Below are 57,521 nucleotides of genomic sequence, written 5' to 3' on the forward strand. Positions count from 1 at the left end.
GTGATGGAGCCACTGCCTCAGCGAGCGAAGGCCGAGCGCCGTCGGCCAGTAGACCTTTCGCATCCGACCGCGAGCCGCCTCTTCGTGCGACACACCGAGCCAGCCCGCGCGCTCGAGAACCGCGAGAATTCCGTAGATCCTCGCACTGTCGCACGGGCGTGCCACCGGGAGGGCCTCACCGAGCCGAGAGTGAATTGCATACCCATGCGCGCGCATTTCCGACGCGACGGCGAGAACGACGTGCTTGAGCGCCATGGTGCGAGGGTGACGCGTCCTCGTGCCATCCGACAACACTGGGCCCGGGATCTATGTCAGAAGCGGCAGAACGTCGCTTCCGAACAGATCGATCTGCTCTGGACCTCCCCAATCCCCGAACATCACGATGAAGGTCTCGACGCCGATTGCCTGGCGTGCCCGCAGACCCTCCGCGACCTGCTCCGGTGAACCCACGTGGACGTCGCCATCGAACCGCGCAAAGCCGCCCAGGGCGGCGCGGGCGCGATCGGTCTCCCGACGAATCTGCTCGTCGCCTCTCCCGAGGACCACCACGACCTGTTCGGAAACCTCGATCGCCGACGGGTCACGGCCGATCCGCTCACACTCCGCCACGAGCTGATCCCGTTTCGTCCCCAGATCGCGCCAGGCCGGGTTGGGGCAGTTCCAGACATCAGCGTACCGGGCGACCAGAGGCAGAAACCGTTCCCCCGCGCCGCCCAGGAGGACGGGAAGCCGCTCCGGCTTCGGCACCAGCGGCGCGTCGCGGATCGAGTGATGTTTCCCCTCGAAGGTGGCCCGCTCATCGGTCCACAGGCGCCGCAGGATCTCGAGCGTCTCCTCGAGCCGCTCCAGGCGCTCCCGCCCAGAGGGCACCGCGTAGCCGTAGGCGCGGTACTCGTCGTCCATGTAGCCAGCACCGAGCCCGAGGGTCAGCCGAGCGCCCGAAACCTCGGCCAGACTGGCGGCCATTTTCGCAATCAACCCGGGCTGCCGATACGAATGGCACATCACGAGCGGGCCCAGCTCGATCCGCTCAGTCGCCATGGCAAGTGCGGTAAGCGCCGTCCAGACCTCCAGATGGGCGCGGTCGGGCGCGCCGGGGAACCAGAAGTGATCATCGACCCAGCACGATTCGAAGCCGTGACCCTCCACCAGACGGACTCGGGCGAGGAGTTCCTCCCAGGACAGATCCACCAGCGGGAGGAACACGCCACACTTGGGCCGAGCACGGGAATTGGGCATGCGCCAATCCACCCCGTCTCCGAGCGCCTTGCAAGTCGATGGACGTGGAGACGACGACGCGCTCGGGCGTTGACAATGCGCAGGCCGAAACCGAGCATCTGTCGAGCATCGGGCGACTCCACGCCCCCAAGGAGAAGCAATTGGCGGTAGATCGAGAGTTCAACGTCGCAGTGATCGGCGCCACCGGCGTGGCCGGGCAGCAATTCGTCGAGGCCCTGCGCGGACACCCCTGGTTCAAGATAACGGCCGTTGCCGCCTCCCCGCGGTCCGCCGGCAAGAGCCTCGCGGACGCACTGCGCGAGCCGAGCGGCGCCAGCCGCTGGTACTGCGATCAGCCTGCCGACGACGACGTCCTCCGTCTCACGGTCCAGGACGCGGCTGACCTCGATCCGGAAAGCGTCGACATCATCTTCACAGCGATCGAAAGCGACGCCGCCAAACAGCTGGAACCACGCCTCGCGCGCCATCGTCCCGTGTTCTCGACGGCATCCGCGTTTCGCTATGAACCCGACGTTCCCATCATCGTCCCCGGTGTGAACCTCGACCACCTCGACATCGTCGACGCGCAGCGTCGCAATCGAGACTGGAAGGGCTTCGTCGTTCCTCTGCCAAACTGCACCACCGTCGGCCTGGTCGTGACTCTGAAGCCCCTCAGCGACGCATTCGGCCTACGCCGCGTCTTCATGACATCGATGCAGGGTCTCTCCGGCGCCGGCCGGACGCCAGGCGTTCCCGCAATGGACGTGCTCGACAACATTGTGCCGTACATCTCTGGCGAAGAGGAGAAGGTCGCCAAGGAGACCGGCAAGATCCTGGGGTCGGTCACCGATGGTGCGTTCGTCCCGAACGACGTCCCCGTCAGCGCCACGTGCACCCGGGCGAACGTTCTCGAGGGCCACACCGAGGCCGTTCACGTCGAGCTCGAGAAAGAGGCATCGCCTGACGCGGTGCGCGCGGCGTTCGAGGAGTACGGGCGCGAGTTCTGCGCACGCGGCTTGCCCTCCGCACCGGAGCGCTTGATCCAGGTCCACGACGACCCGTACCGCCCACAGCCCCGCCTCGACCGGAACGCCGGCGGCGGCATGACCACCTCGGTCGGCCGGATCCGTCTCGACGAGCAAGGCCTTCGCTACGTCCTGGTGTCCCACAACACCAAAATGGGCGCCGCAAAGGGTGCCGTCCTAGCGGCGGAACACATGGTCGAAAAAGGTGACCTCTGATCGGCAGATCGCCCCTAGCAGCAATCGTGGGGGACGGTTAGGCTTTTAACGCGTTCCATGGCGAGTCCCGAAAAAGGCGACGATACTGCTGTCGTCACTCGGCCAAAGACCGAGAAGAAGGTCCAGCGCCCGCAGCTCTACAAGGTCCTCCTACATAACGATGACTACACGACGCGAGAGTTCGTCGTGTGGGTCCTGGAGATCGTCTTTCACCGAGGCGATACCGAGGCCGTTCAAATCATGATGCACGTGCACAACAACGGAGTCGGCGTTGCGGGGATCTACCCGCACGACGTCGCCGAAGCCAAGGTGCGTCGAGTCACCGAGTTGGCCGAGAAACACGAGTTCCCACTTCTGACGACGATGGAGCCGGAGGAATGACACCTCCTTCGATCACGACCGAACTGCAGACCTCGCTCCGGCAGGCCATCGAGGACGCGCGCAAGAGACGCCACGAGTACCTGACGCTCGAGCACCTTCTGATGGCGCTGCTCGACAATCCGCAGGTCACGCAGATGTTCGCGAGCCTCGAAGTCGACGTCGACGAGGTCCGCAAAGACCTCGACAGCTTCCTCGCCGAGAGCCTCGAAACCGTTCCTCCGACAATCGACTACACGCCGCAGGAGACGCCCGGCATTCAGCGCGTCCTGCAGCGCGCCGCCGTGCACGCCCTCAACGCCGAGCGCAGCGAGATCGACGGCCCCGCCGTCCTCGTCGCGTTCTTCCGCGAACCGAGCTGTCACGCGCTGTACGTTCTCGAGCAGCAAGGGCTGACCCGGCTCGAAGTTCTGCGCTGGGTGTCCCATGGAGCCGAACCCGACGGCGTCGGTGGCGTGAATGCGGAGAAGTCCGACGACGCCCTCTCCGGCCCTGCCGAGGAGCTCTCCCTGGGAGACGACGAAGAGGCACCAGTCCGGGACCCCCTCGAAAATTACACGACGGACCTGCGCGCGAAGGCGACCGCCGGGCTCATCGATCCGCTCATTGGACGAGAAGAAGAGCTCGAGCGAACGGTCCACATCCTCGCTCGGCGCCGCAAGAACAATCCGATCTTCGTCGGCGAACCCGGCGTCGGAAAGACCGCGATCGTCGAGGGCCTGGCGCGACGGATCAGCGACGGAACGGTCCCCCGCTCGCTTACCGACGCGACGATCTACGCCCTCGACATGGGTGCCTTGATTGCCGGAACGAAGTTCCGCGGCCAATTCGAGGAGCGAATCAAGGCCGTCATCAAGGCTCTCGAAGAGAAAGAGGGCGCGATCCTCTTCATCGACGAGATCCACACAATCGTAGGTGCGGGCGCCACAAGCGGTGGCACCATCGACGCATCCAATCTGCTGAAGCCCGCGCTCGCGAGCGGCGAGCTTCGCTGCATCGGCGCCACCACGTACGGCGAATACAAGGCAAGCTTCGGTCGTGACCGCGCACTCGAGCGACGCTTCCAGAAGGTCGACATCCGCGAGCCCTCGATCGAAGAGACGGTCGAGATTCTGAAGGGCCTTCGTCCGAGCTACGAAGAGCATCACGACGTGAAATACACCGACGGCGCGCTCGAAGCGGCCTCCGAGCTCGCCGCGAAGCACATCAACGATCGCCACCTGCCCGACAAGGCGATCGACGTGATCGACGAAGCCGGCGCCGCCGACCGCATCCTCGCGGATGACAAGCGCACGAAGAAGGTCGACACGGCGCAGATCGAATCCATGGTCGCCCGCATCGCGCGGATCCCGGAGAAGAACGTCTCCACGCGCGACCGCGAGCAGCTCGAGCAACTCGATCCCGAGTTGAAAAAGGTCATCTTCGGCCAAGACCACGCGATCGACCAGCTCTCATCGGTGATCAAGATGCAGCGCTCGGGCCTCGGCCATGACGAGCGCCCGATCGGCTCCTTCCTGTTCGCCGGGCCGACCGGCGTCGGAAAGACCGAGCTGGCGCGCCAGCTCGCGAAGACCCTCGGCGTCGAGCTGATTCGCTTCGACATGAGCGAATACATGGAGAAGCACACCGTCTCCCGGCTCATTGGCGCACCGCCGGGATACGTCGGCTTCGATCAGGGCGGTCTTCTCACCGATGGCGTGCGGAAGAACCCCTACGCGGTCATCGTCCTCGACGAGATCGAGAAGGCCCATCCAGACCTGTTCAACGTTCTGCTCCAGGTCATGGACCACGCCACGCTCACGGACAACAACGGCGTCAAAGCCGACTTCCGCAACGTGGTGTTGATCCTCACGACGAACGCCGGCGCCCGCGAGATCAACGCGAACGCTATCGGTTTCACCGGGAAGGAGTCGGCGAGCAACGCGAAGGCTGCGATCGACCGGACGTTCTCTCCCGAGTTCCGAAACCGCCTCGATCAGATCGTCATCTTCGACATGCTCGAGCCCGAAGCGATCGCGAAAGTCGTCGACAAGAATCTGGTAGAGGTTCGCGCGCAGCTGGAAGAGAAGGGCGTCACTCTCGAGCTCACCGCCGCTGCGCGAGCGCACCTCGCGGAGAAGGGCTTCGACCGGCTTTTCGGAGCCCGCCCGATGGCACGACTGATCGAGAAGGAGATCAAGAAGCCACTCGCCGAAGAAATCCTCTTCGGCAAGCTCCGCAATGGCGGTAAGGTGACGGCCGACGTCAAGGACGACGAAGTCGTGCTCACGTTCGACGAAGAGGCCGTCCCCGCCTGATCGGGGACACGACGGCCACACAGGGAGGTCCCCGATGCCCGATACCGACAAGCAATTTGAGCTTCGCCAACTTCTGAAGGCGTATCGGAAGGGCCTTATCTCCGACGAAATCTTCGAAGACCAGATGCGCGAAATCCAGCTCGGGACTAGCCCGAGCGCCGCTCCTGAACCGCCCCCGCCACCCGCCCGCACGTACCGCGTTCGTGACAAGACGTACTCGAGCGAGCGCGACATGGTCATCAGTTTCGTGGACGAGTTTCGCGCCGGGGAGGCCTTCGGCGGCGTGATCTTCTCGCTCTGGACCGAAGTCGCGAAGGACCCGGCGGTGCGCGGTGGCCTGCGTGCCGTCTGCGAACGCGAAGCGATGCACGGCCGCGTCCTGGCCGCTCGTCTGAACGAACTCGGCGCCCAACCGAGAGCAAACCTGCCAGAGAGCTTCCGCGAGCAAGCCCGCGCGCGCCTCGGCTCCCAAGACGTCTCGGATGCCGACAAGGTCTCGGACTTCTTGAAGCAAATCCCGGACGCCGAGGCGGCCGTTGCGCCGATCCGCGAGGTCCTCGGTCAGATCGAGGATGACCTCGAAACCTGTGCACTGCTCGCCGCGATCCTCGAGGATGAACTCGCGACGATTCGCTGGTTTCACCAGATCGGAGAAGACCTCGGAGTGTCCACGAACGACGCATCGACTGCACCGGAAGCCTCCGCACCGTAGCGCCCCCGGTTCCGACCAGATGACCCGTTCGCCCTCGGCTTACCCGGGCGCGATCTGCTAAGTTTCGAGCCTCACAGGAGGCTCACAATGCACGACCTGATCATCCGCAACGGCACCATCGTCGACGGCACCGGCCGCGAACGATTCTCCGGGGACATCGCCATCGACGACGGCACGCTGACTGAAGTCGGCGAGGTCTCCGGCAAGGGGAGGCGTGAGCTCGACGCGCATGGCCAGGTCGTCGCGCCAGGCTGGGTCGACATCCACACGCACTACGACGGTCAGGTTACCTGGGATCCGATGATGACGCCGTCGAGCTGGCACGGCGTCACGACCGTCGTGATGGGCAACTGTGGCGTCGGTTTCGCGCCGGTGCGACCGGGGCAGCAAGACTTCCTGATCGAGTTGATGGAAGGCGTCGAGGACATCCCCGGAACCGCGCTGCACGAGGGCATCGACTGGCAATGGGAGTCGTTCCCCGAATACCTCGATGCGCTCGAGAAGATGCCGCGCGTTCTCGACGTGGCGACGCAGGTGCCGCACTGCTCCATCCGGGCGTACGTGCTCGGCGAGCGCGCGCACGATCTCGAAGTGACCGAAGCCGAGATCGCCGAGATGGCAGACCTCACACTCGAGGCGCTACGCGCGGGAGCGTTCGGGTTCACGACCTCGAGGACGATCCTGCATCGCTCGGTTCACGGCCTCGTTCCAGGCACGTACTCGAAACCAGAAGAGTTACTCGCTCTGGGCCAAGCCCTCGGCAAGGCCGGCCACGGCGTGTTCGAGATGGTCGCGGACTCCCTCGGAGGCGGTGCCGACGAAGAGTGGATCCGGAAGTTCTGCCGCGAGACCGGACGCCCGATCACGTTCGCCCTGGCACAGAACCCGGCCAATCCCACCGCGTACCGAGACACGCTCGAGCGCGCCGCGCAGATGGAATCCGTCGGCGAGCACATCGTCCCCCAGGTCCCCTGTCGTCCTACGGGAATGCTCTATGGGCTCCAGAGTTCGTTTCATCCGCTGATCGCGCACCCGACCTTCATCAAACTCGGCAGCCTGCCGCTCGAAGAGCGGGTGCAGAAGCTGCGCAGTCCGGACGTCCGCGCGAAGCTCCTCTCCGAGAAGACGATGATCCAGGATCCCGTCGCACTGGGACTCCTCTCCAACTGGGCGCAGATCTTCCCGCTCGGTGATCCGCCGAACTACGAGCCACCGGCCGAGGCCAGCGTTGCAGCGGTCGCGGAACGCGAAGGCAAGCAGCCCGAAGAGGTGATCCTCGACTGGATGCTCGAGCGCGACGGCAAACAGCTCCTTTTCGCCCCGCTCCTCAACTACGTCGACTGCGACTTCGAGGCGCTGCGCGAGATGATGATGCACCCCCGGAGCGTGATCGGCCTCTCGGACGGCGGAGCCCACTGTGGGCTGATCTGCGATGCCAGCATGCCGACGTTCCTGCTCACCCACTGGGTACGCGACCGGAAGCGCGGCGAGCGGATCCCGCTCGAACAGGCGGTTCGTCTCCAGACCGGCAACACCGCTGCGGTCTACGGCCTGAACGACCGAGGCACGCTCGTCCCGGGGAAGAAGGCCGACGTGAACATCATCGATCTCGACGCACTGCATCTGCACGCGCCGGAGATGGTGTTCGATCTTCCGGCCTCCGGGCGCCGCCTCATCCAACGGGTCGAGGGCTACACCGCGACCGTCGTGGGCGGGCAGGTGACCTTCGAAGGCGGAGAGGCCACAGGAACACTGCCCGGGAAGCTCGTCCGCGCGCCGAGCTGAGCCACCCAGGGAGATCCGATCTCGGATGGGCCGCGCACGGAAAGTACGAGCAGCCGTGCGCGGGTGTGGCGTTTCCGGTCCGAGCCGGGATAGAACACCCTTTCGATTCTGAGAGAGGTCCGTTCCAACTTGTCCGAGACGGCTCCCAAGTCCGATGACAGCGCGCTGGTTGCCCAAGTGGCCGGCGGCGACCCACAAGCGCTCCGCTACCTCTACGAGCGCTGCAGCGGTCGTGCGTTCACCGTCGCTCATGGCGTCCTGGTGAATCGGGGAGAAGCCCAAGACGTGGTCCAGGAGACATTCCTGCAGGTCTGGCGACAAGCGAAGCGCTTCGATGCTCGGCGCGGTGGGGCGATGGCGTGGATCGTCACGATCGCGCGCTCCCGAGCCATCGACCGGCTGCGCGCCCGCGGCGCGGCCGATCGCACCGTCGCTTCGGCCCGCGCCCAACCCCCGAATGCGCCGTCGCCGAGCGAAGCGGCCGAGCACACCGAGTTGCGCGAGCGCGTGGCCGGTGCCCTCGCAGAACTTCCGACCGAACAACGTCGCGCCCTCGAGCTCGCCTACTTTCGGGGACTGTCCCAAGCCGAGATCGCTCACGAGTTGGGCGACCCGCTCAGCACCGTGAAGACTCGCGTGCGCCTCGGGATCGGCAAGCTCGCGGCCCTGCTCGGGCCATCGATCATCGGAGAAGTCTCGTGAAGTGCGCCGAGTTCAAAGAGAACGTCGCGGCCTTCGCGCTCGACGCGTTGACCGAGCAAGAGCGTAACGCCTGCGACGCCCATCTGGCCGAGACCGGCCCACACGACGGCTGCGAGAATGAGCTTCGCCAGGCCTACGAGACCACCGCGCTGATCGGCGCCGCCCTCCCTCCCGGCAACGCCGGTGAGCACGTTTGGACGGCAATCGAGAGTAAGCTCGAGCTCCCCACCAAAGGCGTCGAAGGGGCCGCGACGGAGCGTCCTTCCAGCAGGAGCAAAGGCTCGAACCGTGAACGCTCGGGCAGAGTCACGCGACAGGGCGAACGGCCGGGGCTCGGTCTCCGCGAGGGCCTGGCCTGGGGATTGGCGATCGCCGCAACCGTCGCGGGGCTCGCCTTGATGAACACGCGGCGAAGCGATCAGAACCGGATCGCCGGCCTCGAGCAGCGTCTCGCGATCACAGACCGCGCACGAATCTCCGCGGAAGAACGGGGCGCGGCGACGCGCGGCGAGTTCGAAGTCCGCCTTCGCAACACCGGCGGTCAGTGGCAGACCTGCCTCGACGACCTCAAGAGCGCCATGGTGTCCCTCGACGAGCGAGACCGTGCGCTTCGTCTGATGGGCGCCCCCGAAACGCTGCTGATCCAACTCGCCGCACAGGGCGACGTTCCCTATCGCGCGAGCGCACTGATGAACGCTCCGAAAGGCGAGGCCATGCTGCTCTCGAGCGCCCTCGCTCCGCAGGCCGGGAAGGCCTACCAGCTGTGGCTGATCCGCGGAGACGAGAAGATCTCCGCCGGATTGCTCGCCGACGACGCAGAGGCGGCCGCGAGTCTCGCCCACATAGACCCCGCACTCCTGATCAACGGAGCCCCCGACGCCATCGCCGTCACCGTCGAGCCAACCGGCGGCATGCCACAACCGACTGGACCGATCGTGCTCCTGAGCAAGGTCGGCGCCTGAGCCTGGAGCCCAGATTCAATGATCGAAAGTAAAAGCCGCACCGCCCTCCACGGACTGATCGATTCCCTGACCGAGATCGATCAGCGCTTCCTCAGCGAAGAATGGATGATGGGGTCGGCCGAAGACGTCGCCGAAGCAACCCGCGCCGCGATGCATCTTCTGCAGTGCGGACTCGTCGGGTGGTTCGAAGAAGATCCGGAGCACCCAAGCTTCCGGCGCATCGTCACGCCCACTCGGAAGTTCATGGGCGACAACGCCGATGCGGTCTATTACGAGGCCCCGATTCGTCCCGGGCTTCGGTACCGCGTGCGCGGCAACATCTCCGGTGCGGTCTACGTTTCTCTCACGATCGAGGGCGGCAGCAGCGACGGTACGTTCGGCGGACAAACGTGCGGCGTCATCAACGACACGGAGTTCGATACCGCCGCGGACGGTTCATTCGAGATCTACTTCGGCGGTGAGAAGCGCGACCGCAACTGGCTTCCGATTGCACCCGAAGGCCATCGACTCACCACGCGGCACTACTTCGAAGAAGAGGAGTGCCGCGCGGCGAGCACCATCCCCGGCGTGGAACTCGCGATCGAGGTGCTGGACAAAGTCGGCCCGCCGGCTCCGTACAACGATGAGTCCGTTGCGGCCGGGCTCGACAAAGTCCGCAACCTGCTCCACTCGCGCACGCTCGGCATGGGGGTTCCCGGCACCCGCGATCAACCCCCCTTCGTGTCCAGCACACCCAACGAATTCGTGCAGCCGATCAAACCAGGCCAGTTCGCGCTCGCCGCAGCGGACGCGGCCTATTCGATGAGCATGTGCATGCTGCAGCCGGACGAGGCGCTGGTGATGACGGGTCGGTGGCCGGACTGTCGCTGCGCCAACATCTCCCTGTGGAACCGCCACATGCAGACGTTCGACTACGCCAACCGCGGCGTTTCACTGAACCGCAAGCAGACGAAGTTAGAAGACGACGGCAGCTTTCGGATGATCATCGCGCACCAGGATCCCGGCGTCTCGAACTGGATCGACACCGAGGGACGCGGGTTCAGCATGGTCTTCTGGCGCTTTATGCTGCCGAGCGGCGAGATCGAGACGCCACAGGCGAAGGTCGTGCCGTTCGCGGAGATCGCCGCGAAGTAACGCGCCCTAGAGCAGCACCCCGGGATTCATGATCCCGTTGGGATCGAGGGCTTTCTTCACACTTCGGAGAACCTCGATTCCCGTGTCGCCGAGTTCGCGCGGCAGAAAATCACGACGGATGCGGCCGATGCCGTGGTGATGCGCGATACTGCCGCCGCACGCGATCGTCGCTTCCATCGCGGCTCCCCAAGCATCGGTGTACAGCCGCTCCTGGTCTTTCTCTTCCTTGGATGACCCGACGAACGTGAAGTAGATGTTCACTCCCGTGGTGTAGCCGTGCGACGTGTGGCCGCTCGCCACGAGGACACCCGGAACGGCTTCGATCGCCGCCGTCACCTTGCCGTGCAGCTCTTCGATTCGATCCCAGGTCGCCGAGACCTCGATCGTGTCGACGACGAGACCATTCCCCAGAAGCTCGTCCCATGAAGGGACGTGATTGCGATTACCGAGCCAATGCTGGAGAGGCGCGTCACCGAGAACCTCGCCCCCTCGGCTCGTGCACGCAGTAAGCGCCGCGTCGAGCTCGAGATCGAGCGCAGCGCGCATCGCTTCGGTTCCCTCGCTCATCACGAGCAGGAGGGGCTCGCGCTCGGGGAACCACTCCCCAAAGTTCCGCTGCGCCTCAATGCCGTCGTAGAGGCGCAGTACTGCGGGACGCCACCCGGCCTGCAGAAGCTCGCGAGTGATACCCAACCCGTCGTTCCAGGATTTCAGCCGGGCCGCGAAACCCGCCTTCACCGCCGGCTTCGGCGAGAGTTTGAAGTCGATCTCGGTGACGATGCCCAGCGTGCCTTCGGAACCGAGAATGATCTCGCGAATGTCCGGCCCCGTCGCCGCGCGAGGCGCCGGAAACGTGTTGATGACCCGTCCACCCGGAAGCACCACCTCGAGTGCGAGGACCAAGTCCTCGATGTTGCCGTAGCGCGTCGAGAGCTGGCCCGAGGCGCGCGTCGCGATCCAACCACCGACCGTCGATACACCGATCGACTGGGGGAAATGACCCAGCGTGAATCCCTGTTCACCGAAAAGCCGCTCGCACTCGGCGCCGTTCAAGCCGGCCTGAACCTTCGCCGTGCACGCAACCGCGTTCAGATTCACGAGGCCGTTCATGCGCGAGAGGTCGACGACCAGAGCATCGCCCCCCGGCCGGACCGCGCCGCATACGCCCGACCCGAGTCCGTAGGGCACGATGGCCGTGCGTTCGTCATCGGCGATCTCGAGGATCCTGGAGACTTCTGCGGTCGACTCCGGGAAGACGACTGCCGGAGGTGGCTCCGTCGGGTTTCCGGCGACATCGTGAATCGCCTCGAGGGCCCAGTAATCGTGCGCGTGTCCGCGTCGCGTTTCTTCATCACGCACAACGCGGCCGGACGGCAGTGCGTTCTCGAGCAGTTCGATCGTCTTCATTTGGATCCCTCTCGCCATGCGACGTCGTCTGCGATGCGCGCCCGATAGGATGCGACCTCGCTCTCCCGACGCTCGTCGTTCCAGCCGGCGCGTTTGCCAACGATCTCCGCCACACTTTCCACGTCCCCGAGACCGTTGTCCTTCGCGAAAAGATTCGCGCGAACGCGGCGCTCGAGGACATCGGTGACCGTCAGAGCACACTCGTCTTCGATCGCCGCATCGATGTCGCCGACGTCGACGGTCGAGCGAGCCATCGCGGCTGCGTTCCCGTCTTCGACGAGCGGAACCTGCGCGGTTCGGCAGGCTTCCGCCGAGCGGCCGATTCGCTCGATCACCTGGTCGACTACACGCTCGCCCATCTGGCGGTACGTCGTGAGCTTTCCGCCGCCAATGGAGAGCAGACCGTTGGGCTCGATGAGGATCTCGTCGCGACGAGAGATCTCCGACGGCGACTTCCCCGCCTGCGCCACGAGCGGTCGAACGCCCGCCCACGCCCCCCGGATGTCGTCGTCGCAAATACGCGCTTCCGGCCACGTCGTGTTCGTCGCGTGGAGTAGGTAGTCTACATCCTCCCGCGTGATCGCCGGCCGCTCCTCCGGCTTCGGATAAAACGTGTCCGTCGTCCCGATCCAGACGATGTCGCCGTGGGGAACGACGAACGCCATGCGGCGATCCTCTGCGTACATCACGACAATGTCGTCCACCGGCAGGCGCTCGCGGGGGATCACCAGATGAATGCCCTTCGTCAGCTGGATGCGCGCGGTGCAGTCACCGCCGAGATTTCGCACCTCATCCACCCACGGCCCCGCCGCGTTCACCACGACCGAAGCTTCGATCGATGCTTCCTTGCCCGAAAGCTCGTCTCGCACGCGAACCCGAAGCCCGTTCGACGAGGAACTCCCACCGTTCCCGGACATCGCGCTGCTGATCTCTTCGATGTTCACCGCGGGTGCGTAGTTCGCAACGAGTGCGCCGTGGCGTTTGGCGGATTTGAGCGTCTCGAGCGTGAGCCGGGCGTCGTCGGTGATGTACTCAGTGTAGACAGCCGCGCCTTGGAGGCGGTCCGGCTCAAGCCCGCCGATGTGCGAGAGCAGCTCGTCGCGCTTCCAAATCTCGTGACGATCTTCGGCCTCGATCTTCGCCATCTTCTCGAAGCTCCACATCCCTGCACGAAGCTTCACGAGACCTGCCGCCGTGCGACCGTGCACCGGCACGACCATCCGTGCGCTGAGGGCCAGGTGGGGTGCGATCTCCGTCAGGCAGCGACGCTCGCGGGCGGCTTCGATCACGAGGGAAATATCCCCCTGCGCGAGGTACCGGAGGCCGCCGTGAATCAGCTTGGAGGACCGGCTCGACGTGCCCGACGCGAAGTCGCCGCGCTCCACGAGCCCCACCCGCAATCCACGCATCGCCGCATCGCGAGCGATCCCCGCACCGGTGATTCCGCCACCGATCACCAGCAGCTCCAGGGGAGCTCGCCCGAGTTCGGTCAGGTCGTTCTCTCTAGTCTCGATCGAGAAGCTCAGTAGCCCATCTCTCCCAGACGATCGTCATCGAAGCCGAAGAAGTGGCCGACCTCATGCACGACAGTGCGTCGAATCTCACGGCAAAGGTGATAGTCGTCCGTGAAATCCTCAGACAAGGGAAAGTAGTAGATCACAATCCGGTCGGGCAAGGCCGCATGCAGGCCGTCCCGCTCGCCCAGAGGCGTCCCGTGATAGAGGCCATAGAGGGAGTCGAGCTCCGGGTCGAGACCGAGATCGAGCAAGGTCTCCTCGTCGGGCTCGTCTTCCACGAAGACCGCGACGTTCTCCAGATGTTTGGCAAGCGCTAGCGGAATCGTATCCAGAGCCTCTGCGACGATCTTCTGAAAGCGCTGGCGCGTGACCCACGGCTCTGGATGGGGAGATCGCGCCATGGCGGTGGTTTAGCACAATGCGGCGATATCTCGCCGGATTCTCGAATGGCTATGCGCCATGGGGGGCTAGACAGCGCGCAATTTCGAACCCGCCGTGGCACCAGAGTTGCAGAGTCGTACATGCACTCCCGAGGAGGTTGAGGAGGATGCGGTGGGGGGACAACTCGGGATGTCGTCCGGACGGCGCGCAGAGGGCTTGCTGCAGCTGCGTGGCAAAAACGGGTTTGTGGGGTGTGGGGTGGGTGTCTCTCTGCCGCCGTCCCCGGACGATGCTGTAGCGCGTAGGAATGCGGCCCTGAGAGGGGCCGCTTGCGCGCAAATGGGGCGTTCGCGACAGTAAGCGGATGTCGGAACGACCCTTCTCGATTCTCGGACTCCAACAAATCGCCGTCGGCAGCACTGACAAGAACAATCTTCGTCGGCTGTGGATCGACATGCTCGGCCTGGACCTCCACGGCAATTTCCGCAGTGAAAAGGAAAACGTCGACGAGGACATCGCGGTGACGGGAACCGGCGTGCACCAGGTCGAGGTCGACCTCATGCAGCCGATCGATCCCGAAAAGCGCCCCAAGGTCCACGATCCCGCCCTGAATCACATCGGACTCTGGGTGGACGATCTCGCCAATGCCGTGGCGTGGCTCGAAGGCGAGGGGGTTCGGTTCACCCCGGGCGGCATTCGGAAGGGCGCCGCCGGCCACGACGTCTGTTTCATCCACCCCAAGGGAAATGAACAGTCCCCGATCGGAGGCGAAGGCGTCCTGATCGAGCTGGTCCAGGCCCCGGCCGACGTCATCGCGGCACACGCGGGCTAGAGCGCCCTTCTTCAGGCCAGACCATGCAGGGGCTCCTCGTGACCGGGCTCGCCGGCGCGATCACTTTCGGCGGTGGACTGATCGCACTCCGCACCCAGGTGCACCGCGGGGCGGTCTACGCGTTCTGCGCGGGTGCGCTGATCGGAACGGCCCTGCTGGCGCTCATTCCCGAGGCGCTGGAGTTGGCCGCGGGAGCAGGGCACGACCCGCACTCGCTGCTGATCTCCACAGTCGTCGGCTTCTTCGTGTTTTACGTCCTCGAGAACCTCCCCCATCGCGAGGCGTCCCACCCCGACGTCCTTCATCACCACCATGGGCACCCCACGGGACTCTGGGCCGCGGCCGGGCTCGCGGTGCATAGCTTCATCGACGGCGTGGCCATCGGCGAGGCCTTCGATGCGACGTCCGGCTTGGGTTGGTCGCTCGCGCTCGGCATCACGCTGCACAAGTTCGCTGATGGCGTGAGTGTCACCGGGGTCATGCAGGGAACCCAGCAGAGCCACCGCGCGACGATCGGAATGCTGACGTTCGCCGCCTTGGCGCCACTCGCCGGCGTGCTCGTCGGTCCGATGCTCGAAATCTCTTCCGGTGTGCGCTTCTTGCTGCTCGGATGGTTCGCAGGCGTGTTCTTGTATCTCGGCGCGACGAGTCTTCTCCCGGCCGCGCATGAAGCCGGCGGCTCGCGCTGGCTCACCGCCTACGCGATCAGTGGAGCCTTCTTCATCTATGTCGGGCAGGTTTTGAGCGGCCACCTCGGCTGAGCGACGATTCCGATGACCGACGCGAGGACCGCATCGAGTGACGGAGGCCTTCTCGGCCTAGCGCAGTCGATCGCGACCGCTTCGCAATCCATCACCGAAGTCGGCACCTGGTGGTTGATGAGCGCGGTTCTGCTCGTCGGCGTCGGATGTATCATCGGGCAGGCCTCGTCGCTCCGCACCGAGAGGGGCTCGGACCGTGGACTTCTCATCGCGGGGTTGCTCTTCGTCGGAGCGCTACTGGTTCGTGCTCTCCTGCCGCCCTGGACGCACTACACCTACAACGACGAGTATCTGTATCTGCGCTACGCGCACGAGCTCGGGGAATCGGGGACGTTCTCCTTCGAGAACCAACCACCACTTCTGATCTACCTGTACGCGCTCGCCTTTCGCGGCTTCTCGGCATCCGCGCAGACGACGTCTGCGATCACCAGTATCGCGGGCAGTCTCACCGTCGCCGCGCTTTACGGATGTCTTCGAAGCCTCCGGGTCGACCGGACCGTTGCCGTGCTCGCCGCGGCGCTCCTCGCGGTACATCCACTTCACGTGAAGCACTCAGGCGCCAGTTCGCTCGAGGTCATGTCTCTGCTCTTCCTCGTCGCGAGCGTCGGCACGTTCGCTCGGTGGCTTCGCACAAACGGAACCCTCTCCCTGCTCTCGTTCGCCGTCTGTCTGTTCGGAGCGCTCACGACACGGATCGAGAACTTCGCGCTGGTCCCGATTTTCGGCGGACTCGCACTTGTCGGTCTGGAAGACCAGCGACGCCCCACACTCTATGAGTTCTCCATGCTCGGCCTCGTCGTGCTCACGGCGGGGCTCTACCTGCCGAGCGTACTCCTCTTCCACGGGGATCAAGCCGGGTGGTGGAAGAGCGAACTGAGCGCCGTCGCACTGCTGGCGAACAACCTCAAATTCTGGATCGGCGGGGGCCTCTCCGTCGGCAAGCTTCCGTTTCTGCTTCTCGCGGGCGGCGTGGTGGGGTCCTGGCGTACCAGCCGGACTGCGTGCGTGACCTGGCTCGTCCTTCTCTTCACGTACTCTGCGATCTACGTCGTGCACGGCGCGAACCTCGGCTACCACCACGAGAGCACGCACCCTCCGTACTTCGCCGCACGAGCGAGTGGGCACGACATGTTCCGGTTCAACGTTCCGCTGCTACCGGCGATCGTGTTCTTTCTCGCAAGCGGCATCGTCTCCTGGGTGAGCCTGATCGATTCGACGCTGCGGAAGATCACGGCGCGCACCGCCCCGGCCGTATCGGTGGCGATTCTCATCCTTGCCGGTGCCGTTCTCCTCGGCGCCTCCGGAGAATACGCCGCATACGACCCGGCCGGATTCATCGGCTCCGCCTACAACCGGCCCATCGAGCGAGCCGAGTTCGAGTTCCTCGAGACGGAGCTCCGATCCGCCCCAAGGCCCGTCCGCTGCTACATGCTCCCCGCGTCCACGGAGCCGTTCCTAAGAGACGGGATCGAGATCGTTGCCGTGAACCACGCGGACGAGATCTCCGTCGACGGCATGTCGAGCTTTTTCTACGTGAACTCCGCCCAGCTCATGAACCCGCGTCTCCGAACTGCCTTCGACCAAGTCCGCCGGAAGTTCTCCCTGGACCCGGTCGCCAAGACCGCCGCGGGCCCTCTCGAACTCGAGCTCTTTCGCCTGCGCTCGCGGGGCTGACCGGCGTCACGCCGAGCGCGGGGGCGGGAACGTCTCGCACGCGACGGCCCCGATCGGGGGGGCGCTCGCCGCGTCGACGCGCCGACTCTCGGCTTCTTCCATTCCCAGAACTTCGGGCCCATACGGCTCTGCCGCAGCGGCCCCCTCCGCGACATACGCGACTGAGGCGTCCGCGAGCTGATTCAATCGCACTTCGAGGTCGGCGCGGATCGCTTCGAGCTCGTCTTCACTGGCGTTGGCCGGCACGCGAATCGGCCCCTCGCTGAGGAAGACCGCGCGGCCCCACGGCCACGGGAAGCCGAGCTTCATCCAGGCCTTCTCGAACACGGTGAGGTTCGTGCCCCACGCGCGCGCGAGGACGATCGGCAAGCCCGTGTCGCGAGCGAGGTAAACCGCACCCCATCGCGCCTGACGCGCCGGCCCCTGGGATCCATCGACCGTGCAGAACAACGCTCGACCTTCGTCGCGCGCATCTTGCGTGAGTTGAAGGAGCGCCTGCTTACTGCCGCCCGAGTTCGAACCCCGTGCGAAACGGAAGTGCCAGGGAGCGAGAAGGTTGGCAGAGAAGTCACCGATCCGACCGCGGCTCAGCATCGCCGAGCACGGGTAGCCACGTGTGTAGCGAATCAACTCGAAGAGCAGCGGCATCGAGTCCTGATGCCAGTAGGCGATGATGCACGGTCGTTCTTGCTTGATGTACTCAAACAGCGGGCCACGCCGTTCGGAACGCACGAGATGGTGCATACAAAGGCACCAGAGGCGCGCGAGGACTCGCACGATTGGGTAGTAGAGCACCTGGAGGTCGGACAGCCGGTGCCCGACGATTCGCAGCAACGACTCCTTCTTCGGCTTCTTCTTCTTGGTGGTCACGCCTCGGTCCTCGCAAGCAACTGCGGAACGCCCTGCGTGTCACACCCCACCCAGCCCCGTTCCCCCGCGGGATCGTGGAACACGGCCCGGCGGTAGTCAAACCGAGGCCCTAATGGTGCCGTGTCTCCCATCCTAGATAACATCGGGCGGATCGGGCCGGACGATTAGAGGCCGCTGAACGGGTTGCGGATCTCGACCTCACCAATGCAGCGCCCGTCCTGCATATCCTCGGAGAGGAGCCGCTTGCAGCCGCTCTGTCCCGCCGCCCGCTTTTTCTTCGCGGTCCGGTCATCCGTGTAGACGAGGATGTTCGAGTCGAGAAAGCTACGGCCGGGCCCATTCGGACCCGGCCGCCGTCCCTCAGACCGGACAACTGCCGTTCGGCAGACCGTCATCGAGGTCGTCACACGCCACGCCCAGGCTGCCCGCCGCGTCCGCAGCCCGGCAGGCCCGGCACGCGATCCGCGGGGTCAGGCAGCCGTGTGCGTCCTCCACCGTCGTGGCGCCGGCACAGACCGGCAGCACTTCGGACGGCAGCACGTCCGCCGCAACGCAGAGCTTGCCGAGGCTGCGGCGCAGAAGGTCGACTTTCTTGTCGCCGGCAACTCCGAGATCACACGCCGCAGCGATCTTGCCCTTCGCATCCGCACCGATGCACGCCGCGAGTTCTACCGGGCTCGTGATTGAGCCGTGCTTCAGACCCTCCTTTGCGCACCGAGCGAACTCCTTCAGCCGGGCGTCGAGACACTTTCGTGCCGAACTAGCGACCGACTGCTGACACTTGCGCGCCGCGGACTGGTCGTTTGGAAGGATCGTTCCATCGAAGGCGACGCCGAACAGATCCACGAAGAAGCCGGTTCCCGCGCCAACAGCCGCATCCGCGACGAGCATCCCGTCCGACGGACCAAAGTCCGGTAGCTCAGTACATTTCTTGGCCTGCAAGTCCGTCACCTTGGACCGAGCCTTCGCCATCTTCCCCTTAGCATCGGCGGTGACACAGGTTTGCGCCGAACCATTCTTGCCCTTCGAGTACTCCTTGGCGCACTTCAAGACCTCTTTGCCCTGTACCCCCGCGGCGACCCCCAGCTGACCCAGCATCGTGTTCAGGCACTTCTGTTGAGCCTTCCTCTGCGGCGCAGGCGGCGGCGACTCCACCGTCACGGTGAGGCTCGCGCACGTGCCCGGATCCGCACACCCACCTTCGCCGCGGACGAAGATCTCGGTGGTGACAACAGGCATCAGGGTCACTGAAGGGCCGCTACCTACGCTCGCGAAACCGCAGCCATCGACGTACCACTGCCACGCCGTCGCATCGCCCAACGCCGCCCCGCCGATGGACAGCGTCGTGCTCTCCCCGCCAAGAATCGTGGTGCCTCCCGCGACCGTCGGCACCTCGGGTTCGGTGCACGTCGTCGTGCAGGTGAAGCCACACCCGAGGCTTAGGTCGAACGCAGCCGCGTCGTTCGTCTCCCAGCGCGCCAGGTCGTGGATCGCGGCGCCGAACACCGTCGACTCCGCAACGACTACGCCGCAATCATAGCGCGCGTTGTTCGTCTCCGGCGCGATCGCGAATGCGTGCAGTCCGTCCACGAGTTCCGCCGGGTGCGCAGACGTGTTCGTGCTCGTCGTATCCGCATCCCAACCTCCGTTCATCTGAAGCCCCGCCACGAGGACGCCTCCCTGATGTGCGAATACCTGGTCGCCGGAGGTGGAGAATTGCAGCCCCCCACCAATCGTCGTCCCGGCCGATTCTCCCACCGCGTCGAGCACTTCGAGGGGCGACTGGACCGCGACGAACTCACTTCCGCACGGGTAGTCCGCATCGAACGTCAGCTCGAACGCGCCTTCGCCCGACCGAAAGCCCCCTCCCGCGAGCCAGCCCCGATCGGTGAACGTAACGAAGGTGCCCGCCGTCACCGCGCGAAGGAGCACGAACGAAACCGCGTCCGCGCCCGTCGACTTATACCCCGTGAACGCGAGATCTCCCGCCTCGAGCGTCGTCTGCGCCCGGGCTTCGCTCTGTACCAACGCGCAAATCGCGCCGAGCACACACAACAACACTACTACCTTCCGCATTCCACACTCCTTTCGATGGCGCCGTCGGGGCGACCCCGAAGACGAGGGAGCGACTACAATGCGAGAGGCGTGCCGCCGGGGCAGCGACGAAAACCGCAGGTGCGACGTGGGTGGGAACGCGGAGGGGAGGGGCCACGAAGCGGAACGCTTCAGGCCTGCGAAGCGATTCGCTTCAGCCCGTGGCGCGCGTCAGCTTCTTCTTGCGCGCAGCGTGGCGTGGCTTCGACTCGGCGACACCGAACCGCTTCCGGAGCACCGTGGCGATGCGGCGACGTTCCTTCGAGGTGAGATCGCCGTCGTACCAGACCGCCACGTTGATCTTCGCGCGCGTGCCTTGCTTGCCTGCAACCGCCGCGAACTCGAGGAGCAACGAGTCCGAATCGACGTCCGCTGCTTCGGCCACTTCATCGTAGAGCTTATCGACGTCTTCGGGCGCGGGCCGATCCGATTCGAGGATCGTTCCGACCGCGGCATCGTCCCTTAGGAACCCTGCGCTCTCGAGAAGTTCTTCGAAGCTACCCATCGCCCTTACCAAACCGCACGAATGGAAAGTCGAGTCCAATACCGCGCAGATGCGCTAACGCACAGGACTATCGGAGACGGCCGCTCATTCCCCACGGCAACTCGGAGAAACGCTTGGTCTTCAAGTCGAAACCAAGCGCGCGTAGTTTCCGCCGCAAGTGCTGCACGTCCCAGAAAAACTCTTCTTCGACTCCATCGGGAAGGCGCACGCGGTGCATCTTCTCAAGGCAGCCGGCGAGGATTCGCTCGCTCGGCGACTCGAACTTCAAGTCACCGAAGCTGACACAGCCGCCGGGGTTCAGGCGCGCCGCAACCTGTGCGAAGAGAGCCTACGTCTCGTCGTCGGTCAGATGGTCGATCGCATAGGAGCTGACGACCAGCCGGACCGGATCAACGTCCACCGCGTCCACGATTACCTGGAGGACGTCTACGTGGAGGACGGACACCGCGGCCGAGGGCTCGGGAAGGAGCTCGTCGCCGGCAACGATCAGGCTAGCCAAACCGGTAACAAGACCGGTAACGATGTCGGTGCGAGATCAGAGAGCTAGCCTCTAAAGCACTGAAAAACTACATGGAGGAGGATCGGGGCCGGTGTCCCGCACGGTCTTCAAAACCGCAGGACCCCTCATTGAGGGGTCGGATGGTTCGACTCCATCCCTCCTCCGCCAATGTTCTCAAGAGTTTTCGGAAGCGATCGTGAACGAGGTGTCGCAGGTACGTGAAGCCCGTCTGCCAAAGCTCGTTTGGAAGCGATCGGCGGCGCGGATCAAGACGTAGCCGGACTCGTGATCAGGTCGTGCGCCTTCAGAATGCGATACACGCGGGATTCAGAGATGAATTGGCCCGTCCGGTCCGTCATCTGCCACGCCAGCTCCCGAGGCGACTTCCCGGATCGGCCAGCGCCGCTTCGACCGCGCTCGGAGATGCGGTTCCAGTGGCGGCGTGTCGCGGGCTTGCGCGGCTCGAGCCCCGCGGCGCGGGCAGACCACCCGGCGATACCCCCGTCGACGTAAGCTGCGCCGCCACCCGACACGATGTCTGCGACCTCCCGGGCCGTCGCGGGACTCACCGCATTCGCGTCGAGCTAGAGCCCTCGGAAGCCGAGAGCGGCGACGTCGCGCGCCCACCGAAGACCCCATTCACCGGGGTGCAGCAGTCCAATCGTCGCTCCCATGCAGACCACGCGCCCTTGTCGCGTCGAACGTGCCATGCGAAATGCCTGTCGGCCCGGGGTTCGTTCCACGAACGTCACAAACCGCAATTAAATTCACCTTGCCAGATAGCGAAATGGGCCCAAAGTGGAGGAGATGAAACTTTCACTGTCAAACCAGCTCGCCCGGCAAAGACGCGCCCTGCGCCGCCTGGCGCGCCGGCGCACGCACGTCCGGTTGGGTCGGCCCAATGCCGAAGCCACCGACGCGCACGCGCCGCAAGTCTCTACACAGAGGCTTCGCACCGCCTGAAACGGCGGTACCAACGTTCAAACGTCACGGCCGGGGGACACGCCGTCGCCCGCCCGTGACAAACACACGTTTGCACGAGGAGATTTATCTGCAGTTTCCCGTGCACCCTCATGGCACCGTCGTTGCGAAGAACACACACGACCGACGTCGGCAGCCATCAACCTTAGGAAATGGGGCTTCGTCGGTCCACGGCACCATACACCCGACGACATCCATGAAAACGGGGTGCGCCGGCCGCTTCGGCCCCCCATAACCGGCGCGGCCGGCGCCCCCACTCCTGAGCTTCAGAGGGCGGGGAGCGTCAGCCCCAAACGCGTGCCCGGTTCTCCGGTCGCAACGAGCGAGAGTTCACCGCCGTGGGCCCGTGCGACACGATCGCGGTCGGCCGAGAGCACGACGTTCTCGAGGTCCGTCTCCACGTGGACGCTGCCCGCTTCGCAAAGAGGCCCCACCTGCCCGAGCGCGTCGCGGCAGGCGTCCGTCAAATCGAATTCGATCTTCTGGAACCCATCGTCCCGGCGCGCGAACGCGAGGAGGTCGCCGACGAGCCAACCGATCCGGTCCAACTCCTCGAGCGCGAACCACCTTCTTCGCGCTCTCTTTCTTACCCATTGGATCCTTCGTCCCTTTGGGCCCGGAGTGCCTCTTATTTCAAACCCCTAGCTGGCCCAACTTCTGATGAAACCGAACAGGCTCGCAGGGGAGGACGACGGTCGGTTCGGCGAAGAACACGCGCTCATCCTCACCGAACTCGAGCGCTTCGAGAACCGGGGCGCCGCGCGACTGCGATTCTCTCGAAAGAAAGAGTTCCACTTCGAGGCCGCGAATCTACGAGACCGCGTCCACGACACGGTCGGGGATCTCAAACCCGCTCTCGCAAAGTCGGGGACCGAAATCATGGTCGAGGCGAACGACGGTCTCCGCAGTCAGATCGACGGCGGCAAGGTCCGCCAAGTTCTGGTGAACCTGATCGAGAGCGCACGAGACGCCCTCCGCGCGGCGGACGGTCGTCGCGAGATCCGTGTCGACCTGAACCGCATGGGAGAGGAGGCTCGCCTCACCGTCGCCGGACCCGGCATCGACGCCGAGGATCTCCCACATTTGTTCGAACCCTTCTTCTCACGAAAGGCTACCGGGACCGGCCTGGGCCGTGCCATCGTCCAGCGTGCGATCAAAGCCACGGCAGCCGCATTGCCGCCAGTTCGGTCAATAGGTCTGGAAGCCTATCCGACATAGATCTACCACTCGCCAGCACTCCGAGGAAAAGCCATGAAAGCATCAATCCTGGTCGTCGATGACGAACGCGCCATCTGCCTCGCCATCTCGCGACTCCTCCGCGCACACGGGTACGAGGTCGACACCGCTCCGTCCGCCGAAGCCGCGGTCGAAAAGCTCGAACAGAGCGTCTTTCACCTCATCATCACCGACCTTAGCATGGGCAAGATGTCGGGAATGGACCTGCTCGAGTGGGTCAGGCAGCACTCGCCGGAAACCGCGGCCATCATGATCACGGCCTACGGATCGGAGAAGACAGCCGTGGAGGCGATGAAGCTCGGCGCGTCCGACTACGTACCGAAGCCTTTTGACAACGACGAGCTCGAGCTCAAGGTCGCTCGCGTCCTCGAGACGATGGCAAACAAGCGCGAGAACCGCCTTCTGCGCGAGCAAGTCGAAAGCACGTACCGATTCGAGAACCTGATCGGGAAGAGCCCGAGCATGCAGCGCGTCTTCGACGTGATCCGGCGCGTCGCGGACAGTGATCTGACGGTGCTCGTCCGTGGCCCCAGTGGAACGGGCAAGGAGTTGGTCGCCAACGCGATCCACTACAACAGCCCGCGGCGCGGCAAGGCGCTCGTGAAAGTAAACTGTGCAGCGTTCTCGCGTGAGCTCGTCGAAAGCGAGCTCTTCGGTCACGAGAAGGGCTCCTTCACGGGTGCGACCGCCACCAAGGAGGGGAAGTTCGAGATCTCGGACGGCGGCACGCTGTTCCTCGACGAGATCGGGGACATGGCGCTCGAGACGCAAGCGAAGATCCTCCGCGTTCTTCAGGAAAAGGAACTCGAACGCGTCGGTGGCAACAAGACCATCAAAGTCGACGTGCGGATCATCGCAGCCACGAACCAGGACCTCGAAGCCAAGACCAAGCAGGGCACGTTCCGCGAGGACCTGTTCTACCGCCTGAACGTCGTGCCGATCCTCCTACCGGCCTTGAAGGATCGGCCCGGAGACATGCCACTGCTCATCACGCACCTCGTCGAGAAGGCGGCAGACCGGCTCCGCCGACCGAAGAAGAATGTGTCGCCGACCGCAATGCGGGCACTCCTCGCTCACGAGTGGAAGGGCAACGTGCGAGAGCTCGAGCATGCGATCGAGCAGGCGGTGGTTCTGGGCGCGGGTGAAGAGATCGAACTCGCGGACCTTCCGGGCGCCATGACCTCCGACACCACGGTCGCCGCAGTGGCTCTCGGCGGCGGTGGAGATAATCCCCAGAGCGCGACGTTCAAGGAAGCAAAGCAGCGGGTCGTCGAGGGCTTCGAGCGTCAGTTCATCGAGGAAGCGCTCGATCGCCACAACGGCAACATCTCGAAAGCGGCCGAAGAGATGGGCATGTACCGCCAGCACCTTCAGGGGAAGCTCTCGGAGTACGGCATCGACGCCGCGGTCTATCGCAACCGGAAGAAGAGCTAGGAACCCGGCCCAAGATGGACCGTCGGCAGGTCGTCGTGAGCCATCTTGGGTCAGGCTCCTCCCGCGCACCCTACATAGGCACTGCCTGCGTCGATACCCATCAAGTCCGAAGCGGGCACTGCCGATACGATCTCCAGGAGTGCAGAGCGTCCATGACGCGCTGGCAAAAACGGATCTTGAAAACCCTGGTCTACGGAATATTTTTCGGCGCCGCCGGTATGTACCTGTACATGACACAGGGAGCGCTGCTGGATTCGAGCATCACGGCCATGCTGCAATGGCGCGATGCTTCGAAACAATCGGTCTACGGGTACGGCGGCAAGAACAACTAGTGCACTAGCCGCTGTCCTCAGTTGACGTATCCCAGCGCTTTCAGCTTGTCCTTCATCAAGCGGTCGACCTTCTTTTGCTTCTCGCCGAAGTCGTCGAACCCGGCTCCACTGCGCCACTGCCCGAAGCGTCGCGCGGCGGCTGCCTCGTCCGGATTGGATCCGTGCGAATTGTGGCCTTCAGTGGGATCCTGATCGAGATCGAAGAAGCCGTTCATCCCAGTCGACGACCAGACGTAGAGCGAGTCCTTGTCGCGCATGCTCAGCAGATGTCCCGGGGCCGTGAAGTCGTATTCCTTGTCGACGGGTCGGTAGAGAAAGCCGACCGTCTCGCCGCCACGGATTTCGGTCTCAGTGCCGTCGAGAACAGCGACGAGCGACTGGCCGTCCATCTCCGGGCCGCCGGGAATCTCCGCGAGCTCGAGGACCGTGGGAAGGATGTCCCGCAGCTGCGCCGGTGTCTTGATGCGCTTGCCGCCGTCGACCTTACCCGGCCAACGCATGATGAGAGGCACGTGGGTCTCTTCTCGGGTGAGCGCCTTGAAGTGATTCGCAAGGCCATGCTCGCCGAACAGCTCGCCGTGATCCGACGTGATGATCACGATCGTGTCGTCACTGAGCCCGCGCGCTTCGAGATCGGCGAGGAGCTTTCCGATCTCCGCGTCGAGATACGCGATCTCGGCATCGTAGAGATCGAGCATCTCGTCCCACTTCGCCTGATCGAACTCCGGCGCCACGTCACGCACAAACGCATTGCTGCTGATCGTGCCGCCGTGGTCTCGGTGGTAGCGAACGAAGCCCAACTCCGGATCCGCGTCCGAAGCGAACTTCGCGCGGTACTCTTCGGGCGGATCGTATGCGTCGTGCGGATCCATGTAGTTGATAAATAGGAAGAACGGGCGATCGGGGTCTCTCCCGTCCAGCCAATCGAGTGCGTCGGCGTTGATGCGCTCGGCTCGAACGGCCTCGTTCTGCAGAAACGTCTTGCGGTGAAAGAGACGTAGGATGCTGTCGCCGGGAGCGACGCCCGTGGCCATCAATATCTTGATCGCAGGGATCTTCTCGAAGACGGAGAGGTAGAAGATGCGCACCGGGCCGTCGACGGTCTCGTCGAAGCCTTGCTCGAAACCCGAGCCGCGGCCGATCGACATGTTGCCGAGCACCGCTCCGGTCTCGTAGCCGTTCTCGCGAAACACTTCGGCCGCCGTCGTGAAGTCGGCGCCCAGGAATTTCTCCTGCGCCGCGTCGAACCGGCCCGTCACCATCACGAAGTGACCCGGGATCGTCCAGGACGACTCCGCGTGCACTTCCTCGAACAGAGCACCGTCCGCGGCCACCGCGTCCAGCACCGGCGACGTCGGGCGGTCGTACCCGTAGCTCGTGATGTGATCCGCGCGGGTCGTATCCATGACCAACCACAGGACGTTCGGCTTGCCGGTCGGTGCGTCGCCGACGGCGCTCGTGCCGCCTGCGTGCAGACGCAGGACGAGAGCCCCCGCCACAAGCACCATCACGACGAGCACCGACGCCGGGGCCACCAGGTTCTGCGTGCCGATCACGAGCGCCTTCAGAGCCCAGAACGCCAGGAAGTAGAGCCCGACGCACACCCCGAACAGAACCAGGAACGGCCAGATGCCGGAGACCGACAGGCCGATTGGGTACACGAACACATCTAGGTGATCGCCGACCGCGAGAAGAACGCTGAGCCAGATCGTGAGGTTCAGGAACGTTGCGATCCAACCGGGACCACGGCGCGTGTGGAGAGCAAAGTAGAGCAGCAGGGTGAGCCCGCCCACGATGAGCGCGAAGATGCTGTTCCCGACGAGTCCCTTCACCGAGATCAGATCAGGAAGAGCCCGATCGTTCAGCGGTAGTCCGATGAACACGAAGAAGAGTCCACCGAGGAAGACCGCGCCGAGGAACGGCCCCACCGCAATTCGCGGCAGGAACGGGATGCGTCGCCAGAGGAACGCGACAAAGCCACCGCCGAGTCCCGCGAGGAAGCCGAGAACGGCGTAGAAGCCGATCGCGAACAGCCATATACCGAGCGGGAGATACAATCCCGTCGCCGTATTGGTCATCGCCTCGACGACGCCAAAGATAGCCGCTCCACCGCCCCACAAGACGGCTCCGAGAAGGATGTCGTCGAGCAGCTCTCTTCCGATCGATTTCTCGCTCATTGGGCCCCTGCCGTCTGCCATGGCGCTGCCGGTGGTCGGACGAGCGCGAATCCCTCCAGTCTAAGGGGACGGGGCCGCCTAGCCAAGTGCGGGATTGGACTACCTGCGGCTGGAGGCCCCAATGTACTTCCGGGAGAGCGGGGAGAGATCCGTCCGACCAATCATCACCTCGATGAGGGAGAAGCGGTCGCTCTTTTCGGCCTCTTCGAGCCCGGAGAGAAGATCGGGGCCATGCCTAACCCGTCGCATGCGAGATCTCCCGGAATCCCGAAAATCTGCGAGACTCCCGCGCGACGGAGATACTCCGCCAGGAACTCACCCAGCGCCATCTTCGACGGCATGGCCCCAGGGTACCCGCTCCGGGAAGTTCAAACGAACGCGATCCGACTACCGAACGCGAACGACCAAAAGCGCATCCGTGTGCTCGACGACATCGACCCGACCTTGGAGTTCCGAGCGATACGCCAGCCACACGCCGGGGAAGTCCGCGTTCTCGGCCTGGCAGTCGTGCATCGCGATGAGACCTCCCGCCCGAACGAGGGGCAGGAACGCCCGGAGGTCTGCGCGGACCGACTCCTCGTCGTGCGCCCCGTCGATGAAGACGAGTCGCAAGACGACGCCGCGCCTCGCGAGTTCCGCCGCTCCTTCCAGAGAGGACATCACAATCGGCTCGACCCGGTCACCCACGCCGGCCGCGGCAACATTCGCCCGAAACGCCTCGAGCGTCGTACCTTCCTTCGCGAGGATCTCGCGGTGCTCCTCTTCGTCGCTGCCCACGTGGTGGTCGATCGCCCAGACCTTTGCGTCGATCACATTCGCGTCGCGCAGCGCCCGTGCCAGCACGATCGTCGAGCGCCCCTTCCAGGAACCGACCTCCGCGACGTCGCCCGGGCTTCCCGCCGCAGCAGCCGCGCGGTAGAGCGCCCGGAGCTCATCCTTCGTAGACCACCCCGGGACCGTCCACGCCCACAGCATCGTCGCCTCCGCCCCGTTGCCGCGCAGATGCTGAACGCGCGACCGAAGACGCCTGCCGAAATCCCGGATCTCGGCCTCGAACGGAGCGGGCACGAGTCTCGTCTAGCGTGACTTCTTCTCCAGTGCGACCTGCGCTAGAAACACGAACATGAAGCTCGATGCCGGACTTGTCGCTTCGCTGAAAGACATCCCCGCCACCGCACGCGTCGCCGAAGAGACGGGATTCGACGCCCTCTGGTCGGCCGAGACGAGTCACGACCCGTACTTGCCACTCCTCCTCGCCGCCGAGCACACCGAGCGGATCAAGCTCGGGACGGCGATCGCGGTCGCCTTCCCCCGCAGTCCGCTTATCCACGCGATGACGGCATGGGATCTCCAGGCCGCGTCGAACGGCCGGTTCATTCTCGGCCTCGGAACGCAGGTCAGAGGGCACAACGAGCGGCGCTTCGGCATCAAGTGGGAATCACCGGGGCCCCGTCTGCGCGAGATGATCGAGATGATCCGCGCGGCTTGGGACTGCTTTCAGAACGGGACGAAGCCGAGCTTCGAAGGGAAGTTCTACCGCTTCACCCTCATGACCCCGTTCTTCCAGCCGCAGCCGATCGAACACCCGAACATCCCGATCTACATCGCGGGAGTGAACGACTACATGTGCCGGCTCGCCGGTGAGATGTGCGACGGATTCCACGTGCACCCGCTCAACTCCGTCAAGTACATCACGGAATTCGTTCAGCCTAAGATCGCCGATGGCGCCGCGAAGGGGGGGCGGTCCGCAGCCCACTGCAAGCTCACGAGCTCCGTCTTCGTGATCGCGGGCGACAGCCACGAAGAGCGGAAGCCCCTGCGCCAGATGGTCCGCCAACAGATTTCCTTCTACGCCTCCACGCCCCAGTACCGACCGATCCTCGAGACCCACGGCTGGGGCGACGTCGGACCGCGGCTCAGCGAGAAGGCCCGCGCCGGCGATTGGGGCGGGATGGCCGAACTCGTCACCGACGACATGCTCGACGTGTTCTCCGTGACGGGGCGGTGGGACGACATCGCCGACCTCGTGAAGAGCCGATACGATGGACTGCTCGACCACCTGTGCTTCTACCTCCCGCCGGCGAAGACCGATCCGCCCGAGCGGTGGCGCGACATCGCGCGCGCGTTCAACGGCTAGAGAGAGCGCAGAAGTTCGGGAAGGGCGCGGAGTTCCTCGATCCGGGTATCGTGTTCGACGGAGCCGCCGACCCCGATGAAGCGGATGCTCGCGGCTTGCGCGGCAGCGAGATCGCTCGGGGAATCCCCGACGTAGACCGCGTCGACCGATTCCACGCCGAGCCCTTCGAGGCAGTGGAACAGCATGTCGGGCGCGGGCTTCGGGTGCTTCACGTCGCGAATGCCGACGACCATCTCGAACAGCGGCGCCAGCTCAAAGTGCGCCACGAGTTCCGGAATCGTCGCGCCGCGATTCGTCGCCATTGCCGTTCGGTAATGATCGCGAAGCCAGCGAAGCGTCTCGAAGAGCTCCGGCACCGGCTCGAGCTGCGCTAGAAACGGCGCGTACTCGGTGGCGTAGGCGGCCTCCATCGCGCGGGCGAGCTTCGCCGGGTCGTCGCCGAACAGCCACTTCATGACCTGAGGAGTCGCCATGCGATGCGCGTGTTCGCGGCCGTCATCGTCGAGCGGCGGCTCGCCCAGACGCCCCAACACCGCGTTGTAGAAAGCGACGTTCGCCTCGAAGGAATCGAAGAGAACGCCGTCGCAATCGAGAATGACCAGGGCCCCGGAGGACGGCTTCACGAGCCGGCCTCGAGCACCAGCGCCACGCGCTTGCCCCACGACTCCCGGCGCGAGGCGCGTTCGTCCGCGCTGCTCTTGGGCTCATAGGTTCGCCCCGACGCCCAGCCACCGACGACGTCGTCGTCGCTCCACAGTCCCGTCGCCCGACCGGCGAGATACGCGGATCCGAGCACCGCGGAGTCGAGCGCCTTCGGGCTCTCGACGACGACACCGGTCGCATCGGCGAGCAGCTCCAGCAGTAGACCGTTCACCGCGGCGCCACCGTCGACGCGCAGCGTGTCCGGGGGAGAATCTCCGGCAAGGCCGACGAAGGCCTCCGCGCAACGCCAGGCGATTCCTTCCAGCGCGGCGCGAGCCAGGTGGGCTCGCGTCGTTCCGCGGGAGACCCCACCGATGAGGCCACGCGTCCCCGTGTCCAAATAGGGCGAGCCCAACCCCTGAAGTGAGGGGACCATCCAAACGCCGTCACTCGAATCCACCGAACGAGCCAGCGGCTCGAGCGACGCCAGGTCGTCGATGACCCCGACGCCGTCGCGCAGCCACTGCGCGGTCGCGCCGGCTGTGATGACGGCGCTCTCGAAGCAAAATGACCGAACGTCGTCGAGCGCCCAGAGGACCAGGGGGTAGGCACCTTCGGGCGAGGTACCGAGCTCCGTTCCCGCGTGCCGATCGAGCATGCCCGACGTTCCCAGCGTGAGCTTGATGTCGCCCGGCCGGTGGCACGCGAGCGCGTACATCGAAGCGTGCTGATCGCCCGCCAGCGACGCGATCGGCACCGCCGCTCCGAACGCGGCGACCGAGGTCTCCCCAAGGATCTGGCTGCTCTGCACGCGCTGCGGAAGCCACCTCGCATCGAGGCCGAGCGCCTCGACCGCTCGCTCGTCCCATTCACCGGTCATGAAATCGTACAGGCCACTGACGGACAGGTTCGAGTGGTCGGTCGCGTGCACGCCGCCCCCCGAGAGACAGAAGGCCAGCCACGAATCCAACGTGCCGACCCGGAGCTGTTCGCGCGGAGTATCCCCGCCGTAGTTCTGTACGAGCCACTCGTACTTCGACGCGGCCGCCATCGGAATGACGAACACGCCTTCTCCAAGAAGCTCCCCGCAGCGGTCCGTGGTGCGCTGATCCTGCCAGCCGATCACCGGGCCGTGCGGCCTGCCCGACGCGTCGAACAACGCGCCCGACCCTCTCTGATTCGTGACACCGACGGCGGTCAGATCACCGGCCGCGAGTCCCGCCGCCGCCAAGGCCTGGGCCACCACGTCCTGCGTCCGTTGCCAGATTTCCGAGGGGTCGTGCTCGACCCAACCCGGATGAGGAAACGCCTGCCCCACCTCGACGTAGGCGCGACCGGCCACCGTCCCGTCGGCGTGAACCACCGCCGCCCGGACACCCGTGGTGCCTTCGTCGATTCCGAGAACGTGCTCCTTGGCCGACACGACACGAACCCTGCCGCGCCGGACTGCGCCGCGCAACTAGGAGCGAAGCCTTGAGATGACTCAGGCTCCTAGGAACGAAGCCGCGCCAGGTATCGCCGGGTTTTCCAGCGGTACCGCAGCAAACGATCGATCCTCCGCAGCCAGGTAGGCGTTCCCGATCTTCGCGGGCCGGGGCTCGGCTCTACTTCGTCGAGCGAACCGAGCCATGTCTCATCCGGTTCATAGCCCCGATCGATCAGAACCGCGGGGAGGTCCCGGTGCCGGAGGACCTCGGCCTTCACCCGCGGAAGGTCGGCCCGCCAGCCCGCGATCCGCCCCGTCTCCACCGGGCGCACGCCCCCGAGCGCGAGTTTCCCCGTGTTCGTCGGCGCCGCGGTCCGGTGAAACGTCGAAAAGGTCCCCGTTCGTTCCAAGAAGGCGAAGCGCTCGCCGATCTGCGCCTGGAGGGCGTCCGGCTCCTCGACCAGTTGCTCGTAGCGGACTCGCAAGAAGCGCTCGTGCGACCCGAGGCGCGCCGCCGCCGCCTCACACGCCTTCCAGTTCTCAAAGTCGCTCAGGTAACGATCCGGACGACCGGCGTGCCGACTCGTGATCACGGACCGCGGATCGCGCACCGCGTACAGCACGAACAGGTTCGGGTCGTGTCGAAACGCGGTCTCCAACCGGAGGATGTCGAGCGGCTTCTTGCTGAGGAACGAGGCCGCTCCCGTGGGTGGCTCCTCGAACAGCGACTGCTCCCGATCGCAACGCGCGGCGAACCGAAAACCCGCCGTCATCATCTCGAGAAGGAGCGTCGTGCCACTGCGCTCGCATCCCACGATGTGCACCCTCAAGGTCGCTGCCATTCCACCCCGATCTCGAAGACCCGAGGAGGTTCTTGCATGGCGATCGAAGAAGGCAAGTCAGAGAAGGGGAAGGGGATCAAGCACTGGGCGCCCGTCGTCAACGCGGCGCGGCGAAGCACCCCGATCAGGTAATCGCTCTTGTGCAGGAAGGATAAGGAGCGAGGCCGGCGTGGAGGGCTGGTACCCACCACGCCGGCTTCGGTCTATCCTCAGTCCCCGCTGTAGCGGAGCTGCTGGAAGGTCGGGGTGACGGGTCCCTTGGGCTGGAACGTCCGGACCGATGACACCGCGACCTCCCCGAGATCGACACTGACCCGGAGGTCGTTCGAATCGACCAGCGGCAGCTCCTGGTGCGAGGCCTTGATCCGCAGTTTCCAGCTCGCCGTGCCGCCCTTCCGTGAGAGATTGAGCGAAACCTCACCGCCGGTGGGCAGCAGGTTCGGTGCCTTCTTCACGCGGAAGCCCGACCCCTTGGCGATCATCGTGCCCGCAGGCATGTAGAACGACGCCAGGATCTTGGTCGGCGAGGAAACCGTCACGGTGATCGCGCCGGTTCCGTCGAAGGTCGGCGGCACGAGGACACGACCCTGGATCTTAATCCGGCCGCTCCCACCCTTCTTACCCGTCGGCTTCTTCTGCCAACGGCCCGACTTGATCTCCTCCCACTCGACGGCGCCCGCCGCTGGAAGATGCAGACTCGCCGCGCGTGCCGTGCCGGTGCCGGTCGCTATCGCCGAGAAGCTCGCGATGCTGCCCGAGGGAGCCCCGCTCATCACCTGCACCTGAATGGCGCCGCTCTGCCCCGGCGTGAGGGTACCGATGTCCCAGGAAAGGACGCCTTCGACAGTCGGAGGAGGCACCGTTCCGAGGATTTCGAAGAAGGCGCCGGCGTCGAACGTGACGACCACGTTGTCCACCGAAGCCACGCCGTCGTTCGCGTAGTCGATCGTCAGATCGATGAGACCTGCCGGCTTGGCCTCCGTCTGCGCCGAAGAAAGCGCGAGCGACAGGCCCGGCGCCGTCTCTACCGACGACAGCAGAGCCACACTGGCGTTCTCGCCACCCGCCGCACTGAGCGCGGCTTCCGTGCCGAGGATGGCGCCGTTCTGAACCCCACCGCCAACGGCGACGGTCACCTGAATGCTGCCACCGCCCCCCGGAGGAATATCCCCGAGGAACCAGAAATCATTCGAAGCCGACGCAGGAGGCGGAACCGACCCGACGAAGCTCAGATCCGCATCGTAGACGACAGTCATCATGGCATCGATGAGCGTCGTGTCGCCGGGGTTTCCGTAGGAGATCGTGTACATCACCTGTCCGCCGGGAGCGACGGGATCGATCGAGGCCGCCGCGGCGAGCGCGATGCCTTCGACGGTCTGGACGGTGTTCGTCGTGCTCTCGGTGATCAACTGAGCCGAGTCATCTTGCAACGTCGCGTTCGAGAGAAGAAGCGTGCCGTCGGGCAGGCCGCCATCCACGAGTCCACGAAGCGTGACCGTACCCGACGCTCCAACCGCGAGCGTTCCGAGCGTCCACGTATCGGTCGTGGCGAAGTCCGGCGCCGGCGTCGCCGACACGAAGATTACGCCCGCCGGCAGAGCCGCCGACAGTACGGTCCCCGTCGCATCGAGCGTGCCCGAGTTTCCGTAGTTCAGGGCGTAGGTGAGGATGTTGCCCGGCTGAACCGGCTCGGGCGCACCGACGATCCCGAGTTGCAGCGCCGGGATGAGGTCGATGACGGTACTCACCGTCGCCGTCGAGCTGTTGCTCAGCGCGTCGCTCATGATGCCGGTGAGCGTCGCGATCGAGCCATTGGGTGCGATGGCATCGGCGACGATGGCGATCGTGGCCGATGCGCCCGGCGCGAGGCTGCCGATCGTAAAGACGTTGTCGGTACCGACGTCCGGGGTCGGAGCGGACGAGAAGAACGCGATCTCCGCCGAGTAGGTCGCACTCACGACCACTCCGGTCGCCGTGTCACTGCCCGTATTCGAGTAGGTCAGCAGGTACGTAATCTGCCCGCCCGTGATGACCGGGTCCGGCGAATCGGACGCAACCAGGCTCAGCGAAGGCGAGCTCTGTGCGGTCGTGTCGACGGACGCCGACGCCGTGTTTCCGAGATCATCGGTGACGGTCGCCGAGGAGGTCAGGAGCGTCCCATTCGGAACGACCGACGGGAGCTGGACTTGAATGCGAACCCGGGAGCTATCGCCACCACGGATCTGCGGAATCGTCCACGTGTCCCCCAGGGCAGTATCAGGGGTCACGTCCGCACCCACGTAGGTGAGCAGCGGGTCGTAGCCCAGGTTCAGGACGACATTGAATGCCGTGTCGGTACCCGGGTTGGTGAATACGGCGTCGTAGAGCACGATGCCGTCGGCCGGCGCCGGATCCGGGACGTCCGTGATCGCCAGGGTGAGCTGCGGCGCACTCTGTACCGTGTTCGTGGCGGTCGCTACGGTGTCGTTTGAGAAGACGTCGGTCATCGTGAACAGCGTCGATATCGTGCTGCCGTTCGCGAGCGGGCTCCCAACGTCGACCGTCACGGTGATCGTTCCGCCCGCGCCCGGCGGCAACGAGCCGATGCTCCACTGATTGTCCGTACCCGTCTCCGGGGGCGGCGTGGCATCGAAAAAGCTGAGCGCATTCGGATAGTCCGCGATCAGCAGGGTGCTGACCGAGTCTGCCGTGCCCAGGTTGGAGTACGTGATCGTGTAGGTTGCCTGCCCGGCCGCAACGAACGGATTTGGCGCGCTCGCAACCACGCCATAGACGGGATTGCTCTCGATGTTGACCTGCAACGACGCGCTGACCTGCTGTCCGATCGAAGCTTCTTCAAGTGTCGCGGTGTTCGTGGTGATGGTGCCCGTGGGAAGAGGACTCGCGACGCTAAACGTCGCGGTGACCGAGCCGGAACCGCCGGCCGGAATCGTGCCGATGTTCCACACGACGTCGCTGCCGGAGAGCGCACCGCCGCCGGTGGCAGAGACGAACGTGAGATGGGTCGGAACAGGGTCGGTCATAACGACCGTGGTCGCCGGGCCGGTGCCGATGTTTGCGTACACCAACGAGAAGGTGACGGTGCCGCCCGCGGCCGCGGGCAGCGGGCTCGCGGTCTTGGAGAGCGTGACGTTCGGCTCGGGGCTGATGGCCACCTCCGCCGGGGAACCGAAGACGGAGACCGTGACCCCCGGGCTCCCGTCGAGACCGAAGATCGAAACCGAGCCGTCCGTCGTGTTCGCAACGGCGGCCTTGGTCGAATCCGGGAAGACGGCGATGCCGGCCGGGTTGCTGCCGACCGGAACCGAGCCGGTGACGAACTGAATTCCGGTCTCGAAGATGGTGACGCTTCCGTCCTGATCGTTGCTGACCACGCCGGTGAGCCCGTCAGGAGAGACGGCAACACCGAGCGGCCCGGCACCGACCAGAACCGTTCCTACGATCTGAAGGTCGAGTTCGCGGATCACGGTGACCGTGTTGGCGGAGTCGTTGCTGACGTAAATCTCGCCACCACCGGCCGCGATGCCTTCGGGCGTCGCGCCGACCGGGATCTCGTCGATGACGAGGTTCGTCGAGGTGTCGATCACCGACACGGAGTCGTCGGCCCGGTTGGTCACGTACGCGAAGCCACCACTCGGGGAGAGCGCGACATCGAAGGGCCCGTTGCCGACCTCGATGTTGGCGATGACGGTGTCGGACGCGCTGTCGATCGCCGCCACCATGCAGACCGGGACGGGCTCGGGGGTCGGCTCGGGGGTCGGGCCCGGCGTCGGGGAGGGGCCCGGGGTCGGCGTCGGGGAGGGGCCGGGGATGACGCACTCGGTCGACTGAACGACATAGGCCGTGGCGCCGTCCGGGGTCAAAGCGACAGCCGTCGGATTGCCCGGGACCGGGATCGTCGCCGTCACGGTGTTGGTGGCGATGTCGATCCGACTGACCGTGTTGTCGCCACGGTTCGCGACGTAGGCGAAAGTCCCGTTGCTATCGATCGCGATTCCGGTCGGCGCCTGGCCCACCGGAATCGAGGCGACCTGGAGCCCATCTGTGGATTGCAAGACGTGGACCGTATTGGTCCCCTGGTTGGTGACGTAGATCAGGGGCGCCGCGAGGGCGAGGCTCGGGAGAGCGAGCGCGCAGATCGAGAGCGCGAGAATACTGGGCTTACGCAAAGTCTACTCCTTGGTGATACGTCCGTATGGTTCAGAACTCTGAAGAATTGCTCGAGAGCGGCTGGTCCAAGGGCGGTGGGCTGGGACGGAGGTCAGGAGTAGGCGCCGCACTCCCCTCGGGGATCCGAGAGGCAGGCTTGTTATTGCAAGAAGCAATGCCCGCGCCATCGAGGCCTCGATAGCGCAAGGACCAACCGCCCATTTAGGCTGGCCCATACGCGCGGTATGGCACGGGCGCACGATCTTCATCCTGTGGTTTCAATTACTGGGACAGCCCAAAAGTCTGCTTCCGGTGTTCCAGTTGCGGGACGAACGTTCGAATACGGGCCCCGAACGGCGGCCCCGGTGCGCAGGTCGCACAGATGTCCTAAGACCCCGAGCATGGGGCGTCATCTCCTCCTCTTCGACATCGACGGCACACTCATCCACGCGGACGGGGCGGGGCGGGTAGCCCTCAGCCGGGCACTCTCCTCGGAGTTCGACATCCTCGATCCCCGGATCGTCGTCGGGTTCGCCGGCCGTACCGATCGCGCGATCGCCACCGAGGCGCTCTCGAGCCACGGGCTGGAGGCGAGCGAGGAGCGTTTCGGGCGCTATCTCGCTGCGTACTTGACGCATCTCCCCGGCACGCTCGTCGAGCGCAGCGGACGCATCCTCCCCGGTGCCCGGGAGCTTCTCGACGCGCTCACCACGCGTGACGACGTGACCCTCGGAATCCTCACGGGGAACTTCGAGGGAGCAGCAAATCTGAAACTGGAGCACTTCGGACTCGCCGAGTTCTTCGCCGGGGGCGGCTTCGGCGATCACCACCACGATCGCAATGACGTCGCGCGCGCCGCCCAATCCGCGTTTCCAGAACACGCCGGCGCCGACGTCACCGTCTGGGTGATCGGCGACACCCCCAACGACGTCCGTTGTGCACGCGCTATAGGGGCGCGCGCGGTCGCGGTCGCTGCAGGGTTCGCGACACACGAGGAACTCGCAGCCGAAGAACCGGATCACCTGCTCGCAGACCTTTGCGACGTCAGCGACTTTCTCGCGCTCCTGGACGACGGGTGACCGCGCCAATTATCGCATTGTCCGCCGGGACGCGCGTGGACAGACTGTGGAGATGTCCGCGCCCGAGGTCGGTGTGATCGAGGTCGTATCCGAGGCCCGATTGCTCAAGCCCGATTTCGGTCCCGAACCCGAGAGCCAAGACGGCACTCCCTACCCCTGGACGCCATCCCCTACGAGGGACTCGCGTTCCCGTCGCCAACCAAGTCCGTTCGACCCGGTGCCGGCGCTGCACTAGCGAGCGACGGGTTCGTCGTCGGGCGCGCCGCCGAAAAAGGGGCTCGTCCAGGCGGCGCCGCCGTCGGTCTGAACGACCCGGAGATAGAGATAGTCCCCCTCGCCGAGGGGCGGTAGATCCGCCACACCCGAGAGTTCGCGCTTGCCCTCGCCCGGGATCGAGACCCGCGGTTCACCCGAGCGGATCAAGTCGATGCGCTCGATCGGTGCGGTCCCGGCCACGTTCCACGCGAGACGCTGGGGGGTTTCCCCCGCGGCGATGGGAACGTCCGAGCCCATCGGCCGCCCATCCAGGGAGGTCTGCACCAGTATACGGGGACCGTTGGTCGCGTAGGATCGCCGGCTCCGCAGAGCGTCGAGGAGTGCACCCCGCGTGCGCGGTTCTTCCGAAGCGCTCCAGACGGCGGCCACTCCGGATTTGCCGGCGGCGACCTGGGAAAGCCCCGGGTGGCCGTCGTGTCCGTCGCTGCCCCCGGTGAAGCCGAGTCGGTATCCGAGATCGAGCGCATCACGGACGTAGTTGCCCGGCTTGGGGTTGTAAATCGGCATCGGTGAATCGGGAGACTCGCTACTCCCGTGGACCGACGCGATCTCCGTCACCGGCTCGAGTTCGGGATCGGGAGGGATCGACCAATCAATCGGCACCGGGCCGCCCGCCGAGTGGTGAGCGATCGTCAGAACCGGTTCGCCGCGGAGCGCGCCCCACAGCTTCGGCGGCGTATCGAGGTTCGGTGCGAGCGAGCTCAGCACCCGCAAGTCCTCTAGGTCGTCACCGAAGTGCACCACGTGCCGGTGCCCCTCGACCCAGTTGGTCCATTCGAAACCGAGGAGCGCGACGAAGCGTCCCGGCGCATGGAACTGCCCCACGTCCGCAACCGTTTGGTCCCAAAGCTGCGGATTCGCATCCAGCGCCTGGAGGCCCCAATGGTCGTGGTCGGTGATCGCGAGGAAGTCGAGTCCGGCGGCGTCGCGGCCGTACTCGAAGTACTCCGCCGGGGTCGCGGAGCCGTCGGAGAGCTGCGTGTGGCCCTGGAGGTCTCCCCACAAGAGCGTCGCTCTCTGGGCATCGCCCACCAGCATCGGATTGCTCTCCGCTTCGAGGGACCGACGGGCCTCGTCCACGTCGGTCTTCGCCCGGACTCGGTAGAGACCCGCCTTGCGGGCCTGCACGTCGACGGTGCGTCGACTCGCATCCTCCTTCGTGAAGGTGAGGCTCCCCGGCAGGTCAAGACCGGTCGCGCCGTCTGCCAGCTCCAACCGGACGTCCCCCTCGAATGGCGCACCCATGTTCCCCGCTCGATCGAGGACCGCGACCGTGAGCGGGACCGTCTCCCCGGGCCGTGCCGTACCCGGGAGGGCCAGGTAGAGAAGCGCCGGCCGGGCCGCTCGAACATCGACGCCCGGCGAGCGCTCGATCAGCTTGCGTACCCCGTCGCCGTCACCGTCGACGGCGATCCACAGCTTCGAGTCGCTCTCGGCGAACCGATCGACCTTGGCCGCGCTCGGCCCGGCGCCGAAGTCGATCCGCACGCGTTCACCCGGTGCCAGGGCGCGTCCCTGGATCTCGATACCCAGAAGCTGGGGACCGAGAGTCTGAGGGACCAACGTAATTCCCTTCGCGTCCGTGTGGACGGTGGTGTAGCCGGGGCCCTTCTCTTCGACGACCTGTGGCGTGTCCCAACCCCAGAACGGCGACACCTGCAGGAAGATCATCCCACCGTCTGCAACTCCGAGCGGCCCGGCCTCGTACAGGATGGGGAACCGCGCGCGGGTACTAGCGGTGACTTCCGGACGAGAACCCAACGCCTCGTGGCCGTCGATCCAGGCGCGACCCCCGCCATCGGCGGGACTACGGACGGTTTCGATGTCCGCGAGCATCTCGGCCTTGATCTCCGGGTGCGCCCAGGAGCGCTCAGCCGTGGGGGCCGGCTCGGCCACCGCGGCGGGCGATGTCGCCGGCTCTTGCGCCGGGGAAGCCGGGTTCGTTTCGTCGCGCGCGCAACCCGATTCGAGCACCGCGAAGACGACCATCAAACCCACCAAAATACTTTGGCCAGCAGGTCGTACAGCGAGCCGCATACGATCCCTGCTAGCCTCTGCCGGTCAACAATGCGAACGGCATTGGACGCGCCGCCGCAGCCGGTGGGGCATCGAAAAAAAACTTCATTTCCCGCCAATCCGCCTCAACCCACCCCTCGTTGCGGACGAAGGGTTCACTAAGAACCAAACTCCGGGAAGGCCATGAACTGGCTTCCCATACTCTATTGCTCGGCTATTCCTCGGGGGAGGGCCAGCCAGCGCGAAAGCGCGGCTACAGTCGAGGGGAAGGTGTGGTTGTTGTGCGGGTGGGAACTCTGTCATCCCTGCTTTACGTGGGGGTCATTTTGATAGCGGTGGTGACAACAGCACCAACCGCTGACGCGCAGAACATTGCGTGCGGCAACGTCTCTAGTGACGATGCCGACCTCGCGGACGCTTGGGGCGCACTCGAGGCTGCGTGTCCTTGTGAGTCCGCTAAGGCGACCAAGTGGCGCAAGGAACGCTCTTCGTTCGTGAAGTGCGCACGCAGCTTCGCCAGCGGTGCGATTGCGAGTGGAGACATCCGCTCGTCGTGTCGGAACGATCTGATGAGAGCGGCGAAGAAGTCGACGTGCTCTCGCACGACGTCGTCGGTGACGTGTTGCAAGACTTCTCACAACGGAACGAAGTCATGCAGCGTCGCGAAGAACGAAGAGAAGTGTAAGCCGAACAACCGACGGTTCGCCGAGATCGGCGAAACCGATTCGTGTCTGGACGCCTGCGACGATCTCGCGGGGCCGTCCTGCCTCGTCGACCAGGACTGCGACGACGGCAACCCCTGCACAGACGACGCCTGTGACGGCACCGGCTCCTGCGAGAACGTGCTCGACCCGTTCTGCGGGCCGAGCGACGACAACGGCGGTTCGGGCGGCACCTCGTGCACGGGAAAGGGCTCGTCGACGCACGGCCTCTCCAGCATGGAGCGGCAGCTTGCCGCGTTGATCAACAACTACCGCCAGAATAACGCTTCGATGTCGACCTGTACGTCGCTCAGCAAGGCGGCCCAGGATCACGCCAACGATATGCGAGACAAAAAGTACTACTCGCACAAGGGCAGTAACGGCTCCGAGTTCTGGGAGCGCACGTGTGACGCGGGTTACAACGCCGGCTGCGGGCCCTCCACGTGGATGGGTGAAATCATCACCGGCTGGGCCGGCACTCCCGAGACCGCCTTCCAGATGTGGAAGGGCTCCCCGGGGCATGACGCGCTCATGAAGGACACCCGCTACACCACGATGGGCATCGGCCACGCGTGCGGCGGCCCTAACGGCCACTACTGGGTGATTGACTTCGGCGCGACCGAAGAAGCGAGTTGCAACTAGCACCGACGCAACGTCGGTGATCGGGAAAGCGGGCGTCTCACGAGTTGGGACGCCCGTTCTTCGTTTCGGCAGCGGCGACCCCGGACGGCTTCCGGCCGTGCTTGGCGCTCCTCCCCGGGATGCTAGTAGGCATCCATGCTGGATCTACTCATTCGCAACGGCACCGTCGTCGACGGCACGGGCACCAAGGGCGAACGCACGGACGTCGGCGTGAAGGACGGCCGCATCGTCTCGATCAGCAAGACCGACGAGAGCGCAGCCCGCACGATCGACGCCGAGGGCCTGGTCGTTGCGCCCGGGTTCGTCGATCCGCACACGCACTACGATGCCCAACTCTTCTGGGACCCGTTCGCAACCCCGTCCAGTCTGCACGGCGTGACCACCGTGATCGGCGGTAACTGCGGCTTCACGCTGGCACCGCTCGGACCGGGTGATGCCGAGTACATTCGCCCGATGATGGCGAAGGTCGAGGGCATGCCCCTCGCCGCCCTCGAGAACGGCATCGACTGGGAGTGGGATTCGTTCGGCTCCTACCTCGACCGCCTCGACGGCAAGATCGGGGTCAACGCGGGCTTCCTCGTGGGCCACTGCGCCCTGAGGCGCACGGTGATGCGCGAAGACGCCGTGGGCAACGACGCCTCCCCCGAGCAGGTCGAGGCGATGGCGAAGCTCCTGCACGAATCGCTCGCGGCGGGCGGCCTCGGATTTTCCTCCTCGAAGGCCTACACGCACGAAGACGGCGAGTCTCAACCGGTCCCGTCTCGCGCCTCGAACCGCGAGGAGATCCTCGCGCTTACCTCGGTGGTTCGCGACCACCCCGGCACCACGCTCGAGTTCATCATCGACGGCTGCCTCTCCAGATTCAAAGACGACGAGATCGATCTGATGGTCGACATGTCGCTCACCGCCGGTCGTCCGCTCAACTGGAACGTGATGGGCGTCAACGCCGCGAACCGGAACTACGAGCACCAGCTCTCCGCCGGGACCCGTGCAAAGGAACGCGGCGGTCGAATCGTCGCCCTGACGATGCCGACACTCGGCGGCCTCAAGATGAGCTTCCACGACTTCTGCGCGCTCTTCCTCATCCCAGGGTGGAGCGAGGTCATGAGTCTTCCGGTGCCCGAGCGCATCGAGAAGATGAAGGACCCCGCGGTCCGCAAGAAGATGGACGAGCTCGCCTGCTCGAAGGACGCGGGCGTCCTGCGCGATCTCTCGCGCTGGGGATGCTACGAGATCGGCGAGACGTTCGCCCCCGAGAACGAGGGTCTGTTCGGTCGCGTGAGCGGTGACGTCGCCAAAGAGCGCGGCCAGAGCCCTCAAGACACGCTGTTCGACATCGTCATCGCAGACGGCCTCCGCACCGGCCTGTGGCCGATCCCCGCCGACGACGACGCCGAGAGCTGGGAGGCCCGCACCGGCGTCTGGCGCGACGAGCGTGCCCTGATCGGCGGCTCGGATGCCGGCGCGCACCTCGATCGCATGTGCGGAGCGCGCTACCCTTCCGCCTTCCTCGGCGACGTCGTTCGCGACCGCGGGCTCATCCCCTTGGAGGAAGCGATCCACCTGATGACCGACGCGCCCGCGCGACTTTTCGGTCTCCGCGAGCGCGGCCGCATCGCGGTCGGCTGGCACGCGGATCTCGCCGTGTTCGACCCGGCGACCATTCAGGCCGGGCCGATTCACACGCGCGCCGACCTGCCAGGTGGAACCGAGCGGCTCTTCTCCGAATCCGAGGGCATGAAGCACGTCTTCGTGAACGGACGCGAGATCGTCTGCGACGGGAAGGAGACCGGCGAGCTCGCGGGCACCCTCCTGCGATCCGGTCGAGACACCGAAACCGTCGCGATCCCTGCGGGCTGAGCGACGGCATGGCCGCGCGGTTCGACGTCGAACGTTTCCCGCGGATCGCCCTCGGGCACGGTCCGACACCGCTCGAGCCCCTCGAACGCCTCTCGAAGCATCTCGGAGGCGCGAACCTCTGGGTGAAGCGCGACGACTGCACCGGACTCGCACTCGGCGGCAACAAGGTTCGGAAACTCGAGTACCTCCTCGCCGAAGCGATCGCCGATGGTGCGGATACGGTCATCACCGTCGGCGGCGTGCAGTCGAATCACGCGCGGCAGACCGCTGCGGGCGCTGCGCGACTCGGACTGCGGTGTGAACTCGTGTTGCCGCGGGTCGTGGACCGACACGATCCGCTCTACGAAGCCAACGGCAACATCTTGCTGGACCATCTGCTCGGCGCCCACGTGCACCTGATGAACGACGAGGAAGCGGCGGCCGCACGGGTCGTTCAGCTCATGGAGGACGCGACTGCCCGCGGCGGCAAGGCCGCCTTCTTCCCGAGCGGCGGGTCGACGGCGACCGGTGCGCTCGGCTACGTCCGCGCGGCCGCTGAGCTCGTTTCCCAGTGCGCCGAACGAAACCTTCGTCCGCGCCTGGTCGTGGTGGCCACCAGCACCGGCGGAACCCTCGCCGGGCTCCTCACCGGACTTGCGGCTCTGGACAGCCCGATCGATGTAACCGGCGTCGCGGTCTACGACGCGGCCGAAACTACGCGCGACCGGGTCCGAGCTCTGGTCGCCGAAACTGCGACGCTCTTCGGAACGGCCCCGGCGGAAGACGGACGAATTCAGATCGTGGGCGACCAGCTGGGCCCGGCCTACGGCCAACCGACCGAGGCGATGCGCGAAGCGCTCGAGCTCTGCGCCCGCTTCGAAGGGCTCTTGTTAGACCCGGTATACAGCGGCAAGGCGATGGCAGGGCTGATCGACCTCGTCCGACGGCGCGAGATCGAACCGAAGGACAGCGCCGTGTTCTGGCACACCGGTGGGAGCCCCGCGCTGTTCGCGTACGGCTGAGCGCAGCCCCTGCGAGGACCGGCACGGCGCCGCGAGCCCTACTTGAGTCATGATACTAGATCGACGGGCGCCGATCGGCCCAGGGCAGCAGCCCTTCGAGCTCCGCGGCGATCTCGATGAGCATATCCTCGCGACCGAACGGAGCGACCACGTGCGCGCCGACCGGCAACCCGTCGTCCGTCGTGTGAACCGGCACCGAGATCCCGGGCTGTCCGGTCAGATTGAAGTTGAGGGTGTAGGCCCCGTAGGGCGCGGCGCCCGCGAACGGGGCGAACGGATTGTCGGGGTCCTGGCGAAGCTCCCCGAGGCGCACCGGCGGAGCCCCCGTCGTGGGGGTGAGCAGAAGATCGAAGCCACCCTCCCACCACGCGGCGACGCGCCGGCCAAACGCGTGCACCGTGTCGACCGCCTCGATGTACTTCACGGCATCGTAGTCCCTGGCCGCCTCCGACATCGCCCAGGTGAGTGGCTCGACGTCAGCCGCGGTTACCGGACGGCCGACTTTCGCAGCCCAGGTAGAAAGCGCGAACCGAACCGACGACGCCACGATCGTCACGTACGCCGACACGGCGAACGCATCGTCGAGTGCCTCGGGGTACGCGATCTCGACGGTATGGCCTTCGGCTTCGAGTGCACGCGCGGCCTTCTCGGCCGCCTGCGCACAGGCAGGGTGGACGTCCATCCCCCGCGGCCCGGTCGTCATGAGCCCAATGCGACGTCGCTCGCCAGGACGAACGAAGCTCGCGAAGGTCGCCGACGGCGGCGGCGCCGCGTATGGATCCCCCGGCATCCTTCCTGACACGACGTCGAGCAGGGCGGCGGTGTCGCGAACGCTTCGGGACACGACGTGCTCCGCCGAAAATCCGGCCCAGCGCTCGCCGGCGCCGGGTCCGAAGGAGTTCCGACCGCGCGTCGGCTTCAACCCAACGAGACCACAGTTCGCAGCTGGGATCCGGATCGAGCCCCCGCCGTCACTCGCGTGCGCGACGGAGACGACGCCGGCAGCCACCGCAGCCGCCGAGCCACCGCTCGACCCGCCCGGCGAGTGATCGAGATTCCAGGGATTGTGACTGGGGCCGAAGATCGCCGGCTCCGTCGTCGGCATGAGGCCGAGCTCCGGGGTGTTCGTTCGGCCGAGAAAGCAGAACCCCGCGGCCCGGAGCTTCGCCGTGAAGTGAGCGTCCGAGGGTTCGGTCCACTTCGCGTCGCGCAGGAACTTCGAACCCGCGTAGGCGGGATCGCCCTCAGACTGGCCACCGAGGTCCTTCAGCAGGAAGGGCACCCCGCGAAACGGACCGTCGGGAAGGGCCGGGTCCGCCGCCTGGCGCCGCGCCTTCTCGAGCGTCGGGATCACCACGGCGTTGAGCTTGGGATCGAGCTCTTCCACCTTGGCGATGGCGGCATCGACGAGTTCGGTCGGGCTCACCTCCCCACGGCGCACCAGGTCCGCCTGCGCGGTCGCGTCCAGCCACAAGATCTCGGGATTCATCGCGGCGGAGTATAGGCACGGGCCTCCCAGGCCGGGAAGACCCGCCGCCTTTCGGGGCCCGGCGGGGACCGTTATCCGATCCCCAGGTCCCACAAAGGAGAACGAAGCCATGGGTGAAGCCACCATCGTCGCGGGCGCTCGCACCGCCATCGGAACGGCCCGCAAGGGCTCCCTCACGCAGGTCACGGCCTACGACCTCGGCCGCTGGGCCGTGGAAGAGGCTCACAAACGCTCCGGCGTTCCGGCCAACGACATCGAAGACCTGGTCCTGGGCGAGTCCCTTCAGGGCGGCGGAGACATCGCCCGGTACGCAGCGGTGGAACTGGGCCTCACGGGAATCCCCGGCGTCGCGATGAACCGGCACTGCGCTTCGGGCCTCTCCGCCGTGCAGACGGCTGCCGCGAGCATTCGGGCCGGAATGGACAAGGTCGTGATCGCGGGCGGAACCGAGAGCCTCTCGACAATGCCGATGATGACAAAGCTCCTCCCCGGCCAGACCGAGCCGCAGATGTGGATGCCAGCGAGCCACCCCGAGACCCCGGACACACCCGCCTTCGACATGTCCGTCACGGTGGGTTGGAACACGGCTCAGATCGCCGACGTGAGCCGTGCGGCGATGGACGAGTGGGCCTTCCACTCCCACCAGCGCGCGGCGGCCGCCTCCGCCGAGGGGCGCTTCAAGGACGAGATCGTCCCGATCCAGATCCCCGACGGGCAGGGCGGCAAGCGGACCTTCGACACCGACGAGCACCCCCGACCCGGAACGACGCTGGAGAAGCTGGCCAGCCTGAAGCCGATCCACCCGGAGATCGAGGGCTTCAGCATCACGCCCGGCAACTCCTCGGGGCTCAACGACGGCGCCGCCGCGGTCGTGATGGTGGACGGCGACTACGCGAAGGCGCACGGCCTCGCCGCCAAGGCCACCGTGAAGTCCTGGGCTTCGGTCGGTGTCGAGCCGAGGCGCACTGGCCTTGCACCGACGATCGCCATTCCGAAGGCACTCGAGCGCGCCGGCCTCGCCCTGGGTGACGTCGACCTCTTCGAGATCAACGAGGCGTTCTGCTCGATGGCCGTCGCGACGACACGCATCCTCGGGATCGCGCACGACAAGGTAAACGTGAGCGGCAGCGGTTGCGGCCTCGGGCACCCGATCGCCTGTACCGGCGCGCGGATGGTCGTGACGATGGTCCACGAGCTCGGCCGACGCGGCGGCGGCATCGGCGTGGTCAGCATGTGCGCCGGTGGCGGCATGGGATCGGCCACGGTCCTCGAAGTCCAGCCGGCCTGACGGGCATGTCGGACCGCCGCATACGAACGGCGACCCTCGCCGATCTCCCGCGGCTGACGGATATCTACAACCACTACGTGCGCGAGACCCCGATCACCTTCGACATCGAGGAGTGGTCGGTCGAGCGGCGGAGAACGGACTGGTTCGAGCACTACGCCGAATCGGGGCGTCACCAGCTGCTCGTCGCGATCGCGGGCGACGAGATCTGCGGCTACGCCTCGGCGAGCCAGTTCCGACCGAAAGAGGCGTACGACACGACCGTCGAGATCTCGGCGTACCTCGCCCCGCAATTCACGGGACAGGGCCTCGGCCGGGCACTGTACGACACGTTGTTCGCACGGCTTGACGGCGAAGACGTGCACCGTGCACTCGCCGGAATCACGCTGCCGAATCCGGCAAGCCTCGCGCTGCACGGGCACTTCGGCTTCACACAGGCGGCACACTTCACGGAAAACGGACGTAAGCTCGGGCGCTACTGGGACGTCGTCTGGCTCGAGAAGAAGATGGGGGAAGCATGAAAGAACGTCGGCTTGGTCGCAGCGCGCTCAGCGTCTCGGAGATCTGTCTCGGCACAATGACCTTCGGGTCGATGGCCGACGAGCGCGATAGCCTCGCAATCCTCGATCGGGCCTATGAGGCCGGCGTGAACTTCCTCGACGTCGCCGAGATCTACCCCGTACCCCCCGACACGAAATGGGCGGGCGCGAGCGAAGAGATCGTCGGCAAGTGGCTGCACGACAAGCCGCGCGACTCCCTGTTCGTCGCAACGAAAATCGCCGGTCCGGGCGGCGGCTGGTTCCAGACCCCGGTGCGTGGTGGGAACACCGCGCTCGATCGCCATTCGGTCGAGCGGGCCCTCGACGCGAGCCTCCGGAAGCTCGGCACCGATTACGTCGACCTCTACCAAACCCATTGGCCCGACCGGATTCTGCCGGCCGAGGAACAAATGGAAGCCCTCGATCGCGCCGTGCAGGCGGGCAAGGTGCGCGTCCTCGGCTGCAGCAACGAGAGCGCGTACGGGCTCACCAAGCTGCTCTGGGCGTCGGACATCCTCGGCGCGGCCCGACACGAGACGATCCAGAACAACTTCAGTCTGCTGAATCGTCGATTCGAGGACGGGCTCTCCGAAGTCTGTCGCGCGGAGAAGGTGAGCCTACTCCCGTACAGCCCTCTGGGCGGTGGCGTCCTCTCGGGCAAGTACCAGGGCGGGGCCTTCCCCGAAGGAGCCCGGTTCACGTACTACCGCAACCACAGTCCACGAACGAAGTTCATGGCCGACCGCTTCGTGAACGAGCGCTCCCTCGAGACCACCGCGCAGCTCGCCGCCGTGGCGGAGAAAGCCGGGATCTCCGTCGTCACGCTGTCCATCGCGTGGACGCTGACGCACCCGTTCGTCGGTTCGACGATCATCGGCGCGACGAACGTAGATCAACTCGACGAATGCCTCGCCGCCGCGAAGACGACTCTCTCGCCCGAAGTACTCGCGGAGTGCGACCGCATCACCCGAGCGATTCCCTACCCGCTCGGGTGACCGCTGCGGCGCCATTCCGCGCCCCAGCTCGTCGATGTCGCGACGGGCGCGGTCGAGAATCGTTCGCACCCGCTCGGCGACCTCGGGATCACCGCCGGAATGCGCGCCCGGCAATCTCAGCGTCCTCGAGCTGCAGCAACGTCGGATAGACGGTGCCGGCGCTCGCGGGGTACCCGCCGCCCGACCGCTCTTCGAGCTGCTTCATAAGCTCGTAGCCGTGCTTCGGACCGTCCCCGAGAAGCGAGAGCCGCCGCGGGCCGGATCAGGCAGGCGTGGCGGCTCGGTTCTGTTCGCGACGCATCTGCCCGACGAGGACGCGGGCCGCGTCGTCGAAGATGTGGTCGCCGTAGACCGGGTCGTCGTGGTCGAGGACGAACGTCGCCTGGTAAGGCGTACCCTCGCTGCTTCGGATCTCGCGCACTACGTCCTCCACCTCGTCGAGGCGGTGCCCGTGCTTCTCGATGAGCAAGGCTCGGAACCCGGCGTAATGACCTGCCTCGTCGCCGATGACCCGCCGGACCAGAGCGCCCAAGCGCTCGCCCAGAAGGTCGTACATCGGGAGGTTTCCGCGGTAGCCGCGGAGCGTCGCCAGCTCGTCGTAGGCGAGCAGGCAGAGAATCTCGAACTCGCCGCGGAACAGGTGGGCAACCGCACCGAAGTCCGGCCGGCGCGCCTCCAGCTCATCGGTGGCATTCTCCCCCAGCAGGGTCTCGACGACGCAGCGGAACGAGCTGAAGTGACGAACTTCGTCGGCGTACCAGCGCGTCAGCATCCCGCGGAACTCGTCGCAAAGCGGGACGTCAAGACGTTCGAGGTAGTCCACCAGGAAACGAGCGTCGTACTCGGTCACCATGTCGTCACGAAGCGCTGCAAGAAGGCGCGGCCGCACGTCCGCCGGGACTTCCACCAGCCGGTGACGCGCTGCCTCGGTGACCTCCCGAATACCGGGAGCCGCCGCTTCGAACGGGAGGAACATGATCCGGGAAGGTTCTCCAATGGTCCCGGCGCGCGCAAGCCCCTCTCAGGAGAGGAGGGCCGGAAAACGCTCCAAAAGAGAGCGCAGCGCAAATATCGCTTCCCGGCGAGCGAGGATGGCGCCCATGCAGTAGTTCGGGCCGGATCCGACGGCGAGGTGCTTCCCATGCTCGCGGCGGACGTCGGACCTGTCGCCGTCGGGGTAGTGCTCGGAGTCCCGGTTGGACGACCCAATGCCGAGGTAGACGAACTGTCGCTTCGAGATCTTCTCGCCGCGGAACTCGAAATCCTCCGCGGCAACGCACGGCATGAGCGGGTTCGCCGGCTCCACTCGGAGCGATTCCTCGACGACGTTGCGACAGAGGCTCGCGTCGGCCTGCGTGCTCTGCGGAACGTTCTCGACGAAGGCAGGGATCCCGGAAGAGCGCATCCACGCCGTCGTGTCAGAACACGAACCAGGCGTTCATCCCTTTGTGGAAGAAGACCGGCCGGTGCTCCCGGAATTAGTGTTAGTCCTCAAAGGGCGCGCGAAGCTTCTCCTCGTCCTAGAGACAGAACGTCTGCGCTCTCGGGTCGCCGGCAGCATTGGTCGGAGCCATGCGCCATTCTATCACTAGCCGCGGGGCGCATCTTGCCGCTTGCTCAGTGCAGAACCCCCTTGCCGCCATTAGAGTCGTGAGATGACGCAGAGGCCCCTCTGGATGCCCAACGCCGACACCGCCGACGGGTTCCCTTCGATGCCCGTGGGCTTCTGGAACGACGAGGACGGAGCCCGTTACCACCGCGCGTACTTCGAACGCTTCGAGAACGTCTGGCGTCACGGCGACATCGTGGAGGTCACAGACCACGGCGGCATGGTGATCTACGGACGCTCCGATGCCGTTCTCAACCCAGGCGGGGTGCGAATCGGTACGGCCGAGATCTATCGCGCGGTCGAGAACCTCAGTGCGCTCGCCAACCCCGAGGTGCTCGAGCACTTTCGCGATCGCCCCGAGCTTCGCGCGTGAGGGTCCGTACTTTCCTTCCCAGGGCGTCCCCTCGAACCTGGTTCCTCGCGATCGCGGTCGCGATGACCCTCTGCGGGGCGGCCCCCGCGGCGCGGGCCGAGCTGCCGCCCGCGGTACGAACTGCGATCGAAGCGATGCTCGAGTGCGAACGGCCGGAGGGCGGTTGGATGTACGTGTGCGCGCCCGAGCGGGGCAGCCGCGGCGTCACGAAGATCGTGAATCTCGGCGTACGCGTCCGCTCCACACTCGGACTCGAGCCCTTCGATCTCATTGTCATGCGGAGCCCCGGCACGCCCGCCGCGGGCCTCCTGCTCCTCGAAGCGTGGGAGCGCAGCGGTGAGGAGAGATTCCTCGACGACGCGAAGCGCACGGGCGATCTCATCCTGGATCTCCAACTCCCGGGCGGCGGCTGGTTCTCCGAGATGCCGGTCCACGGGCGAGAACTCGCGTTCTGGTTTAAGTGGTACGTGCCGTGGAGCACCCTCGATGACGACGTCACGACCGGCGCCGTCCGATTGCTGCTGCGACTGTTCCAAGCGACCGGGGACGAGCGTTACCGCGTCAGCGCCGAGCGCGGCCTCGACCTCCTCGTGGAGGCCCAACTTCCGTCCGGAGCCTGGCCCCTCACCGGCCGCCCCGTTTGGCTCCGCACCGTATCCCCTTCGTTCGAAGATTTGCCAAGTCTGAACGACGCCGCGACGGCGTCCGTGATCCGGACGCTGATCCTCGGCGCGGAGATCCTCGATCAACCCGACCTCCTCGCCGCCGCCGTCCGCGGGGGCGATTGGCTCGTCGACACCCGCCACGCCGCGCCCGCCGCCGGATGGGCGCAGCAGTACGACGAGACGGGTCGTGCTGTTCCGGGACGTGCCTTCGAGCCCGTGGCCCTCGCGAGTTGGGAGACACGCCATGCTCTCGACGCACTCGTCGCCCTCAGCCGCGCGGTCGACGACCAGCGATACTGCTCCGCGATCGACGAGAGCGTGTCCTGGCTCGCGGATTCCGCCCTCGGCCCCGGCTGCTGGGCACGCTTCGTGTCCCCCGAGACGGGCAAACCGATCTTCATCGATCTGGACGGCAACGAGGTGCCTCATCTCTATCAGGCGAAGCGGCCGTATAGATGGACCGGCGACTACGGCATACCCGCCTTGTTCGCCGAACTCGAAGTTCCCGCGGACGAGGCCGAGGTGACCCCCCGCATCGCCGGCGACGCGGGAGACTGCCCAGACGCACCGCGCCGCGCTCGGCGACGACTCGAGGCACGAAACCCCCGCGCCCGCATCGGCGAGGCCGGCTCACAGATGGGTCTCGCGCGTGGCGTCCCACCTTCTCCGTGTCCGCGACCTTGACCGAGCTTCCCTCGCGAGCCATGCCTCCCGCATGAAGAGCTACCGCAAGGAGCTTTGGTTCCAGATCCCCGGCAGACGCGGACTCGTGAACATCACTCCCGACGTCACCGACTCCCTGCAAGAGAGCGGCGTCCGTGAGGGGCTCGTCCTCGTTAACGCGATGCACATCACCGCGTCGGTGTTCATCAACGACGACGAGCCCGGCCTCCACCACGACTATGAGGAGTTCCTCGAGCGAATCGCGCCACACGCACCGATCGACCAGTACCGCCACAACGACACGGGCGAAGACAATGCCGACGCCCACATCAAACGTCAGCTCATGGGAAGAGAAGTCGTCGTCGCGATCACCGACGGCGCGCTCGACTTCGGCCCGTGGGAGCAAATCTTCTACGGCGAATTCGACGGCAGCCGTCGCAAGCGCGTGCTCGTAAAGATCATCGGAGACTAAAACGACTATGGAACGCCCCGCGGACCTGCACATCGACGACCTCGCCCATCCCCGGTTCGACCCGGCCATCCGGGAGATGATGGATCAGGTGGCGGAGGCCTCGGCGCCCGTCCAGTTCACCACGGATGCCGTCCTCCGTGCGGCATCCGAGCAGACGGGGCTCGAAGACTTCGGAGACGACCAATTCCGCGGACCCCTCGACGCCCTACTTTCGAGCATCGAGCACGAGGGCAACCTCACTCCCTTCGGGCGAATTAGCTACTTCACCCTGCTCCTCACGCTCGCGAAGAATCGCCTCCAGATTCAGGACCTGCTGATGCGGCACCCGGAGATCCACGACATCGAGATCCAGGCCCCGATCGTGATCGCGGGCCTGCAGCGCACCGGCACGACGAACCTGCACAGCATGCTGTCGGCCGACCCGAACCTTCGCTCCCTTCCTTACTGGGAAAGCCTCGAGCCGGTTCTGGGCCCAGGCGCCATGGCCGAGGAGGGGCAGCCCGATCCCCGAATCGCACTCACGGAGGTCGCGCTTTCGTTTCAGGAGCAGGTGATCCCGCACTTCAACCGCATGCACGAGATGACGGTCGACCACGCGCACGAGGAGATTCAGATTCTCGCGATCGACTTCTCGACGATGCTGTTCGAGTCGATGGCGACGCTCCCCGGGTTCCGCGACTACTACCTCTCCCACGACCAACAGCCGCACTACGAGTATATGAAGACCTGCCTCAAGGCGCTGACCTGGCTACGCGGCGGGAAGCGCTGGGTTTTGAAGTCCCCACAGCACATCGAGCAGATCCCCGCCGTGCTCGCGACGTTCCCCGACGCGACGGTCGTGTTCACGCATCGCGACCCGGTCTCCGTCATCGCGTCGACCGCCACGATGCTCGCCTACGCCGCCCGCATGCACCAGAGCCCGGTCGATACGGAGGCGCTCGGGGCTTACTGGGTCGACCGGACCGAGCGCATGCTTCGTTCGTGCATGCGCGATCGCGACCTCGTAGCGCCCGAGCGCTCCATGGACGTTCTCTTCCACGAGTACATGAAGGACGACATGGCCATCGTGCACCAGATCTACGACCTCGCGGGGCAGCCGCTCCCAGCCTCGTCCCGCGCCGCGATGGCCGCCTACACTGAAGCGCATCCGCGTGGTCGGTTCGGACGCATCTCGTACAAGTTGGCAGACTTTGGCTTGACTGCCGACGAAGTGCGCGAGCGAACCCGCTTCTACGTCGATCACTTCGGACTGGAGATGGAGAGCACCGCGCTCTAGCGGATCCAGTCGTAGGCCTCGTCGAGGTCGCCGCTTTGGAAGGTCTTCACGGCGCCTTTGATGAGGTGGCCGAGGATCTCGACGAGTACGTCGACCCACTGGGGGCCACCGACGATCGCGACTTTGTCGAAATCGGTGCCCATCGTGAGACCCAGTTTCGCGTCCTCCCACAGGGCCTTCGCTTCCCAGCCCTTGAAGGTTTCATCCGCGTAGAGCAGGGCGCGAACGCTGCCGTGCTTGTCGTCGGCGGCCTTCAGCGCCGGCGCCCACGTGTCGTGGTAGTCCTCGGCGGTAAGCTTCTCGCTGGCCTGTACCGCGACCAGGTTTCCTTTCGACTCGGGCAGAATACGAAGCATGGTCCTCTCCTTGTTCGGTCGCTTTCTTACAAAGCCGCGGCCGTCTCTTGCGGGCTCCTCGGGTGAAGTTGCACCGGTACTCCGTCTAAAATCGACTGTCTAACCACTCGCTCAGTCTGCTCGTCGTCCGTCCACTCTTTGATGGAGACACCGGGATGCTCGCAGGCTACCTGTATAGACGCAGCTCTCGAGCACAGCTTCATCGCCGTCGCGCACTTCCGCCCGCGCTACGTCGTCCGGTGAACGCAGAGGACGCACCGGTCGCGCCCAGCCACGACGGCTGAAACGTTGTGCATCCACGGGTTGCAGGTCCGCAGCTCGCGATGGCCGATCAGCACAAGAGCGTCCGGATCCGGAACCTCGCTCACGCACGCGGCATACTCGTCCAAAACCGCGAGGAACGGCTCCGGCGCGAGATGGACCTTGCGGTCCTTGTGTCGTAGCCGGTGTGCGATACCTCTCCCCATAGGACCGAGATCGATCCCTTGGGGATGCTCGCGGAGCTTCTTCACGCGCCGACCGTCGGACCAGGGGAGAAACTTGTCTCCGTAGGGACCGGTCCGAAGCGTTGCTGAACACGAGATCGACGTGGTCGTCCGCCAGCCCCCATGCCGGCGGCAGAATGATGTCCGCGTGGTGCGTCGTCTCGTTCACGTAGAGATCGACCGAAACCATGAAGTCGAGCTTGGACAGAGCTTCGTGGATACTCCGGCCATTGCGCACCCAAAGGACTGGATTCGCGGCGAAGGTCACGCAGTTGCGGTCTTCGCGTCGGCGAACTCCAGGGCGAATCGCGATGTGCTCACTCGATTCCTTCGCGGGCTCGGTGCGATCCGCGTCGGGAACGGGGCTCGAGAAGCTGTTCCCGTGCAGGTAGTTCGAGGCCGCGAAGCGCGGGCCCGTGTCCTGCGAACCCGCGCTGAAGGCATTCTTGGTACGAAACGCCTTCGTGAGGCCCGCGCGGATGGTCAGCGCGCCGTGGTTGTGAACGACCGGGCGCCCCCACATGGATGCCGAGCGCATCCTCCCCGTGCTGCTCGCGGATCGCCCACAGGCGCTCGGGATCGTTGTGAACCGCCGGGGTCGCCATCCCTTTGGGACACACCAAGCCATGCGAGAGCACGTCCTCTTCGCCCCCCCCCCGGCCGAGATCACCAAAAGCTCCGGTGCACCCCGGAGATCAAGACGAACTACCGAAGGCACCCCCGGCGTCAGGCGCGGGGGCCGTACTCTTTGCGGTAGGCGAGCATCCGCTCGTAGATCTCGTCGCCCAGGAGGACCGTTCCGCCGACCTCGCGGCCGTGAAGGTCCTGCATGATCTCCTCGATCGTCACGATTGCGCACGTCGACATGGACCAGGTGCGAGAGATCTCGACGAGTGCGACATCGGCGCCGCTTCCGCGCTCCATGCGGTCGACCGATACGATCAGACCCGCTAGCCGGATGTCGGCCACCGCTCGAAGCTTCGGGACCGTCTCACGGATCGAAGTCCCGGCGGTCGTCACGTCCTCGACGATCAGGACACGCTCGCCGTCGGTGAGCTGGTGTCCGACGAGTTGGCCCCCTTCGCCGTGGTCCTTCACCTGTTTGCGGTCGAAACAGAAGGGCACGTCCCGGGGGCCGCGGCGCGCAAGCTCCATGGCGATCCCTACAGCCAAGGGGATTCCCTTGTAGGCGGGCCCGAAGAGCACATCGAAGTCCTCACCGAACCGCTCCGCGATGGTCTGGGCGTAATAGCCCGAAAGGCGCGCGAGCTGAGCGCCGGTGCGGTACTTCCCGGTGTTCACGAAGTACGGGGTTTTCCGGCCGCTCTTGGTGACGAAGTCCCCGAAGGTGAGGACTTCGCTCTCGACCATGAAGTCGATGAACTCGCGCTTGTAGGGTGCCAGGACTTGGGTCACACCCCGAATCTAGCAACCCCGGGGATGCGGTCGAGGCCCGAAAGTGGCTGAGATTCCATCCCCTTGAAGGGCCGTCAGCCCACAGCTAGCGAAACCGAAGCTCAATTCACGTCCATCCCAAAGCACGGAGAGACCGCCACATGGCCAACGAGAACGGCTTCACGCAATTCAAGGGCACCCCGGGTTACATCGCTTCGGGCCCCCTCGTCGACGCAGTCAACTGCTCGATTGCACTCGAGCGGCCGCTTCTCATCAAGGGCGAGCCCGGAACCGGCAAGACGATGCTCGCGCATCACATCGCCGAAGGCCTCGGCATGCCCCTGCTCACGTGGCACATCAAGTCGACCAGTAAGGGCGAAGAAGGCCTCTACCTGTACGACACCGTGCAGCGCCTGAACGACTCCCGCTTCGGCGGCAGCGACGTGTCGGACATCCGGCACTACATCAAGCTCGGCCCGCTCGGGAAGTCCTTCGCGGCCGAGAAGCGCCAGGTGCTCCTCATCGACGAGATCGACAAAGCCGACCTCGAGTTCCCAAACGATCTCCTTCGCGAGCTCGACGAGATGCGCTTCACGATCACCGAGACGAACGAAGAGATCGCCGCCAAACAGCGCCCGGTCGTCATCATCACGTCGAACAACGAAAAAGAGCTGCCCGACGCGTTCCTCCGTCGCTGCATCTTCCACTTCATCGAGTTCCCCGAGCCGGAACTGATGCGCCAGATCGTCGCCGTGCACCACCCGCACCTCGACGCGACTCTCCTCGACCAGGTCTTGATCAAGTTCTACTGGCTCCGCGAGCAGAACGACCTCCGCAAGAAGCCGTCGACCTCCGAGCTCGTCGACTGGATCAGCGCCCTGCTGCGCTCCGGCGTCTCGCTCGACAAGGTCGAGGAGCACATCCCGTTCGTCGGCGCTTTGCTCAAGAAAGAGCAAGATCTCGAGGCCCTCACGTCCTACGACTCCCGCGGCGGGAAGTACCCGAGCGACTGGAGCGACCTCGGCCCGCGTTACAACCAGTAGGTAAGGCGAGTCATGTTCCTCGATCTCTTCTACGGGCTCAAAGAGGAGGGTGTGCCGGTCTCCATGCAGGAGTGGCGCACCTTTCTGGAAGCACTCGAGAAGGGGCTGCACAGCTCGAGCCTGCTGCGCTTCTACCACCTCGGCCGCAACTGCCTGATCAAGAGCGAGACCTTCTTCGACTCGTACGACCGCGTGTTCGCGCGCGTGTTCCGCGGCGTCGAAGGGGAGATCGGCGACGACGTCACCGAGAAGATCATGGAGTGGCTGAAGGATCCCGAAGCCTTCAAGGAGCTCACCGAGGAACAGCTCGCCGAACTCGAGCGCCTCACGTCCGACGAACTCATGCGGAAGTTCCTCGAGACGCTCGCCGAGCAGGACGAGCGTCACGACGGCGGCGACAAGTGGGTCGGAACCGGCGGGAAGTCACCGTACGGGCACGGCGGCACGCACCCCACCGGCATTCGCGTCGGCGGCCCGGCGAAGTCGCGGTCCGCGATGAAGGTCGCCGAGGAACGGAACTTCTCGGATTACCGCACCGACCGAATCCTCGACACGCGCCAGCTGCGCGTCGCGCTCCGTCGACTGCGGCAGCTCACCCGCCGAGGACAACAGACCGAACTCGACCTCGACGAGACGATCGACGAGACCTGCAAGAACGCCGGCGAGATCGAGCTGGTCTTCCGCGCGCCCCGCAAGAACGACATCCGCCTCCTGCTCCTCATGGACGTCGGCGGCACGATGGATCCGTTCTTCGAGCCGATGAGCCAGCTGCTCACGGCTCTGCACGAAGAGCGCGGCCTCCGGGACTTCGCGGCCTACTACTTCCACAACTGCGTGTACGACCACATCTACACGAAGGCCTCGATGCGAAAGGCCGAAGCGATCCCGACCGGGGACATCCTGCGCAAGCTGGACGACCGCTGGAAGGTGCTCCTCGTCGGCGATGCCGCCATGCATCCGGCCGAGTTGTTCGAGC

52 protein-coding genes, 1 tRNA gene and 3 pseudogenes (2 of these 56 cut by a window edge) are annotated in these 57,521 nt (G+C 65.5%); 30 read left to right on the forward strand and 26 right to left on the reverse strand.

Going from position 1 to position 57,521, the window contains the following annotated elements:
- Together P8R42_25810 and P8R42_25815 are read right to left on the reverse strand one after the other, a co-directional pair.
- Positions 1-255, reverse strand: partial view of a PadR family transcriptional regulator gene (locus tag P8R42_25810; protein ID MDG2308010.1) — the start only. Its footprint begins 315 nt before the window's first position; only the first 255 of its 570 coding nucleotides appear in the window; its start codon is at positions 253-255; the stop codon falls past the left edge of the window.
- Between the two features lie 51 nt (positions 256-306).
- Positions 307-1,239 (reverse strand): LLM class flavin-dependent oxidoreductase, encoded by a 933-nt coding sequence (locus tag P8R42_25815; GenBank protein MDG2308011.1) that lies wholly within the window; start codon positions 1,237-1,239, stop codon positions 307-309.
- Between the two features lie 140 nt (positions 1,240-1,379).
- Here P8R42_25815 and asd point away from each other — a divergent pair, with 140 nt between their 5' ends.
- From asd to P8R42_25855, 8 genes are all read left to right on the forward strand, one after another.
- Entirely contained in the window at positions 1,380-2,459 is a 1,080-nt protein-coding gene (gene asd, locus P8R42_25820) for an aspartate-semialdehyde dehydrogenase (protein MDG2308012.1), read from the forward strand.
- A gap of 57 nt (positions 2,460-2,516) precedes the next feature.
- Positions 2,517-2,840 carry an ATP-dependent Clp protease adaptor ClpS gene (locus P8R42_25825; protein ID MDG2308013.1) on the forward strand — a complete coding sequence of 108 codons (324 nt, stop codon included), beginning with the start codon at positions 2,517-2,519 and terminating at the stop codon, positions 2,838-2,840.
- Positions 2,837-5,134, forward strand: a complete 2,298-nt coding sequence (clpA, locus tag P8R42_25830) for an ATP-dependent Clp protease ATP-binding subunit ClpA (protein MDG2308014.1) — start codon at positions 2,837-2,839, stop codon at positions 5,132-5,134. The genes P8R42_25825 and clpA overlap by 4 nt, the downstream gene beginning before the upstream one ends.
- 34 nt (positions 5,135-5,168) lie before the next feature.
- On the forward strand, positions 5,169-5,846 hold the full coding sequence (locus tag P8R42_25835; GenBank protein ID MDG2308015.1) for a hypothetical protein: 678 nt from the start codon (positions 5,169-5,171) through the stop codon (positions 5,844-5,846).
- Between the two features lie 87 nt (positions 5,847-5,933).
- Positions 5,934-7,631 (forward strand): amidohydrolase family protein, encoded by a 1,698-nt coding sequence (locus P8R42_25840; GenBank protein ID MDG2308016.1) that lies wholly within the window; start codon positions 5,934-5,936, stop codon positions 7,629-7,631.
- Between the two features lie 129 nt (positions 7,632-7,760).
- The gene (locus P8R42_25845; GenBank protein MDG2308017.1) at positions 7,761-8,333 is read left to right on the forward strand and encodes a sigma-70 family RNA polymerase sigma factor; all 573 of its coding nucleotides are present in this window, start codon (positions 7,761-7,763) and stop codon (positions 8,331-8,333) included.
- Positions 8,330-9,295 carry an anti-sigma factor gene (locus P8R42_25850; GenBank protein ID MDG2308018.1) on the forward strand — a complete coding sequence of 322 codons (966 nt, stop codon included), beginning with the start codon at positions 8,330-8,332 and terminating at the stop codon, positions 9,293-9,295. Before P8R42_25845 ends, P8R42_25850 begins: the two co-directional genes overlap by 4 nt.
- An 18-nt stretch (positions 9,296-9,313) precedes the next feature.
- Positions 9,314-10,429: a DUF1214 domain-containing protein gene (locus P8R42_25855; protein ID MDG2308019.1), complete on the forward strand. Its 1,116-nt coding sequence runs from the start codon at positions 9,314-9,316 to the stop codon at positions 10,427-10,429.
- A gap of 6 nt (positions 10,430-10,435) precedes the next feature.
- On the opposite strand, the gene P8R42_25860 is transcribed toward P8R42_25855, so the two are convergent.
- The 3 genes from P8R42_25860 to P8R42_25870 form a co-directional block, all read right to left on the reverse strand.
- A complete protein-coding gene (locus tag P8R42_25860; GenBank protein MDG2308020.1) occupies positions 10,436-11,836 on the reverse strand; it encodes an FAD-binding oxidoreductase in 1,401 nt (466 codons plus the stop codon).
- A complete protein-coding gene (locus tag P8R42_25865) occupies positions 11,833-13,293 on the reverse strand; it encodes a glycerol-3-phosphate dehydrogenase/oxidase (GenBank protein MDG2308021.1) in 1,461 nt (486 codons plus the stop codon). The genes P8R42_25860 and P8R42_25865 overlap by 4 nt, the downstream gene beginning before the upstream one ends.
- 65 nt (positions 13,294-13,358) lie before the next feature.
- Positions 13,359-13,754, reverse strand: coding sequence for a metallopeptidase family protein (locus P8R42_25870; protein MDG2308022.1), 396 nt, complete (start codon positions 13,752-13,754; stop codon positions 13,359-13,361).
- Between the two features lie 344 nt (positions 13,755-14,098).
- On the opposite strand from P8R42_25870, the gene P8R42_25875 reads away from it, so the two are divergent.
- Genes P8R42_25875 through P8R42_25885 form a run of 3 tightly spaced genes read left to right on the forward strand, consistent with a single transcriptional unit; the run spans position 14,099 to position 17,001 of the window.
- Positions 14,099-14,566 (forward strand): VOC family protein, encoded by a 468-nt coding sequence (locus P8R42_25875; protein ID MDG2308023.1) that lies wholly within the window; start codon positions 14,099-14,101, stop codon positions 14,564-14,566.
- A gap of 23 nt (positions 14,567-14,589) precedes the next feature.
- Entirely contained in the window at positions 14,590-15,327 is a 738-nt protein-coding gene (locus P8R42_25880) for a ZIP family metal transporter (protein MDG2308024.1), read from the forward strand.
- Between the two features lie 12 nt (positions 15,328-15,339).
- Complete coding sequence (locus P8R42_25885; GenBank protein ID MDG2308025.1) at positions 15,340-17,001, forward strand: glycosyltransferase family 39 protein; 1,662 nt, start codon at positions 15,340-15,342, stop codon at positions 16,999-17,001.
- A gap of 6 nt (positions 17,002-17,007) precedes the next feature.
- On the opposite strand, the gene P8R42_25890 is transcribed toward P8R42_25885, so the two are convergent.
- The 3 genes from P8R42_25890 to P8R42_25900 all read right to left on the reverse strand — a co-directional run bounded on the left by P8R42_25890 (position 17,008) and on the right by P8R42_25900 (position 20,470).
- Complete coding sequence (locus tag P8R42_25890; GenBank protein MDG2308026.1) at positions 17,008-17,871, reverse strand: DUF374 domain-containing protein; 864 nt, start codon at positions 17,869-17,871, stop codon at positions 17,008-17,010.
- Between the two features lie 360 nt (positions 17,872-18,231).
- On the reverse strand, positions 18,232-19,947 hold the full coding sequence (locus P8R42_25895; protein MDG2308027.1) for a hypothetical protein: 1,716 nt from the start codon (positions 19,945-19,947) through the stop codon (positions 18,232-18,234).
- A gap of 172 nt (positions 19,948-20,119) precedes the next feature.
- Positions 20,120-20,470, reverse strand: coding sequence for a hypothetical protein (locus tag P8R42_25900; protein MDG2308028.1), 351 nt, complete (start codon positions 20,468-20,470; stop codon positions 20,120-20,122).
- 157 nt (positions 20,471-20,627) lie between these two features.
- Between P8R42_25900 and P8R42_25905 the strand changes: the two genes are divergently transcribed.
- Complete coding sequence (locus tag P8R42_25905) at positions 20,628-21,017, forward strand: hypothetical protein (protein MDG2308029.1); 390 nt, start codon at positions 20,628-20,630, stop codon at positions 21,015-21,017.
- 25 nt (positions 21,018-21,042) lie between these two features.
- Positions 21,043-21,137: transfer RNA gene (locus tag P8R42_25910), tRNA-Sec, on the forward strand.
- Between the two features lie 40 nt (positions 21,138-21,177).
- On the opposite strand, the pseudogene P8R42_25915 reads toward P8R42_25910, so the two are convergent.
- The 3 genes and pseudogenes from P8R42_25915 to P8R42_25925 all read right to left on the reverse strand — a co-directional run bounded on the left by P8R42_25915 (position 21,178) and on the right by P8R42_25925 (position 22,498).
- Positions 21,178-21,352 (reverse strand): annotated as a pseudogene (locus tag P8R42_25915) (IS3 family transposase).
- A gap of 201 nt (positions 21,353-21,553) precedes the next feature.
- Positions 21,554-21,679 carry a hypothetical protein gene (locus P8R42_25920; GenBank protein MDG2308030.1) on the reverse strand — a complete coding sequence of 42 codons (126 nt, stop codon included), beginning with the start codon at positions 21,677-21,679 and terminating at the stop codon, positions 21,554-21,556.
- A 537-nt stretch (positions 21,680-22,216) separates the two neighbouring features.
- The gene (locus tag P8R42_25925) at positions 22,217-22,498 is read right to left on the reverse strand and encodes a hypothetical protein (protein ID MDG2308031.1); all 282 of its coding nucleotides are present in this window, start codon (positions 22,496-22,498) and stop codon (positions 22,217-22,219) included.
- Between the two features lie 112 nt (positions 22,499-22,610).
- Between P8R42_25925 and P8R42_25930 the strand changes: the two genes are divergently transcribed.
- The 3 genes from P8R42_25930 (at position 22,611) to P8R42_25940 (ending at position 24,952) form a co-directional block, all read left to right on the forward strand.
- Positions 22,611-23,168 carry a HAMP domain-containing sensor histidine kinase gene (locus tag P8R42_25930; GenBank protein MDG2308032.1) on the forward strand — a complete coding sequence of 186 codons (558 nt, stop codon included), beginning with the start codon at positions 22,611-22,613 and terminating at the stop codon, positions 23,166-23,168.
- 33 nt (positions 23,169-23,201) lie between these two features.
- Positions 23,202-24,620, forward strand: a complete 1,419-nt coding sequence (locus tag P8R42_25935; protein MDG2308033.1) for a sigma-54 dependent transcriptional regulator — start codon at positions 23,202-23,204, stop codon at positions 24,618-24,620.
- A gap of 152 nt (positions 24,621-24,772) precedes the next feature.
- On the forward strand, positions 24,773-24,952 hold the full coding sequence (locus P8R42_25940; GenBank protein ID MDG2308034.1) for a hypothetical protein: 180 nt from the start codon (positions 24,773-24,775) through the stop codon (positions 24,950-24,952).
- A 17-nt stretch (positions 24,953-24,969) separates the two neighbouring features.
- Here P8R42_25940 and P8R42_25945 read toward each other — a convergent pair whose 3' ends face one another.
- The 3 genes from P8R42_25945 to P8R42_25955 form a co-directional block, all read right to left on the reverse strand.
- Complete coding sequence (locus P8R42_25945; protein MDG2308035.1) at positions 24,970-27,129, reverse strand: sulfatase; 2,160 nt, start codon at positions 27,127-27,129, stop codon at positions 24,970-24,972.
- Positions 27,130-27,228: 99 nt separating this feature from the next.
- Entirely contained in the window at positions 27,229-27,378 is a 150-nt protein-coding gene (locus P8R42_25950; protein MDG2308036.1) for a hypothetical protein, read from the reverse strand.
- A gap of 138 nt (positions 27,379-27,516) precedes the next feature.
- Positions 27,517-28,197: a class I SAM-dependent methyltransferase gene (locus tag P8R42_25955; protein MDG2308037.1), complete on the reverse strand. Its 681-nt coding sequence runs from the start codon at positions 28,195-28,197 to the stop codon at positions 27,517-27,519.
- Positions 28,198-28,252: 55 nt separating this feature from the next.
- On the opposite strand from P8R42_25955, the gene P8R42_25960 reads away from it, so the two are divergent.
- A complete protein-coding gene (locus P8R42_25960; protein MDG2308038.1) occupies positions 28,253-29,266 on the forward strand; it encodes a TIGR03617 family F420-dependent LLM class oxidoreductase in 1,014 nt (337 codons plus the stop codon).
- On the opposite strand, the gene P8R42_25965 is transcribed toward P8R42_25960, so the two are convergent.
- The 4 genes from P8R42_25965 to P8R42_25980 all read right to left on the reverse strand — a co-directional run bounded on the left by P8R42_25965 (position 29,263) and on the right by P8R42_25980 (position 36,345).
- Complete coding sequence (locus P8R42_25965) at positions 29,263-29,889, reverse strand: HAD family hydrolase (GenBank protein MDG2308039.1); 627 nt, start codon at positions 29,887-29,889, stop codon at positions 29,263-29,265. The two genes, P8R42_25960 and P8R42_25965, sit on opposite strands and share 4 nt — an antisense overlap.
- Positions 29,886-31,331, reverse strand: coding sequence for an FGGY family carbohydrate kinase (locus tag P8R42_25970; GenBank protein MDG2308040.1), 1,446 nt, complete (start codon positions 31,329-31,331; stop codon positions 29,886-29,888). Before P8R42_25970 ends, P8R42_25965 begins: the two co-directional genes overlap by 4 nt.
- Before the next feature lie 68 nt (positions 31,332-31,399).
- On the reverse strand, positions 31,400-32,176 hold the full coding sequence (locus P8R42_25975) for a sulfotransferase (GenBank protein ID MDG2308041.1): 777 nt from the start codon (positions 32,174-32,176) through the stop codon (positions 31,400-31,402).
- Between the two features lie 209 nt (positions 32,177-32,385).
- Complete coding sequence (locus tag P8R42_25980) at positions 32,386-36,345, reverse strand: hypothetical protein (protein ID MDG2308042.1); 3,960 nt, start codon at positions 36,343-36,345, stop codon at positions 32,386-32,388.
- 381 nt (positions 36,346-36,726) lie between these two features.
- Between P8R42_25980 and P8R42_25985 the strand changes: the two genes are divergently transcribed.
- Positions 36,727-37,404, forward strand: coding sequence for a haloacid dehalogenase-like hydrolase (locus tag P8R42_25985; GenBank protein ID MDG2308043.1), 678 nt, complete (start codon positions 36,727-36,729; stop codon positions 37,402-37,404).
- Positions 37,405-37,635: 231 nt separating this feature from the next.
- Here the strand turns inward: P8R42_25985 and P8R42_25990 are convergent, their stop codons facing one another.
- Entirely contained in the window at positions 37,636-39,669 is a 2,034-nt protein-coding gene (locus P8R42_25990; GenBank protein ID MDG2308044.1) for a CehA/McbA family metallohydrolase, read from the reverse strand.
- Between the two features lie 365 nt (positions 39,670-40,034).
- Between P8R42_25990 and P8R42_25995 the strand changes: the two genes are divergently transcribed.
- The 3 genes from P8R42_25995 to P8R42_26005 all read left to right on the forward strand — a co-directional run bounded on the left by P8R42_25995 (position 40,035) and on the right by P8R42_26005 (position 43,900).
- Positions 40,035-41,039 (forward strand): CAP domain-containing protein, encoded by a 1,005-nt coding sequence (locus P8R42_25995; protein ID MDG2308045.1) that lies wholly within the window; start codon positions 40,035-40,037, stop codon positions 41,037-41,039.
- 135 nt (positions 41,040-41,174) lie between these two features.
- Positions 41,175-42,899, forward strand: coding sequence for a D-aminoacylase (locus tag P8R42_26000; GenBank protein ID MDG2308046.1), 1,725 nt, complete (start codon positions 41,175-41,177; stop codon positions 42,897-42,899).
- Positions 42,900-42,907: 8 nt separating this feature from the next.
- The gene (locus P8R42_26005) at positions 42,908-43,900 is read left to right on the forward strand and encodes a D-cysteine desulfhydrase family protein (GenBank protein MDG2308047.1); all 993 of its coding nucleotides are present in this window, start codon (positions 42,908-42,910) and stop codon (positions 43,898-43,900) included.
- A gap of 55 nt (positions 43,901-43,955) precedes the next feature.
- Here the strand turns inward: P8R42_26005 and P8R42_26010 are convergent, their stop codons facing one another.
- The gene (locus P8R42_26010; GenBank protein ID MDG2308048.1) at positions 43,956-45,389 is read right to left on the reverse strand and encodes an amidase; all 1,434 of its coding nucleotides are present in this window, start codon (positions 45,387-45,389) and stop codon (positions 43,956-43,958) included.
- Between the two features lie 109 nt (positions 45,390-45,498).
- Here P8R42_26010 and P8R42_26015 point away from each other — a divergent pair, with 109 nt between their 5' ends.
- The 3 genes from P8R42_26015 to P8R42_26025 are packed head-to-tail and all read left to right on the forward strand — an operon-like array spanning position 45,499 to position 48,208.
- Positions 45,499-46,677 carry a thiolase family protein gene (locus P8R42_26015; GenBank protein ID MDG2308049.1) on the forward strand — a complete coding sequence of 393 codons (1,179 nt, stop codon included), beginning with the start codon at positions 45,499-45,501 and terminating at the stop codon, positions 46,675-46,677.
- Between the two features lie 5 nt (positions 46,678-46,682).
- Positions 46,683-47,195: a GNAT family N-acetyltransferase gene (locus tag P8R42_26020; protein MDG2308050.1), complete on the forward strand. Its 513-nt coding sequence runs from the start codon at positions 46,683-46,685 to the stop codon at positions 47,193-47,195.
- Positions 47,192-48,208, forward strand: coding sequence for an aldo/keto reductase (locus P8R42_26025; GenBank protein ID MDG2308051.1), 1,017 nt, complete (start codon positions 47,192-47,194; stop codon positions 48,206-48,208). Before P8R42_26020 ends, P8R42_26025 begins: the two co-directional genes overlap by 4 nt.
- Positions 48,209-48,296: 88 nt before the next feature.
- Here P8R42_26025 and P8R42_26030 read toward each other — a convergent pair.
- From P8R42_26030 to P8R42_26040, 3 genes and pseudogenes are all read right to left on the reverse strand, one after another.
- Positions 48,297-48,443, reverse strand: a pseudogene (locus P8R42_26030) (helix-turn-helix transcriptional regulator).
- Positions 48,444-48,470: 27 nt separating this feature from the next.
- On the reverse strand, positions 48,471-49,184 hold the full coding sequence (locus P8R42_26035; protein MDG2308052.1) for a hypothetical protein: 714 nt from the start codon (positions 49,182-49,184) through the stop codon (positions 48,471-48,473).
- Between the two features lie 45 nt (positions 49,185-49,229).
- Positions 49,230-49,613, reverse strand: a complete 384-nt coding sequence (locus tag P8R42_26040; GenBank protein MDG2308053.1) for a cytochrome P450 — start codon at positions 49,611-49,613, stop codon at positions 49,230-49,232.
- Positions 49,614-49,911: 298 nt separating this feature from the next.
- Between P8R42_26040 and P8R42_26045 the strand changes: the two are divergent.
- The 4 genes and pseudogenes from P8R42_26045 (at position 49,912) to P8R42_26060 (ending at position 53,266) form a co-directional block, all read left to right on the forward strand.
- Positions 49,912-50,190, forward strand: a pseudogene (locus tag P8R42_26045) (hypothetical protein).
- Positions 50,187-51,539, forward strand: a complete 1,353-nt coding sequence (locus P8R42_26050) for a pectate lyase (GenBank protein MDG2308054.1) — start codon at positions 50,187-50,189, stop codon at positions 51,537-51,539. Before P8R42_26045 ends, P8R42_26050 begins: the two are co-directional and overlap by 4 nt.
- A 31-nt stretch (positions 51,540-51,570) precedes the next feature.
- On the forward strand, positions 51,571-51,990 hold the full coding sequence (locus P8R42_26055; protein ID MDG2308055.1) for a secondary thiamine-phosphate synthase enzyme YjbQ: 420 nt from the start codon (positions 51,571-51,573) through the stop codon (positions 51,988-51,990).
- A 7-nt stretch (positions 51,991-51,997) separates the two neighbouring features.
- Entirely contained in the window at positions 51,998-53,266 is a 1,269-nt protein-coding gene (locus tag P8R42_26060; protein MDG2308056.1) for a sulfotransferase, read from the forward strand.
- On the opposite strand, the gene P8R42_26065 is transcribed toward P8R42_26060, so the two are convergent.
- From P8R42_26065 to pyrE, 3 genes are all read right to left on the reverse strand, one after another.
- On the reverse strand, positions 53,263-53,622 hold the full coding sequence (locus P8R42_26065; GenBank protein ID MDG2308057.1) for an STAS/SEC14 domain-containing protein: 360 nt from the start codon (positions 53,620-53,622) through the stop codon (positions 53,263-53,265). The genes P8R42_26060 and P8R42_26065 overlap by 4 nt on opposite strands.
- A gap of 227 nt (positions 53,623-53,849) precedes the next feature.
- Positions 53,850-54,134 carry a hypothetical protein gene (locus tag P8R42_26070; protein MDG2308058.1) on the reverse strand — a complete coding sequence of 95 codons (285 nt, stop codon included), beginning with the start codon at positions 54,132-54,134 and terminating at the stop codon, positions 53,850-53,852.
- A gap of 699 nt (positions 54,135-54,833) precedes the next feature.
- Positions 54,834-55,511 (reverse strand): orotate phosphoribosyltransferase, encoded by a 678-nt coding sequence (gene pyrE, locus P8R42_26075; GenBank protein ID MDG2308059.1) that lies wholly within the window; start codon positions 55,509-55,511, stop codon positions 54,834-54,836.
- 152 nt (positions 55,512-55,663) lie between these two features.
- Between pyrE and P8R42_26080 the strand changes: the two genes are divergently transcribed.
- On the forward strand, positions 55,664-56,545 hold the full coding sequence (locus P8R42_26080) for a MoxR family ATPase (GenBank protein ID MDG2308060.1): 882 nt from the start codon (positions 55,664-55,666) through the stop codon (positions 56,543-56,545).
- Between the two features lie 12 nt (positions 56,546-56,557).
- Positions 56,558-57,521, forward strand: the 5' portion of a protein-coding gene (locus tag P8R42_26085; protein ID MDG2308061.1) for a VWA domain-containing protein. It continues 227 nt past the right edge of the window; only the first 964 of its 1,191 coding nucleotides appear in the window; it begins with the start codon at positions 56,558-56,560; its stop codon lies off the right edge, out of view.

This window comes from Candidatus Binatia bacterium, from assembly GCA_029243485.1.
Classification (GTDB): Bacteria; Desulfobacterota; Binatia; order UBA12015; family UBA12015; genus VGTG01.

Coding starts and splice junctions, on each gene's coding strand:
- P8R42_25985 (MDG2308043.1), top strand. CDS start 36,727: ATGGGGCGTCATCTCCTCCTCTTCGACATCGACGGCACACTCATCCAC.
- P8R42_25875 (MDG2308023.1), top strand. CDS start 14,099: ATGTCGGAACGACCCTTCTCGATTCTCGGACTCCAACAAATCGCCGTC.
- P8R42_26060 (MDG2308056.1), top strand. CDS start 51,998: ATGGAACGCCCCGCGGACCTGCACATCGACGACCTCGCCCATCCCCGG.
- P8R42_25880 (MDG2308024.1), top strand. CDS start 14,590: ATGCAGGGGCTCCTCGTGACCGGGCTCGCCGGCGCGATCACTTTCGGC.
- P8R42_25860 (MDG2308020.1), bottom strand. CDS start 11,836: ATGAAGACGATCGAACTGCTCGAGAACGCACTGCCGTCCGGCCGCGTT.
- P8R42_25825 (MDG2308013.1), top strand. CDS start 2,517: ATGGCGAGTCCCGAAAAAGGCGACGATACTGCTGTCGTCACTCGGCCA.
- P8R42_25835 (MDG2308015.1), top strand. CDS start 5,169: ATGCCCGATACCGACAAGCAATTTGAGCTTCGCCAACTTCTGAAGGCG.
- P8R42_26025 (MDG2308051.1), top strand. CDS start 47,192: ATGAAAGAACGTCGGCTTGGTCGCAGCGCGCTCAGCGTCTCGGAGATC.
- P8R42_26015 (MDG2308049.1), top strand. CDS start 45,499: ATGGGTGAAGCCACCATCGTCGCGGGCGCTCGCACCGCCATCGGAACG.
- P8R42_26000 (MDG2308046.1), top strand. CDS start 41,175: ATGCTGGATCTACTCATTCGCAACGGCACCGTCGTCGACGGCACGGGC.
- P8R42_25975 (MDG2308041.1), bottom strand. CDS start 32,176: ATGGCAGCGACCTTGAGGGTGCACATCGTGGGATGCGAGCGCAGTGGC.
- P8R42_25940 (MDG2308034.1), top strand. CDS start 24,773: ATGACGCGCTGGCAAAAACGGATCTTGAAAACCCTGGTCTACGGAATA.
- P8R42_25960 (MDG2308038.1), top strand. CDS start 28,253: ATGAAGCTCGATGCCGGACTTGTCGCTTCGCTGAAAGACATCCCCGCC.
- P8R42_25930 (MDG2308032.1), top strand. CDS start 22,611: ATGAAACCGAACAGGCTCGCAGGGGAGGACGACGGTCGGTTCGGCGAA.
- P8R42_26010 (MDG2308048.1), bottom strand. CDS start 45,389: ATGAATCCCGAGATCTTGTGGCTGGACGCGACCGCGCAGGCGGACCTG.
- P8R42_26020 (MDG2308050.1), top strand. CDS start 46,683: ATGTCGGACCGCCGCATACGAACGGCGACCCTCGCCGATCTCCCGCGG.
- P8R42_25920 (MDG2308030.1), bottom strand. CDS start 21,679: ATGGCACGTTCGACGCGACAAGGGCGCGTGGTCTGCATGGGAGCGACG.
- P8R42_26055 (MDG2308055.1), top strand. CDS start 51,571: ATGAAGAGCTACCGCAAGGAGCTTTGGTTCCAGATCCCCGGCAGACGC.
- P8R42_26080 (MDG2308060.1), top strand. CDS start 55,664: ATGGCCAACGAGAACGGCTTCACGCAATTCAAGGGCACCCCGGGTTAC.
- P8R42_25840 (MDG2308016.1), top strand. CDS start 5,934: ATGCACGACCTGATCATCCGCAACGGCACCATCGTCGACGGCACCGGC.
- P8R42_25885 (MDG2308025.1), top strand. CDS start 15,340: ATGACCGACGCGAGGACCGCATCGAGTGACGGAGGCCTTCTCGGCCTA.
- P8R42_25935 (MDG2308033.1), top strand. CDS start 23,202: ATGAAAGCATCAATCCTGGTCGTCGATGACGAACGCGCCATCTGCCTC.
- P8R42_25945 (MDG2308035.1), bottom strand. CDS start 27,129: ATGAGCGAGAAATCGATCGGAAGAGAGCTGCTCGACGACATCCTTCTC.
- clpA (MDG2308014.1), top strand. CDS start 2,837: ATGACACCTCCTTCGATCACGACCGAACTGCAGACCTCGCTCCGGCAG.
- P8R42_26035 (MDG2308052.1), bottom strand. CDS start 49,184: ATGTTCCTCCCGTTCGAAGCGGCGGCTCCCGGTATTCGGGAGGTCACC.
- P8R42_25855 (MDG2308019.1), top strand. CDS start 9,314: ATGATCGAAAGTAAAAGCCGCACCGCCCTCCACGGACTGATCGATTCC.
- P8R42_26040 (MDG2308053.1), bottom strand. CDS start 49,613: ATGCGCTCTTCCGGGATCCCTGCCTTCGTCGAGAACGTTCCGCAGAGC.
- P8R42_25870 (MDG2308022.1), bottom strand. CDS start 13,754: ATGGCGCGATCTCCCCATCCAGAGCCGTGGGTCACGCGCCAGCGCTTT.
- P8R42_25900 (MDG2308028.1), bottom strand. CDS start 20,470: ATGGGTAGCTTCGAAGAACTTCTCGAGAGCGCAGGGTTCCTAAGGGAC.
- P8R42_25990 (MDG2308044.1), bottom strand. CDS start 39,669: ATGGTCGTCTTCGCGGTGCTCGAATCGGGTTGCGCGCGCGACGAAACG.
- P8R42_26065 (MDG2308057.1), bottom strand. CDS start 53,622: ATGCTTCGTATTCTGCCCGAGTCGAAAGGAAACCTGGTCGCGGTACAG.
- P8R42_25950 (MDG2308036.1), bottom strand. CDS start 27,378: ATGCGACGGGTTAGGCATGGCCCCGATCTTCTCTCCGGGCTCGAAGAG.
- P8R42_26005 (MDG2308047.1), top strand. CDS start 42,908: ATGGCCGCGCGGTTCGACGTCGAACGTTTCCCGCGGATCGCCCTCGGG.
- P8R42_25815 (MDG2308011.1), bottom strand. CDS start 1,239: ATGCCCAATTCCCGTGCTCGGCCCAAGTGTGGCGTGTTCCTCCCGCTG.
- P8R42_25895 (MDG2308027.1), bottom strand. CDS start 19,947: ATGCGGAAGGTAGTAGTGTTGTTGTGTGTGCTCGGCGCGATTTGCGCG.